Genomic DNA, 49,301 nt, shown 5'->3' with positions numbered 1-49,301 from the left:
ATCAGCGAAGCCCTCTATTATTACACGATTTTCAGAAGATTCGAAAAACTTTTGAAGTTTTTTTCTTCCCCCTCTCCGCTCATCTCAATACCACCCCGGAGAGCAACATCAAGATCCGTGTTTAGCGGAGCCTTCGATTATGACACGGTTTTTAGAGGCTTTGAAAACATAAAGAAGTTTTTTTAAAACCCGCTCTATTTACTCTTTTGCCTCCGCTCACCTCGACCGTCTTATAAAGACTCGCCGAGATCCGTGTTTAGCGAAGCCCACGATTATGCCATCACTTTTCGGCTGCGGGCAACACTTTGCGAACTTTCTCGTAGACGCATCTACTGGCGCGCGGTACGCACGTTGTCCGGAAGGGCCTGAGGCCAGCTTGTGCGGAACGGGTTGATGTCCAAGCCGCCGCGGCGAGTGTAGCGGGCGTAGACAGCCAACTTGGTTGGACGGCAGCGGCGCCACACATCCGTGAAGATGCGCTCCACACAGGGTTCATGGAACTCGTTGTGATTGCGAAAGCTCACGATGTACGCTAGGAGACCTGCTTGGTCGATGGGGGGCCCGTTGTAGCGGATCTGCACGCTGCCCCAATCGGGCTGCCCTGTTACGAGGCAATTGCTCTTGAGCAATCGACTGGTCAGCGCCTCGGTAACGGGCGCTTGCGCGAAGTCGCTCGAGAGCAGTTCGGGCGCTGGCTGGTATTGAATGCATTCGATATCGAGGCGGTCCAAGTCGAGGCCGTCCAGTTCATGCACAGGAACTTGATCGAACGCCGCGGGCGCCAACAACTTCACCCCGATGCTCGCCACCCGGCCACTGCCGCGCCAGACCGCCTCGCTCAGGTCAGCGCGAAGCCGCTCCCTGACGGCCGCTGAATCGGGAAACACGGTACTGTTGAAGCTGTTCAGGTACAGCTTGAACGACTTGCTTTCGATGATGTTGGGCGTCTCGCAAGGGATCGTGAAGTGCGCGATGGCCAACTGTGGCTTGCCTCGTGCGTTGAGCCAGCTGAGCTCGAAGGCTGTCCACAGATCGGCACCAAAGAACGGAAGCGCACTGCCATCGATGCCCATGGCTTCACGTTGCGTCGCGCGCGAGATCGGGAACAGCAGACTGGCGTCGTATTGGTCAACGTACGCCGAGGCGCGGCCCAACTGCGACTGTTCCGGGGTGTTGTCAAGGCTCATGGGCGTCCTTCAGCTGACTTTTGAAAGGGAATCATGGTGTCCTGAGCATCCGGATCAGATGAACTCGCGTTCGCGCAGCCACTTGGTCGCGACCCACTTTTCGCCGGAAAGCACGGGCGCACCTCCATGCAAGGTGCGCGTTGCAGGATCGGGCTGGTCGTAGCTGAAAAACACCCCCGTTCCACGTTTGGGCGCCACTTCGAGGCCGACATCGGGGAAGGTCGTCGCCCCACCCTGTTGCGGCTCCTGCAGGTACATGACCAGCGTGGCCACCCGCTGCCCACCGCGCCGAAGAATGAGTGGCGTGCCGGGCTCGCCCGGGTCGAAGTAGTCGTAGTGGGGACGATATTGCGCGCCCGGCGCGTATCGCAGGATCTGCAGGCCTTCGCCGAATTCGAGAGGCCATTGAAGCAGCCTGGCGATGCGTTGCTCCAATCGCGCAACCACGGGGTTCTCTCCGCGCTCGAAGAACATGCCGTCGCTGGTTCGATCGACATTGAGCGCCTCGCCACCGGTTTGCGTTTCGACCGTGAGCGACCGCGCGAGACGCTGGCGCGCTGTGGCGATCAACGCATCGCACTCTTCATCGGACACGAGATCTCCGAACACGATCACGCGCGGGTTGCGCATTGTCTGAAGGACTTGCACGCGACGGTCGCCGGCTTCGATGTAGAGCGGTGCGGCCGACAGATCCGGCCCAGGCATCGGCTTGCTCGGCTCGGCAACCGTCGAGGTCCCGGCCGATTTGAGCTCCACTTCCGCCAGAGCTGCGTCTGCCGCGGCGTCTTGCCATCCGGCTGCACGCATCGATGCACGCAGGCTCGCAACCGTATGGCCGGCCGCCACTTGCGTGGCGACCCATTCGCGAAGTTCAGGACTGATCGCCTGTCCATGACTCATGATGATCTCCGTCGAAAGACGAGGCGCTCGGGCTTGGACGCCGCGGCATCGAATCCATACCCCTCGAGGTCGAACTTCTCCAGCGCCTTGGGCGTGCCAGCCTTGTGAAGGATGGCCCATCGCGCCATGAGGCCCCGCGCGCGCTTGGCGAAGAAGCTCACAATCTTGTAGCGTCCTTCATCACCCTTGGCGCCAGTGCTGCCTTTCCACTCTTCAAAGACACACTCCACCACGCGAGCCTTGAGAACGCTCTGGTCGACCGACTTGAAGTATTCCTGCGAAGCCAGGTTAATGACAACCGGCGTGCGATCAGCGACCAACCGCTCGTTGAGATGCGCCGCGATCCGCGCTCCCCAGAAGGCGTACAGGTCCTTGCCGTGGCGATTTGCAAGTTGCGTTCCCATCTCGAGCCGATAAGGTTGCAGCAGATCCAGCGGCCGCAGCACGCCGTAGAGCCCGCTCAGGATGCAGACATGGTCCTGCGCCCAGGCAAGCTGTGCCTCACTCAGCGTTCTTGCGTCGAGCCCGCCGTAGACATCGCCATCGAATGCGAGCGCGGCCTGCTTTGCGTTCCGCTCGGTTMCCCTGGAAGCCCAGGCCGCATAGCGCGCCACGTTGAGCGCGGAAAGCTTATCGGACAAATTCATCAACTCCGCGACCTGCTGTGGCGACTTCTCGCGCAGGAGCTTGATGAGTTCTGACGCCGGGCTTCTGGGCCCTTCGAAGCGGGCCTGGGTGGACGGTACCGTTTCAGATACCGGAGTTTCGTAGTCGAGAGACTTGGCAGGAGACAGCAAAAACAGCATCGTTCAATTATGTGCGGCGCCGCCAAGGTGACGTCAAAGAGGCACTGGTCATCTGGACAAGGCGGCGGACGGGAACCGGCTATGCATGGGTGCCCGTCAACTATGCGGCGCCGCATTGACTGCGGCACACTCTCAGTCGAATAAAATCCGCCCACTTCCACCCACAAGCGGCATCCTGCGGGATGCCGTTCGTCTTTGTACCGCCATGAGCGAAACCTTGCCCCAACCCGGCCTCGAGAGCCTTTCCAAATCCTTCGAACCCGTTGCCATCGAGGCGCACTGGGGTCCCGAGTGGGAGCGGCGCGGCTATTCGGCCGCTGGCTTCCGCGGCACGCAGAAGGCCAAGGAAGGCGCGCCATCCTTCGCGATTCAGCTTCCGCCGCCGAACGTCACTGGCACGCTTCACATGGGGCATGCGTTCAACCAGACCATCATGGACAGCCTCACACGCTACCACCGGATGGCAGGCGACAACACCCTGTGGCTGCCCGGCACCGACCACGCGGGCATCGCCACGCAGATCGTGGTTGAACGCCAACTGCAGGAACAGAAGATCAGCCGGCACGATCTCGGCCGCAAGAATTTCGTCGCTCGCGTCTGGGAATGGAAAGAGAAGTCCGGCAACACGATCACGGGCCAGATGCGCCGCATGGGCGACTCGGTCGATTGGAGCCGCGAGTACTTCACGATGGACGAGACGCTCTCCAGCGTTGTCACGCAGACCTTCGTTCAGCTCTACAACGAAGGCTTGATCTATCGCGGCAAGCGTCTGGTCAACTGGGACCCGGTGCTCAAGACAGCGGTGAGCGATCTCGAAGTCGAAAGCGAGGAGGAAGACGGCTCTCTCTGGCATATCGCCTATCCGCTGGAAGACGGTTCCGGCTCTCTCACCGTTGCGACCACTCGCCCTGAAACCATGCTGGGTGACGTTGCCGTGATGGTGCATCCCGATGATGAGCGCTACAAACATCTGATTGGCCAGCGGGTCAGGCTGCCGTTGGTCGACCGACTGATCCCGGTGATTGCCGACGACTACGTCGACAAGGAATTCGGCACCGGCGTCGTCAAGGTCACGCCGGCGCACGACCACAACGACTATGCAGTGGGCCTGCGCCACGGCCTTGAGGTCATCGGCGTATTGACGCTCGATGCCACCATCAACGACAACGCTCCCGAGAAGTACCGCGGTCTGGATCGGTTCGTGGCACGCAAGGCTGTCATTGCCGACCTGGAGGTGCTGGGCCTGCTGATCGAGACCAAGAAGCACAAGCTGATGGTGCCGCGCTGTGCGCGCACAGGTGCGGTGGTCGAGCCGATGCTCACCGATCAGTGGTTCGTCGCCATGACCAAGCCAGACGCCAGCGGCCAGTCGATTGCGCAGAAAGCCATCGATGCGGTGCGCTCGGGCGAGGTCACTTTCGTTCCGGAAAACTGGATCAATACCTACAACCACTGGATGGAAAACATCCAGGACTGGACCATCTCCCGCCAGCTCTGGTGGGGCCACCAGATCCCCGCCTGGTATGACGAAGACGGCAAGGTCTACGTCGCAGCCAGCGAAGCCGAAGCGCAAGCGCAGGCCGTCGGAAAGACACTCACGCGCGATGAAGACGTGCTGGACACGTGGTACTCGTCGGCGCTGGTGCCCTTCTCTTCGCTCGGCTGGCCCGAGAAGACGCAGGACCTCGATCTGTACCTGCCCTCGACCGTGCTTGTCACAGGCTACGACATCATCTTCTTCTGGGTCGCCCGGATGATCATGATGACCAAGCATTTCACCGGCAAGGTGCCTTTCAAGCACGTCTACATCCATGGGCTGGTCCGCGACTCGCATGGCAAGAAGATGAGCAAGTCGGAAGGCAATGTGCTCGATCCCGTCGACCTGATCGACGGGATCGCGTTGCCCGAACTGCTCGAAAAGCGTACGCAGGGGCTGCGCCGGCCGGAGACGGCACCGACGGTCCGAAAGAACACTCAGAAGGAATTCCCGGACGGCATCCCGGCCTTCGGCGCCGACGCGCTGCGCTTCACCTTCGCATCGCTCGCCTCGCTGGGCCGCAGCATCAACTTCGACGCCAAGCGCTGCGAAGGCTACCGCAACTTCTGCAACAAGCTCTGGAACGCCACTCGCTTCGTGCTCATGAATTGCGAAGGCCAGGACTGCGGCCTCCGTGAACACACGAAGGAAGAATGCGCTGTCGGCGGCCCTGCGCACGGCTATCTGAAATTCAGCCAGGCCGATCGCTGGATCAGCTCGCGGTTGCAGCGCGTCGAAGCCGATGTCGCCAAGGGTTTCGATGAGTACCGGCTCGACAACGTTGCCAACGCGATCTATCAGTTCGCATGGGACGAGTTCTGCGATTGGTATCTCGAAATCGCGAAGGTGCAGATCCAGCAAGGCGAAGACGCGCAGAAACGGGCGACGCGGCGCACGCTGATCCGAACCCTCGAGACGCTGCTGCGCCTCGCGCATCCGGTCGTTCCGTTCATCACCGAAGAGCTGTGGCAAAAGGTCGCCCCAGTGGCAGGGCGTGCGGGTGAGTCAGTGATGGTCGCCGCTTATCCGAAGAGCCAGCCCGAGAAGATCGATGAGGCCGCCGAAGCGCACGTCGGGCGACTCAAGTCGCTTGTCGATGCCTGCCGCACGCTGCGTGGCGAGATGAACGTCTCGCCTGCGACGCGGCTGCCGCTCTACGCGGTTGCCGACGATGCTGCAGGAAGTGCCTTCCTCCGCGAAGCCGTCCCGGTGCTTCAGGCCTTGGCAAAGCTCAAGGAAGTGAAGGTTTTCGACGACGAGGCCGCCTGGTCCGCCGCCGCCGAGGCTGCACCGGTCGCGGTGGTCGGCGGCGTCCGTCTCTGCCTGCACATGGAAATCGACAAGGCGGCGGAAAAGGTGCGCATCGGCAAGGAACTTGCCCGCGTCGAAGGCGAAATCGCCAAAGTCAACGGCAAGTTGGGCAACGAGGCGTTCGTCGCCAAGGCACCTCCGGCTGTCATCGAACAGGAGCGCAGGCGGCTGACGGACTTCAGCGCGACCGTCGATCGGCTGCGTGATCAGCTTGTCCGCCTCGGCTGACAGACGAAAGTATTGTGCGGGGCTTAGTATCAGACAGCACGTCTCGTACGCAGCCCTCATCCGATCTACCTCGATTCAACCTCATGCCCATGTCCACTTCCCCGACGCGCATTCGCAAGGCCGTGTTTCCAGTCGCAGGCTTCGGCACTCGATTTCTGCCGGCAACCAAGGCCCAACCAAAGGAAATGCTCCCGGTGGTGGACAAGCCCTTGATTCAATACGCCGTCGAGGAAGCCTATGCGGCGGGCATTCGCGACATGATCTTTGTAACGGGGCGCAATAAGCGCGCCATCGAAGATCACTACGACTCTGCCTACGAACTAGAGTCACAACTCGAAGCCAATGGAAAGACCGAACTGCTCGCGATCGCGCGTTCCGTCATGCCGGACGACATGACGTGCTCCTATGTGCGCCAGCCGCGCATGCTGGGCCTGGGACATGCCGTGTTGTGCGCCGAACATCTGGTGGGCAACGAACCCTTTGCGGTACTGCTGGCCGATGACCTGATGGTGGGTCCGGACGGCGGCGAGCCCGTGCTCGCGCAGATGACGCACGCATTCGGCAAGCTCGGCGGATCATTGCTGGCGGTGCAGGAAGTGCCGCTGGAGCACGTCAAACGCTACGGCATCGTCGCTGGCGATGCCGTGGAAGACGGACTGATCAAGGTTAACCGGATGATCGAAAAGCCCAAGCCCGAAGACGCCCCTTCGCGGCTCGGCGTCGCCGGCCGCTACATCCTCACACCTGGCGTGTTCGCTGAAATCCGCAATCAGCCAAAGGGTGCGGGTGGCGAAATCCAACTCACCGACGGTATTGCCGCGCTCATGACCAAGGAGTCGGTCTATGCCTATTCCTACAAGGGCACGCGCTATGACTGCGGCAGCAAAGAAGGCTTTCTGCAAGCGTCGGTAGAGTTGGCGCTGGCGCACCCTGAGGTAGGAGCGTCTTTCCGCCAATATCTGAAGACGCTGGAGCTCTGATTCGGCACTGGAGCTTCCAAGCCGCGAGCCGGCGGCGTCGCGGCCATGTCACCGACGCCGGAGCACGTGGATGAATTCGTTGCCGATTGTCTGCTGCTCGACGAGGTCGTTTCCGGTCTGCCGCGCAAACGCCTGGAAGTCGCGTACCGACCCTGCGTCAGTGGCTACGACCCTCAACAATTCACCGCTCACCATGTCGTTGAGCGACTTCTTGGCCTTCAAAATGGGCAACGGACAGTTAAGCCCGCGGGCGTCGAGTTCTTTGTGGATCTGCATGGCCATTGTTTGAAACTCCAACGATATCAGGAGGCCGGCCTCGGCCATTCCATGAACTGAGGCACATGCCCTCGCGTGCGCAGCCAGTCCGCCAATGCATAGCCGGTGCCGGCCGGCCAACAGCGCAGCGCGGAAAGGTCATACAGCCGATAGTCCACCAGCTCGGGCGACAGCATCACCTCGCCATCGGCCACCGCGTGGTAGGCAATGATGACTTGGTTCATGCGCTGGAAGTCATAAACGCCCACGAGGTTCAGCTCGCTCGCATCGAGGTTGGTTTCTTCCTTAATTTCGCGCGCAATGCCTTCCTGCGGCGTCTCGCCGGCCTCCATGAAGCCGGTGATCAGCGCGTACGCCTTGTGAGTCCATGCCGCATTGCGCGCAAGGAGCACCTGCCCGCGGTATTCGATGATCGCGGCGAGAACCGGAGTCGGGTTGTTCCAGTGCGTGAAGTCGCAGGCTGTGCAGCGCAGGCGTGACTTCGGACCGCCATCTTCCTGTGCTTCGATCCAGGCCAGCGGAGTCGCGCAGGAGGGGCAAAAACGAGGTTCTTTCATCGTGGTTCAGGCGGGAAAGACGCCGGTCGACAGATAGCGATCACCGCGGTCGCACACGACGAAAACGATCGTTGCGTTTTCGACCGTCTTGGCGATTTCGAGCGCGACCCAGAGGGCCCCTGCAGCTGAAATGCCGCCGAAAATGCCCTCTTCCCGCGCAAGCCGGCGGCACATCTCTTCGGCATTGTCCTGACTCACGTTGACAACCTGGTCAACACGGCTAGGGTCGAAGATCTTGGGCAGATATTCCTGGGGCCATTTGCGAATGCCGGGAATGCGTGAGCCTTCCTCCGGCTGGGCACCGACGATTTGCACCGACGAATTCTTCTCCTTGAGAAACTGCGAGACGCCGGTGATGGTGCCCGTCGTGCCCATCGCGCTCACGAAGTGCGTGATGCGCCCGCTGGTGTCGGCCCAAATCTCAGGCCCGGTCGTCTCGTAGTGGATGCGCGGGTTGTCGGGATTCGCGAACTGGTCGAGCACCCGCCCTTTCCCCTGCTGCATCATCTGCTCTGCGAGGTCGCGCGCGTACTCCATGCCGCCGCTTTTCGGCGTCAGGACGAGTTCGGCACCAAAGGCTTTCATCGTTTGCGCACGTTCGACCGACAGGTCCTCCGGCATGATCAGCACCATCCGGTAGCCCTTGACCGCCGCGGCCATCGCGAGCGCGATGCCGGTGTTGCCGGAAGTCGCTTCGATCAGAGTGTCCCCCGGCTTGATTTCCCCGCGCTCCTCGGCACGCTTGATCATCGAAAGCGCCGGCCGGTCCTTGACCGACCCGGCCGGGTTGTTGCCTTCGAGCTTGCCAAGAATCACATTGCCACGCTTCGCATTGGCATCTGCGTCGATGCGTTGCAACGCCACCAGGGGCGTTCGGCCAATCGCGTCTTCAATCGTCGGATATTGCATGGAGGCACTGTGCCATAATTTCGCGCTCTCTTCCTTCCCTGCCCGGGTGGTGAAATTGGTAGACGCAGGGGACTCAAAATCCCCCGCCGCAAGGCGTGCCGGTTCGATTCCGGCCCCGGGCACCATGGCGCTCCGCCGTGGTTCGGAGACGCCTAAGCTTTCCGAGGCCCGGCAGTCACTTCGACTCAGCCTGCGGGCGATTGCAGATCGAAGCAGCACCCCGCGTAGTAAGCCTGATCGCCGCCCTCCACAAAGGGCACTTCAATCTTCTTTCCTTCATTGCGCCAGGCGTCGCGCCGCACATAGCCGGACTGAACCAGATCCGCGATCAGCTCGTCATACTTCTGGATCCGGTAAGGCGTGAACCCAAAGCCAATGCTGTGCACCGTGAAGATGGTGCGATCGGGATGCACGGTGGTCGTGTTGAGGATGATGCGCTTGGGCTTGACCGGCAGGGCCGCCAGAATCTCAGTCATGCGCTCCGGCAGGAACTGCAGGCATCCGGCAATAAAAAGGACATCGAAACCGCTCGCTTCCTTGTAGTCTGTCGTGAAGCTCAGTTCATCTCCAATGCCTCTTTCTGCGGCAATCTCACGGCCTGCCTGAATGACGCCCGCCACGTCGCAGGTCCTCCAGTGCATCCCCCGCGGGTAGTGGAGCATGCGCCGGAACGCGTGGAACTTGATGGCCGCGTGACCCCCGAGGTCGAACACGGTGCGCAGCCCGTCTTCGAACGACCGGGTCAGCCAGAACAAGGCCGGATAGTCATAGAAGAAGACCTGGGGCGTAAAAAGCCGCCTGGCCTCCGCGACGTTGTCAAAGCCGATCGGTTTCGACTTCGGCGCCGCTGCGAGGGCCGCGTCAAAACTTTCATACGACCCCATGAACAGATGTTCGTCCACGTTGTCGACAAACTTGCGGCGGTATGCGGACTCCCGCAGCCGGCGCAGGGGAGCAAGGTTGACGCTCATCTTTAGACTTTCAGGCCGCTTCCAGAGCCATGGAGGATATGTGACAAAAGGCTCTCCCTGTTATCTTTTGCAAACGTTTATCTTATATAGGCGGATTACAGCTCGCAATCGAAATGCCCATGACATCGGGGCTATGCAGCTTGGCATATCGCGGGGCAGCCCCCGCAGCTCACGCGCCGGATTGAAGCCCCGACACGACGGTCGGATAGAGCAGGCGGACGCGCAACTCACGCTTGAGCCGCATGTTGTCCAGCCGCCGCGATTCACCCATGAAGCTGAGCAGTGACAACGGGAGCTGGGCCCGCGCTTCTTCACGCGCGATGCGCGGCGGGCGTGCAAGACCGTACATGTTCGCGGCGAGATCAACGTAGTCACCCATCTTCAGTTCGCTGTCGTCGCTGACATGAAACACGCGCTGCGGACCGCCTCGCCACAGCGCGGCAACGCAGGCTCGCGCGAGATCATCGGCATGGATGTGATTGGTGAAGACATCGTCTTCCGCACGAAGCACCGGCGTACCTTTCAAGAGGCGCTCGCGCGGCGTGCCTCCCTCGCGGTCCGGCGCATAGATGCCGGGTATACGAAGGATGCGAGCTGACACGCCCGCCCTTCCCAGCCATCGCACGGTGCGCTCCGCATCGACGCGCCGATGTGCCCGTGGCGTGTCGGGGCGTACCGTGCGCGTTTCATTGACCCACGCCCCACCGCAATCTCCATAGACACCGCTGGTCGAACCGTAGACGAAGGATGACGGAAGTGAGCGCAGGTGCAGTGCCCGAGCGAGCGCCAACGTGCGGAGGTCTCGCCACCACAGCACCCCCTCGGCGCGCGGCGGGGGCGCGAGATGAAGCACGCGGGTTGCGACGCCCGAGATGCGGCGCAACGTGGCCGCTGAGTCCAAGTCCGCGAGAAGCGGCGCAAAACCGCTCTGGCGCAGCAAAGGAACACGTTCGGGCGACGAAGTCAGCGCGATCAGATTGACGCGGCCCCGGAGAAGACGAGCAGCCCGAAGGCCCACGTCGCCGCATCCGACAACAAGCACGCGCTCCCGCCGGAAGCGCGAGGGCCTCGCGCCCAGAGGGCTGTTGATTGAGGGCAAAATCCATCTCCCTATAGAAGCAGTAGCGAAGAATAACCATGACCAGCGCAGCGCCGAGCGAATCGGGCTTTCACATCACGGTAGAACCCAGCGGCCGCCATTTCGACGCTCAACCGGACGAGACCATTCTCGCGGCCGGGATCCGCCAGGGCATCGGACTGCCCTATGGCTGCAAGGATGGCGCATGCGGTTCGTGCAAATGCAAGAAGCTGTCAGGGACGGTCACGCTGGGTTTGCATCAGAGCAAGGCGCTGAGCGCCGAAGAAGAATTGGGTGGCTTCATCCTGACCTGTTGCGCCCGAGCGGAAAGCGACGTGGTGCTCGAATCGCGCCAGGTCACCGAGGCTGGCGCCTATCCGATTCGCAAGATGCCGGTGCGGGTGCTCGCATTGGCGAGGAAATCACACGACGTCGTACTGCTGCGCCTGCAATTGCCCGCCGGCGAACCACTGCAGTTTCATGCGGGCCAGTACATCGAGTTCATCCTGCGCGACGGCACGCGCCGCAGCTACTCGATGGCCAACGCGCCGCATACGCTGCTGGAGCCCGGAACGGGCATCGAGTTGCACATCAGGCACCTGCCGGGCGGCAAGTTCACGGATCACGTGTTCGGCGCGATGAAAGAAAAAGAGATCCTTCGCGTCGAAGGCCCCTATGGCAGCTTCTTCTTGCGCGAGGAATCCGAAAAGCCTCTGATCTTCCTGGCTTCGGGCACCGGGTTCGCACCGATCAAGGCGGTGCTCGAACACATGAAGCTGAAGGGCATCGAGCGACCGGTCACCCTGTACTGGGGCGGTCGCCGCCCAGAGGACCTCTACATGGACGACTGGGTCCGAGCACAGCTGGCCGAGATGCCTCATCTGCGTTATGTGCCGGTGATCTCGAACGCAGTGCCCGAAGACGACTGGAGAGGACGAACCGGCTTCGTTCACCGGGCCGTCATGGAAGACTTCAGCGACCTGTCGGGCCATCAGGTCTATGCGTGCGGCGCTCCGGTGGTCGTCGATTCCGCAAAGCACGACTACGTGGCCGAGCGCGGATTGCCCGAGGAAGAATTCTTCGCCGACGCCTTCACGACGGAAGCAGACAAGGCCCTGCCCTGACCCTCACTGACACCCAGATATCAACCAGCACAATCGGATTCATGAACGCCAGACATTTCCTCCTCACGCTCGTTTCTACCGCAGCGGTTCTCGTCTCCGGCCAGGCGGCCGCCGAACAGCGACCGATTCGTCTCGTCGTGCCGTACGCTGCCGGAGGACCGATCGACGTGACGGCCCGAATTCTTGCCGAACGTGTGAAGGACTCTCTGGGCCCGGTGATCATCGACAACAAGCCCGGTGCCGGCGGCAACATCGGCGCCGACATCGTCGCAAAAGCTGCGCCTGACGGTCTCACGATCGGCATTGCTGCCACCGCGACGAACGCAGTCAATCCTTGGCTCTATTCCAAGATGCCCTTCAACGCCGCCACGGATTTCGCGCCCATCACCCAGATGGTCCGCGTGCCGAATGTACTGGTGATGAACGCACAGGCCGCGCAGCGCTTGAAGATCAACACGCTGGCAGACCTGATCGCCTATGCCAAGGCGCATCCCGCACAGCTCAACTATGGCAGCGGCGGCAACGGCAGCGCCGGGCACTTGGCTGGCGAGATGTTCAAGAAGGAAGCCGGCATCTTTGCCGTGCACATTCCCTACAACGGCGGCAATCCCGCCCAGCTGGCACTGATCTCGGGGCAAGTGGATTTCAACTTCGACAACCTCGCGACAGCCGCGCCGAACATTCGCTCGGGCAAGCTGAAGGCCATCGCCGTGACCACGGCCGAGCGGAGCCCCATGCTTCCTGATGTACCAACGGTTGCCGCCACGTTGAAGGGCTTCTCGGTGGACACCTGGTGGGGTCTGGTCGCTCCAGCTGGCACGCCTCCAGAAGTGATCGCCAAGCTCAATCACGCGTTCGTGGACGCGCTCCATTCGCCGGAAACCAAAAGCAAGTTCGCATCGCTATTGGCCGAGCCAGTCGCGAGCACGCCCGAACAGTTCGGCGCCTTCATGAAGAGCGAACTCGCCAAGTACGAAAAGGTCGTCAAGTCCACCGGCGCTCAAGTGGACTGATCTGCGCGCCCCGTGGGGCGCGCGCAGGGCCCGTTCATTCGCCGAGGTAGGCCGCGCGCACTTTCGGGTCGCTCAGCATCACCTTGGCGTCGCCGCTCATGGTGATCAGGCCCGACTCCATCACATAGCCGCGATCGGCCAACTGCAATGCCCGGCTGGCGTTCTGCTCCACCAGCAGCACGGTCACGCCCTGGTCGTAAACCTGCTTCACGACCTCAAAGATCTTGTCCACCATGATCGGCGACAGGCCCATCGAGGGCTCATCGAGCAGCAACACCTTCGGCCGCGCCATGAGCGCGCGCCCCATGGCGAGCATCTGCTGTTCGCCACCGGACATGGTGCCGGCGAGCTGCGTTGCACGCTCCTTGAGGCGCGGGAACGTGGCAAAGACGCGATCTATGTCCTTGGTGATCTCCGCCTTGTCGTTGCGGATGTAAGCGCCGATCTGCAGGTTTTCCGTGATGGTCATGCGCGTGAACACGCCACGACCTTCGGGCACCATCACCAGCCCCTCGCCGACCAGGTCCCATGCGCCGCGGCCCTTGATGCTCTTGCCCAGGTACTCGATGTCGCCACCCAGAAACGGCAGCGTGCCGGTGATCGCCTTCATGGTGGTGGTCTTGCCAGCGCCGTTGGAGCCGATCAGCGAAACCAGTTCGCCCTCGCGCACCTCGAAATCAACGCCTTTCACGGCCTGGATGCCGCCATAGGCGACCTTCAACCCGCTGACCTTCAAAAGGGTTTGCGCCATCTCAGTGTCCTCCCGTGCCGAGGTAAGCCTCGATCACCTTTTCGTTCTTCTGCACCGAGGCGGGCGTGCCCTCGGCGATCTGTTTGCCATAGTCGAGCACCGTGACGCGGTCGCACAAACCCATCACCAGCTTCACATCGTGCTCGATCAGGAGGATGGTGCGATCGTCCTTGCGGATGCGATCGATCAGTTCGCGCAACTGCATCTTCTCGGTCGCGTTCATGCCGGCTGCGGGTTCGTCCAGCGCGATCAGTTGAGGGTCGGTAGCGAGCGCGCGCGCGATCTCCAGGCGCCGCTGGTCGCCGTAGCTCAACGTGCGCGCCTTGTAGTCCGCGAACTTGCCGATGCCGACGTAGTCGAGCAACTCGTGCGCGCGCTTGGTGATCGCAGCCTCTTCGGCCTTGAAGCCACCGGTGCGGAAGATCGCACCGATCACGCCCGAACGGGTGCGGATGTGCCGGCCGACCATGACGTTTTCAAGCGCGGTCATCTCCGAGAACAGGCGAATGTTCTGGAAGGTGCGCGCAATGCCCGCCTTGGCGACTTCGTGCACCGCGGTCGGCTGGTAAGGCTTGCCGGCCAACTCGAAAGTGCCACTGTCCGGCGTGTAAAGGCCGGTAATGACGTTGAAGAAAGTGGTCTTACCCGCGCCGTTGGGACCGATCAGGCCGTAGACCTGGCCGCGATCGATTTTCATGCCGACGTCCGAAAGCGCTTGCAGGCCGCCGAACCGTTTCGAGATGCCTTGTACGTTGAGGACGGTGTCGCTCATTCTTGTTCTCCCATCGCTCACGGATTGATCGACATCGGACGGGAGGCCACGCCCGGAACCTCGTCGGACGGGACTTCCACCCCCGGCGCCGCTGCCGGCATGCCAGACGCCGGCGCCGTGCCCTTGCGCGCCAGCGACTTGCCGTGCTCGGGCGACGGCCAGAGCCCACGCGGACGAACCAGCATGATGATGATCATGGCAAGCGCAATGAAGAGCTGGCGCAAGATGGATGCATCGAGCCGGCCGTCGGTCATCGATTGCAGGGGGCCTGCCACGTAGCGCAGCACTTCGGGCAGCGCAGCCAGCAGCACCGCTCCGAGCACCACGCCGGGCAAGTGCCCGATCCCGCCAAGCACGACCATGGCGACAATCATCACGGACTCCATAAGGCTGAAAGACTCCGGCGAGACAAACCCCTGGAACGCCGCGAACATCGCTCCGGATACGCCGCCGAAGCTGGCGCCCATGCCGAACGCCAGCAGCTTCAGGTTCCGGGTGTTGATGCCCATCGCCTTGGCGGCGATTTCGTCTTCGCGGATGGCCATCCAAGCGCGACCAATGCGCGAGATCTGCAAGCGATGCGAGATCAGAATGGTGACAAGCACCAGCGCGAGGAAGAGGTAGTAGTAGAGCGTGACGGACGATATCGTGAAGCCATCGAACTTCAGCGGCTTGCCGAGGTTCAGCCCCCAGAAATGGACCGGCTCGATCGCGGTGATGCCTTTGGGGCCGTTCGTGATGTTGACCGGCTGGTCCAGGTTGTTCAGGAACACGCGAATGATTTCACCGAAGCCGAGCGTCACGATCGCGAGGTAGTCGCCGCGCAGCTTGAGCGTTGGCGCGCCGAGCAGCACGCCGAACAGCGCTGCAAGCCCGAACGCCGCGGGTATCACCAGCACCAACGAACTGTGCAGCCCGTTCGGGAACATGGCCTTGAACGCGGGGAATGTCTCCGTCAGGTGCGGCGACTCCAGAAGTGCAAACAGATAGGCACCGATGGCGAAGAAGGCCACATAGCCCAGGTCGAGCAATCCTGCGTAGCCCACCACGATGTTCAGGCCCAGTGCCAGGAGCACGTAGAGGAGCGCAATGTCCGCGATGCGGACCCACGCGTTGCCCTGCATTTGCAGGAGCAGCGGCAGCGCCAGCAGGGCGATGGCCCCAATCAGGATGAAAAGGAAATTCTTGCCTTGTTTCATGGCTGGCTCCTCAGGCGCGGTCCGCCACACGCTCGCCCAGCAGCCCCGAGGGCCGCAGCGTCAGCATGATGATGAGCACGACGAACGCGATGATGTCGCTGTATTGGCTGCCCAGCACATCACCCGTCAGCGCACCGAGATAGCCCGATCCGATGGCTTCGATCACGCCCAGCAGGATGCCGCCTACGACGGCGCCCGCGAGGTTCCCGATACCGCCGAAGACTGCGGCCGTGAACGCCTTGAGACCAGGAATGAACCCCATCGCGTGCTGCGCGATCCCATAGTTGGAGGCGTACATCACGCCGGCGATGGCCGCCAGCACAGCACCGATGATGAAGGTGGCCGAGATGACCATGTCAGGCCGGATGCCCATGAGTGCAGCCACGCGGGGGTTCTCGGCTGTGGCGCGCATCGCCCGGCCCAGCTTGGTGTAGTTGACCAGCCACGTCAGCACTGCAAGGCAGATGGCGGTGACGCTCAGGATCATCACCTGTGTCGGCGAAATCACGGCGCCGCCGAGGTGGATCGGCGTCGTGGAGAGCAAATTGGGATATGCCTTGTTGGTCGGCTTCCAGATGATCATTGCCAGTGTCTGGAGCAGGATCGACACGCCAATGGCAGTGATGAGCGGCGCCAGTTTGGGACTGTTGCGCAGCGGACGGTATGCAACCTTCTCGATGACGAAGTTGAGAGCGGCAGCCACGACGCAGGCAATGATGAGCGCGACGAGCAGGATCAGCCATCCCGGGGTGCCTGGCATCGACTCCTGCATGAGGCCGATGATGGTCCAACTGGTCAGTGCCCCGACCATGAGCACTTCACCGTGCGCGAAATTGATGAGATTGATGATGCCGTACACCATTGTGTAGCCCAAGGCTATCAAGGCGTACATGCTGCCCAGTACCAGACCGTTGATGATCTGTTGCAGCAAGATGTCCATAACGGGATTCCCTTTTTTTGTGGTTACACCCTTGAGAGGTGTCTCGGCCAGCTCGGCGTACTGAATTGACGCCATACGCTTCACTTAGCAAAAAACCCGCCAGCATGTGTCGGCGGCGGGTTTGTGGGCGGGATTTTAGTCACGGCGGAACGCCGGTTTGGTGCGTTTACGCCCGGGTTTTCCCGCTGGCGCGCGTGTTTTCGGCTTGCGGGCTGCAGAACGCTTGCAAGAGGGTATCGGCCCCCTCAACTCTACGTATCAAGCGGCGGCGTCGCCGTTGCGCTTTCGCAGTTCGCGAAGCTTCTCGGCGATGCGGATTTCGAGCCCGCGTTCGACCGGCCTGTAGAACGGCGGCGGGTCGAGGCCGTCCGGCATGTATCTCTCGCCAGCAGCGAAGCCGCCCTCCTCGTCATGCGCATAACGGTAGCCCTTGCCATAGTCGAGCTGCTTCATCAGCCGTGTCGGGGCATTGCGCAGGTGCATTGGCACCGGGCGCGTTCCATCCGCCTTGATGAACGCCTTGACCTCGTTGTAGGCCTTGTAGACAGCGTTCGATTTGGGCGCGATGGCCAGGTAGACAACGCACTCGGCCAATGCGAGTTCGCCCTCTGGCGTGCCGAGACGCTCATAGACTTCGGCGGCATCGAGCGCCAGACGCAATGCGCGAGGGTCCGCCAGCCCGATGTCTTCGCTTGCCATGCGCACGAGTCTGCGCGCCATGTATCGGGGGTCGGCGCCACCATCGAGCATGCGCACGAACCAGTAGAGAGCAGCGTCGGGGTCACTCCCGCGCACGGACTTGTGCAGCGCGGAAATGGTGTCGTAGAACTGCTCGCCGCCCTTGTCGTAGCGGCGCATCCGTTCGCCCAGAACGCGCAGCAGCCAGTCGTCCCTGATGTTGTCGAGCGACTCTGTGCTGGCGGCGATCGACAGCGTCTCGAGCGTGTTGAGAAGCCGTCTTGCGTCACCGTCGGCGTAGGCGATCAGCCGATCGATGGCCTTCGACTCGATCGCAGGCACCGCCTGGATGTCCTGGGCACGGGTCACGATCTGCTTCAGATCGTCCTCGCCGAGCGGTTGCAGCACGTAGACCGCCGCCCTCGACAACAAAGCCGAATTCACCTCGAACGAAGGGTTCTCGGTCGTCGCACCGATGAAGGTGAAAAGACCCGACTCGACGTGCGGCAGGAACGCGTCCTGCTGGCTCTTGTTGAACCGATGCACTTCGTCGACGAAGACGATCGTGCGGCGCTGCTCGAGCCCGTCACGCGCGGTGATGGCTCGCTCGACGGCGTCGCGAATATCCTTCACGCCACCGAGCACGGCGCTGATGCTGAGAAATTGCGCATCGAACGCATCGGCCATCAAACGCGCAATGGTGGTCTTGCCCACGCCCGGCGGGCCCCACAGAATGCATGAATGCGGCTGGCCTGATTCAAAGGCGATGCGCAACGGCATGCCCGGACCGAGCAGATGCTGTTGGCCAATGACCTCGCCCAAGGTCTTGGGGCGAAGGCGTTCTGCGAGAGGTTGATGCGTGGAGGGAGCCATCGATGAGCTGTAGTGTCGCGCAGCATCCGAAGCGGCGCCCGATGACGGCCACCGAAGGTCGGCAGCGTGCCGGGACCGCGAGGGTGCTACTGCCGGACTACGTCGGCGCCCGCGGGCGGCTTAAAGACAAAAGTGCCGGCCGGAAGTGAGGGATTGACCTCGACCTTGCCGAACTTCAGTACCGACCGTTGGCCAAAACTGTCGAGGATTTCAAGTGCCGCCAGGGAATCGCCCTGGAACCCGATCTGCACGCTTTGAAGTTGACCGTCCTTGTTCTTCGGTGTGGCCTTGACCCACTGCAAACCATCGCGCTCGGGCGCGGCCTCCAGCATGAAGTCGGCCTGCAGGGTCTTCAGGTCGGGCGCAGCCGCAATCAACGCCGCCGGCGTCGATCCAAGCGCTTGGGCCTGTTTGCGCTGCGTGACCTGGTTCAGATCGGCGTCGTAGAGCCAGAGCGTCTCTCCATCGGCAACGATGCTCTGGACGAAGGGTTTCTTGTAGTCGAATCTGAATCTGCCCGGCCGCTGGAATGCGAAGGAGCCGGTGGACACTTTGTCGCGCGAGGCGACGCCTTCTTTCGGCGGCGAGGTCACGGTCTGGGTGAACTCGGCAAGCCCCGACTTGGCTGTCTTCACGAAAGCCTCGAGGCTTTCCATCCCGCCGGCGCTCGCGGCGGCCGCCAGGACCGCCAGCGCCATACCCACAATCAACTTCTTCATCGGCATCCCTCGCTGGACAAGTTCATTCAGTGCGCGCAGGGACGAGAATTTCGCGCTGGCCGCTGCCGCTCATCGCACTGACGAGACCTGCGTTTTCCATGTCTTCGACCAGCCGCGCGGCACGGTTGTAGCCGATCTTCAGGTGACGTTGGACCAGCGAAATGCTCGCCTTGCGGTTCTTGAGCACGACTTCCACGGCCTGGTCGTACATCGGGTCCTTTTCGCCGCCATCGCCGCCCCCTTCGCCGAGCAGGTCGCCGTCACCGTCGACTGTGCCGCCTTCGAGCACACCCTCGATGTAATCCGGCTCGCCCTGCGATTTCAGATAGGCAACGACGCGATGCACTTCCTCGTCGCTGACGAACGCGCCATGTACCCGGACCGGCAACCCTGTGCCGCTCGGCATGTAGAGCATGTCGCCCATGCCCAGCAGCGCTTCAGCTCCCATCTGGTCGAGGATGGTGCGCGAATCGATCTTGCTCGACACCTGGAACGCGATACGGGTCGGAATGTTGGCCTTGATCAGACCGGTGATCACATCCACGCTCGGACGCTGCGTGGCGAGAATCAGGTGAATGCCCGCCGCACGTGCCTTCTGCGCAAGCCGAGCGATGAGTTCCTCGATCTTCTTGCCCACGACCATCATCAGGTCGGCCAACTCATCGATCACCACGACAATGTGCGGCTCGCGTGCGAGCGGTTCGGGGCTGTCCGGCGTGAGGCTGAAGGGGTTGTAGATGAACTCCTCGCGCGACTTCGCCTCATCGATCTTGGTGTTGTAGCCGGCCAGGTTGCGCACACCCAGCTTGCTCATGAGCTTGTAGCGGCGCTCCATCTCGGCCACGCACCAGTTGAGTCCATGGGCTGCCTGTCGCATGTCAGTCACCACGGGCGCCAGCAGATGCGGAATGCCTTCGTACACCGACATTTCGAGCATCTTCGGGTCGATCATCAGAAGACGGACATCGCGCGCCTCGGCCTTGTAGAGCAGGCTCAGGATCATCGCGTTGATGCCGACCGACTTGCCCGAACCGGTCGTACCGGCGACCAGCACGTGGGGCATTTTTGCCAGATCGGCCACAACCGGATTGCCCACGATGTCCTTGCCGAGGCCCATGGTGAGCATCGACTTGCCCTCGTTGTAGATCTGCGAGCCCAGGATTTCGCTGAGCCTGATCGACTGCCGCTTCGCGTTCGGCAGTTCGAGCGCCATGTAGTTCTTGCCTGGAATCGTCTCGACGACGCGGATCGACACCAGCGACAGAGAACGCGCGAGGTCCTTCGCAAGATTCACGATCTGCGAGCCCTTCACGCCAGTAGCGGGCTCGATTTCGTAGCGGGTGATCACCGGCCCTGGGGAAGCAAGCACCACGCGCACCTCGACGCCAAAGTCCTTCAGCTTCTTCTCTATGAGGCGCGACGTCATCTCGAGCGTGTCAGCCGAGACGGTCTCCTGCCGTGTCTGCGCGGCATCGAGCAGATCGACCTGTGGCAGCTTGCTGTCGGGCAATTCGCGAAACAATGGCTTCTGGCGCTCTTTCGCGACACGGTCGCTCTTGGGTACCTCCGCGAGCGCTGGTTCGATTTGAACCGGCGGAGAAGCTGGACGCCGTTTGGGTCGCGGCACCGCCCGCATTTCGTCGTCCGGAGCTTCGCTCTCGCCGCCGGGGTCGACCGATGCCAGTTCTTCGCGCTCGCGCACCGCCCGCTTGCCCATCGCGATGTCTTGCGCAATTTCCCGCCTTTCGCGACGCGACTCGAAGAGCGAATAGAGGCGCGTCCCGATGCGCTCGGCGATCTGCCCCCACGAGAACCGGAACACGAGCGCCGAACCGATCACCCCACATGCAATGGCGATGAGCGCAGAGCCGGTGAAGCCCATCCATTTGACGCTGGCCGGTCCGACCAGATAACCCAACACCCCACCGCCATGTCCGGGCAGTCGAAATTCAAGCCGATAGAGACGCGACCATTCAAGGACGGCGCTGGCGCACAACAACAAGATGAGCCCAAACCAGAACGCGAGCCGGCTGCGGTTGAACGGACCGCGCGGGGCTTCCTCCGGCACGGCAGCGCCACCGCCGCGCATCCATCCTGCCAATGAGGAAAGCCAGACGCGCACCCCGGCCGCAAGACACCACCAGACCGAATATCCGGCGAGGAAATAGCTCGCATCCGCAAGCCATGCGCCAATACGCCCGCCCCAGTTCTTGACCTCGCCCCCTGTACCGGACGTGGACCAGGCTGCGTCAGAGGGCGTGAAGCTCAACATCGCCATGAGCCAGAACAGCAGCGCGACAAAGCCGGCGATGAGAGTGATCTCGTGGGCGAATCGCATCGCGCGCAACCGCACCGGCTGGCCGTCGACCGACGAAGACGATTGGAGAGTATTGAGCGAATAAGTCATGAAAGGCACAGCCACCACCCGTCAGGGACGGACTGGTGGTCAAAGGAAACTACAACGAAAACCATCGCGACCGCGTTGTCAGGGTCCGCCGATGCAGGGGCCGCCGTGCTGCGCACTGCCGGCCGGACCATCAGGCCAGCGATGAGAGCCGTTCCTTGATGATCATGGCGCCGTCCGGCAACGTCTGCACGAATCCGCGCTCCTCGAGGTCCTTCATGACGCGGCTGACCATTTCGCGCGAAGCACCCACCATCTTGGCCAGATCCTGTCGGGAAATCTTGTCGCGCACCTTGAGGTTGCCCGCTCCGTCGTCCACTGCGAACTCGAGCAGCGAACGCGCCACGCGCCCATAGACATCCATCAGCGCCAACGACTCGATCTTCCGATCGGCGTGCCGAAGCCGGGCAACCAAGCCGCGCATGATGTTGTAAGACATCGAGGAGCTTTCCGGCAGGCAACGAGCAAAAGCCTCGCGGCCCAGCATCAGCACATCGGTCTGGATCTCGGTGCGAACGGTGGCCGAATGCGGCTCGTCGTCGATCATGCTCATCTCGCCGATGTAGTCACCTGGCTGCAAGGTCGCCAGGATCACCTCTCTGCCTCGGCTGTCGGTACTCATCACACGGGCGCGTCCGGTCAGGATGATATAGAGCGCATCGGACTTCTTGCCCTGCTCCACGATCACTTCAGCGCGCTTGAAGCGCTTCTTGACGATCGCATCCGCAATGCTCGCGGACTGCGTTGGCGTCAGTGCCGCGAAGAGTGGCACGCGGCGGAGCAATTCAAGATTGGACAGCATCGACATTCATCAATTCCCGGATTCCGCACGATTCACAATCAATGGATTAATACAATCGCGCGCATTGAAAACAGCCCCGCCCGGGCATTGAACCGGACGGTGATACTCCATATCTATCACCCTGAAAATGTACACGCTGCTGCAGCGTCAATCTGAGGTTTTCTACTCATGTCCTCCCCACGCCACGCTAAGGTTCTCATTCTCGGCTCAGGTCCGGCCGGCTATACCGCGGCAGTCTACGCTGCGCGAGCCAATCTCGAACCGATGCTCATCACCGGCATCGCCCAAGGCGGCCAACTCATGACGACCACCGAGGTCGACAACTGGCCTGCCGATGTCCATGGGGTCCAGGGTCCCGATCTCATGCAACGCTTTCTGGAGCACGCCGAGCGCTTCAAGACCCAGATCGTCTTTGACCACATTAACAAGGTCGATCTCAGCAAGCGGCCGTTCACACTCACCGGCGACAGCGGCACCTACACCTGCGACGCGCTCATCATTGCCACCGGTGCATCCGCCAAGTACCTCGGCCTCGACTCCGAGCAGCACTTCATGGGCCGCGGGGTATCGGGCTGCGCGACGTGCGACGGCTTCTTCTACCGCGACCAGGAGGTGTGCGTCATCGGCGGAGGCAACACCGCCGTCGAAGAAGCGCTTTACCTCTCAAACATTGCGAGCAAGGTGACGCTGGTGCATCGTCGCGAGAAGTTCCGTGCGGAGCCCATCCTCATCGACAAGCTCCACGAAAAGGTCGCGGAAGGCAAGATCGATCTGAAGGTGCACAACACGTTGGATGAAGTCCTGGGGGACGATTCCGGCGTCACTGGCATCCGCCTCAAGAACACTCAAACCGGTGCTACCGAGAAGCTGGATCTGAAGGGCTGCTTCATCGCGATCGGGCACCATCCGAATACCGACATCTTTCAGGGCCAAGTCGAGATGAAGGACGGATACATCCTGACCCGAGCGGGGTTGCAGGGCTTCGCCACCATGACGAGCATTCCAGGCGTGTTTGCCGCAGGCGACGTGCAGGACCACATTTATCGCCAAGCCATCACCAGCGCTGGCACCGGCTGTATGGCAGCGCTGGACGCCCAGCGATTTCTCGAGCAGGAATAAGGCCGCCCAGTCAGCTTTGAGCTGGGCACAACTGCCGCGGCCAGAGCTGACGAGGGGGCTTCTCCGCGTTTGCGTGTCGATCTGACTGAAGGATGCCTGGCGGGCTATAATCGCCGGCTTTGCTGAGTTCTGCCAGACTCTTGGCTCATGCAGCAAATCGGGGTACCGCCACCCGCTTCTGGCGAGGTCAAGCTGCAAACCACCTTGCAACTCCGTTGCACTCAGGTGCCAGCTGTTCAAGAAAGAGTGTCCACATGGCACGCGTATGCGAAGTTACGGGCAAAGGCCCGATGGTCGGAAACAACGTTTCCCACGCCAACAACAAAACCAAGCGCCGGTTCCTGCCGAACCTGCAATACCGTCGTTTCTGGGTCGAAACTGAAAACCGCTGGGTTCGCCTGCGCGTTTCGAGCGCTGCCCTGCGCCTGATCGACAAGAACGGCATCGACGCCGTGCTCGCAGACCTGCGTGCACGCGGCCAAGCTTAAGGAGCTGAATCATGGCAACGAGCAAAGGCGGACGCGAAAAGATCAAGCTGGAATCCACCGCGGGTACCGGCCATTTCTACACGACCAGCAAGAACAAGAAGACGATGCCCGAAAAGATGTCGATCATGAAGTTCGACCCGAAGGCACGCAAACACGTTGAGTACAAGGAAATCAAGCTGAAGTAGTTCGGCTGAGCTTTCAAAAAACCCCGCTGAGATTCAGCGGGGTTTTTTATTGGCCTGCGATTTCCCATGCGGGCACAAAAAAGCCGGCTTAGAAGCCGGCTTTTTTGAATCGGCGTTGCCGATACTTCTGAATCTCAGGCGCGAGCTGCTCGCAGGCGGGTCGAGAATTCGCGCAGTCCGGAGATGCCGCTGGCTTCCGCGCGATGGCACCAGGCAGCGAGATCCGCAGCCAACTGCTCACGCGACTGCGACGTATTGAGCCACAGTTGCCGAAGCTCTTCGCGCATGGTGATCATCTTGTCGAGCACCGGATGCGCCGCTCGCACCTGCACCAACTGGGGTCGTGCCGCTGCGGGCACCTTGTCGTCGTCACGATGCAACCACCGCTTGGCCGCCTTCAACACCGACAAGTCGGCTCCCTTCGACTTGAGTGCCGCCAATTCGTGACGGGTGGTGCGGCGCATTTCGCGCGCATAGCCGGCCATCACCTCGTAGCGATTCGCTATGACCGCTTCCAGCGTTCTTGCATCGGCCACAGGCTGCACGTCGCCCATCTGGAGCTTCGGCGGAACCTTTTTGACCTTGGCCCAGCCGATCTTCTGCATCAGGCTGATGTAGACCCAGCCGATATCGAACTCGTACTTCTTCACCGAGAACTTGGCGGAAGTCGGATAGGTGTGATGGTTGTTGTGCAGCTCTTCGCCGCCGATGATGATTCCCCAGGGAATCAGGTTGGTGCTCGCATCAGTGGCTTCGAAGTTGCGATAACCCCAGAAGTGCCCGATGCCGTTGACCACACCGGCCGCCCAGAACGGGATCCAGAGCATCTGCACAGCCCAGACTGTGAGGCCGATTCCGCCAAACAGTGCCAGGTTGAGGATGAGCATCAGGCCAACGCCTTGCCAGCTATAGCGCGAGTAGAGATTGCGCTCGATCCAGTCGTTGGGGGTGCCATGGCCGAATCGCTCCATGGTGTCTTTGTTCTTCGATTCCTTGCGATACAGCTCTGCGCCGCGCCACATGACTTCGTCGATACCTTTGATCTGGGGGCTGTGCGGGTCTTCTTCGGTTTCGCACTTTGCGTGATGCTTGCGGTGGATGGCGACCCATTCCTTGGTCACCATGCCGGTACCGAGCCACAGCCAGAAGCGGAAGAAGTGAGAGGGAATCGGACCAAGATCCATGGCCCGATGCGTTTGCGTCCGGTGCAGGAAAATCGTCACACCCGCGATCGTGATGTGCGTGGTGACGAGCGTGTACAACACGATCTGCCACCAAGTGAGATCCCACAAGCCGTGTCCGAGCCAATCGATGGCCGCGCTCAGTACGGCAGAGTCAGGAAGCAACATTGAATTCAATACTCCATAGCCGCACGAAGGTGCAGCCTTCAGGTAACTGGCGATTTTAAAGGTTCGGCCCTGAAAAGGGGGCTAAATCCTTGATCCACCGCAGGTTCCGACCTTCTTTGGAGCTTTGTGCCTACTTCCGCGTCCACACCGATGCAAAAAACCCGTCCGTCGCATGGCGGTGGGGCCAAAGCCGGAGAAAACGTCCTCCTTCGCCGCCGATGCACAGGGACTCGGCATTCGGAATCTTCAATCCTTTCAGCAGTTCGGACACGTCCTCTGCCTCGAAGTCGGGGTTCGCCGCGCCAAAAGCTTCGGCGATGACTTCGTTCTCCTCCGGCAGGATGCTGCATGTTGCATAGATAAGCCGCCCCCCGGATTTCACCAATCGCGCGGCGCTTTGCAGAATCGCTGCCTGCTTGACTGTGAGTTCTTGTACGGATTGCGGGGATTGCCGCCACTTCAGATCGGGGTTTCGCCGAAGCGTACCCAAGCCTGAGCAAGGCGCGTCAACCAAAACACGATCGATCTTGCCCGCCAGGCGCTTGATGCGGTCATCTCGCTCATGCGCAATCGCAGCAGGGTGCACGTTGGAGAGCTTGCTCCGCGCAAGCCTCGGCTTCAGCGCATCCAGCCGGTGCGCCGAAGTGTCGAAGGCGTAAAGCCGTCCGGTATTTCTCATGGTCGCGCCGATCGCAAGTGTTTTGCCGCCTGCGCCTGCACAAAAGTCGACCACCATCTCGCCCCGCTTTGCATCGAGCAGCAGCGCGAGCAGCTGAGATCCCTCGTCCTGCACTTCGACCGCGCCGCGGGCAAAAGCGTCGACCTTGGTGAGTGCCGGTTTCCCCTCGATGCGGAGACCCCAAGGCGAAAACGGCGTTGCCATAGACTTGATGCCCGCCAGTGCCAGTTCTTTTTGCACGTCCGCCCGCTTGTCGTTGAGGACATTGACACGAAGATCGAGCGGGGCCGCCTGTTGCAAGCTCTCTACCAGCTGCCAGAACTGATCGCCCAACTGCGCCTTAAGAGGCGCCACCAACCATTCCGGCAAGTTGTGCCGGTGACGTTCGAGTAAATCGTCCTGTTTGACGGCGTCGCAGTTGTCTAGCCATCGCTTTTCAGTGTCGTTCAATGCACTCTTGAGGAAGTCTCGCGGCCCGTAGAAGCCGAGGATCGCCATCCGGCGCTCCTTTGGGCCGCTGCCAGAAGGCGACAAGTGATCGAAAAGCAGCTTCTTGCGGAGTACCGTGTAAACAGTCTCGGCCAACGTGGCGCGCTCACGGGGCCCGAGTTCGCGGTGATCGCGAAAGAAGCGGGAAACGACCTGATCGGCCGGGTGATCGAATTTCAGAACGAGGCCGACCAGTGCGGCTGTGGCCTCAAGCAGGGCTTTGGGGTGCATGCCCCATTGTCTCAGCCGAAGCCCCCGTCACGCGGAAGCGTGCGTCCAAACCGGCCCGAAAGCCTGACGCTCGATCTCCGCGAGGGTAGGCGAATGCCCGGCCCACAAGACCAGCGCAGCGCCGGGAATGCTCAACGTGTGCTCCAGTTGACGGCAGAGATTCCAGCGCTCTTCGTCCGGAAGCGCAGGCAGTTCGAGAAAGACGACGTACGCGCGCCGCCATGGAAACTCGCGAAGGTTCTTGCGCACCACCCATGCCCGGTTGATCGCCCCGCAACGCACGAAGTCCGCGCGCAATTCGCCGAGTTCGAACTCGCTCAGATCATGGCGCGCGATCTGGCTGAAGAACGGCGTTTCGGTGATTTCTTCCCACGCGCGCTGCTCGGCGGCCTCGGCCGTCCTGGCTCGCTCGCGCCAGAGCCTGAGCGCACGATCGTCGTGGGCTCCATTGTCGAGGTCTTCTAGTGCCGCAACCGCTGTCTTAGCCGCCCACCATCGGCTGGCTGCGCTCGATTCGTGCAAGCGCTCGAGCAGCGCCAGACGGCTTGGCCGATCGCTGGCGGGGAGTACCTGCGCCAAGCCGCGCAGTGCTCCGGGATGGTCCGCTGTGATTGCGAGCGCACGTTCATACAGCTTGCGCACGTCAGGTGCGCGATCGATGCGGCGCGCGCAGTCGGCCCACTCCACCATCTCGTCAGCGCTGTTCCGTCCGGCACTCTCCGAGAGCGCCGCCACACGTTCGCGCACCCGAACCAGATAGGCGTGATGCTGCTTCCAGTCGCTCGCGTGATCCCGGCGCCATTCGTCGTCGAAATGGGCAATCCACTTGCCTGCGTCCGCCAGCAGGCCGAGCGCCGGCTTGTCAGACCAGGACGGCATGGCGGATTTCTCATCGAGTGCTTCCAGCCGATCGCGCAAAACCGGATGCGTGTCGTCCACGTCGCTCACGCTGCGAAGCGCATCGCGCAGCGCCGCGCGGGCGAAGTCCTCTTCGACGGGGGCGCAAAACCGGGGCGCCATGGAGGAGAACGGCCCCGCCGGCAGAGCATCATCGAGCGCGCGCCCCCAATGCGCCGGCCAGAATTGCTCCGCGTACCAGGCGCTTTTGACGGCGATCTCCTTCAGGGCACTGGCAACGACGCGCGTCCCCAGAAGCCGCGCCGCGACCCGATCGGCTTCGTATTCATCCTGCCGCGCCAGCGCGAAAGTCTTCGCGGCAAAGCGGGGAAAGTACCACCGAAAGAAGGCTTGCGACGCGAATGCCATGACACCCTCGTCGCGCTGGAAATTAGCGTCGAGCCGGAGCCAGGAAAGGCGGGTGCGGTAAATCCACGCGCTCAGCTTGCCGTGGTTGCCGCGCAAGTGACCGTATTCGTGCGCCAACACCGAAAGCAGCCGGCGCCGGTCCAGCGCCATCAAAAGGGGCAGCCCCACGCTCAGGTAATTGGTCGCACCCCCAAAGAGACCGAAGCGCGGCAACTGGCGGATGCTCGCATTGAATTCGCTGTCGAGATAGACGCGATGCACGGGTGGTCCGTCGATCTTCCGCTGGATACGGTCGAGGGACTCGAAAAGCCCGGGCGCGTCTTCACGCTCCAGCACGATTCCTTCCGGCGCTTCGAGGCGCACCCAAAGCGCGCGCAGCGTCGCCCAGAGCAACCCTAGCGCAAACAACAGAAGCCAGCCGTGGGCTACACCAAAACGTCCGCCGACACCCAAAGACCCGGCCACCCACACGATGATGCCAACCGCAAGCGCCAGGCAGGCGACCACCCACAGGTAACCCAGCGCGGCAAAAATGGCGACGCCGCGCCGGTAGCCGGTGCTGTCATCGGCGCTGGCATGCTCGCTCAGTCGCACCAGATGAACAAAATCTGCCCGATTCATCCTGACCTTTCAGCCTATAGAGGGAAACAACCACGTGTCAGACGAAATCCTGCCGCCCCTGATCGAAACACCGCCTGGGCGTTACCTCCACTACAAGGGCGGCGAATATGAAGTCCTCGGCACGGTGCGCCACAGCGAGACGCTGGAGCCGATGACGCTCTATCGAGCGCTTTATGGGGAGCGCGGCCTTTGGGTGAGACCCGCAGGCATGTTCGATGAAGTCGTGGATGTTGAGGGCTCATCACGGAGACGCTTCGTCAAGCTCGACTAGGCGAAGTGCGACCAGAGGCGCGACCAGAACTTTTCAATCCGACATCCCCCAGCACACGAGATGGTGGGATTGTGTCAGTTTGTGTCGCGTTCGAGCCAGCTTGCGATGGCTTGGGGGTAAACCCTGTGTTCTTGCGCCAACACCCGCGCAGCCAAGATTTCAGGAGTGTCGTCGGGCATGACAGGCACTGCCGCTTGGGCAAGGATCGGCCCATGATCCAGTTGCACCGTCACCTCATGAACGGTCACCCCTGCCACCCGGCACCCGGCCTCCAGTGCTCGCCGGTGCGTGTCGAGCCCCGGGAAAGCGGGCAGGAGCGACGGGTGAATGTTCAGCAGCCGGCCTTCGTAGCGCGCAACGAAGTCGGGGGTCAGGATGCGCATGAATCCGGCCAGAACAATGAGCGCCGGCGAATGCGCGTCGACTTCGCGGGCAAGTGCCGCGTCGAACTCCGGCCTGCTAGAAAACTCCTTGTGCGAAACCACGGCCGTGGAAACGCCATGCTGCCGGGCGATCAGCAATCCTTGCGCATCCGCCCTGTTGCTGATGACTGCCGCCACGCGCGCGCCCAAGCGCGCCGCCCAGCGACCGCTTTCAGCCGCTTTCAGAATGGCCGCCATATTGGAGCCACTCCCCGAGATCAGGATCACAATGTTCTTCATGGGACGCGGGATTATCTGTGCTTGGTCAGGGGCTCCGGGCTTGTCGCCGCGCGGACACCTCGAACAAGCACGACCGTGCTAAAACCATCGGTTTCGGAGACACGCCGCCTCCTGCGGCGTTCGATCAACACAGCGAGGCACGCATGGATTTGAGCTTCACACCTGAAGAACAGAAGTTCCGCGAAGAGATTCGCGCATGGGTCAAGGAAAACCTTCCCGCAGAGATTTCCCACAAGGTGCATAACGCGCTCGAATTGACGCGCGACGATCTGCAACGCTGGGCCAAGATCCTTGGAAAGAAAGGCTGGCTGGGATACGGCTGGCCCAAGGAATTTGGCGGACCCGGTTGGACGGCGATCGAAAAACACCTGTTCGAAGAAGAAGCCGCCCTCGCCGGCGCGCCGCGGATCATTCCCTTCGGACCCGTGATGGTGGCACCGGTGATCATGGCCTACGGCAATGCCGAGCAGCAGAAGCGCTTTCTGCCCGGTATCGCGAGCGGTGAAGTCTGGTGGAGTCAGGGCTACAGCGAACCGGGCTCCGGTTCGGACCTCGCCTCCGTCAAGACCAAGGCAGAACGTCAAGGCGACAAATACATCGTCAACGGCCAGAAGACCTGGACCACGCTCGGCCAGTACGGCGAATGGATCTTCTGCCTGGTCCGCACCAGCAATGAGGGCAAGCCGCAGACCGGCATCAGCTTCCTGCTGATCGACATGAAGTCGCCCGGCGTCACGGTGCGGCCGATCAAGCTGCTGGACGGCGGCTACGAAGTCAACGAAGTCTGGTTCGACAACGTCGAAGTGCCAGCCGAAAACCTGATCGGCGAGGAAAACAAGGGCTGGACCTACGCCAAGCACCTGCTCTCGCACGAGCGCACCAACATTGCCGACGTGAATCGTGCCAAGCGCGAGCTGGAGCGCCTCAAGCGCCTGGCCAAGAGCGAGGGCGTGTGGGAAGACCAGCGCTTCCGCGACGAGATCGCCAAGCTCGAAGTCGACGTCGTCGCGCTGGAGATGCTGGTGTTGCGCGTTCTTTCAGCCGCGACTTCGGGCAAGAACTCGCTCGACATCGCCGGTCTCCTCAAGATCAAGGGCAGCGAGATCCAGCAACGCTATTCGGAACTGATGATGCTGGCCGGCGGCCCCTATTCGCTGCCGCTGATTCGCGAAGCCATGGAAGCTGGCTGGCAAGGCGATTTCCCTGGCGGCCATCCGCAACTGGCGCCTCTTGCATCGACCTACTTCAATCTGCGCAAGACCACCATCTACGGCGGCAGCAACGAAGTACAACGCAACATCGTCGCGCAGACGGTCTTGGGCTGAACGCGGGCAAAAAAGGATCAAGCAATGGACTTCAATTTCAGCGACGACCAGCAACAGCTTCGCGACGCGGTCGCCAAGTGGGTCGAAAAGGGCTACACCTTCGAGCGCCGCCGCGCCACCGAAGCAGCCGGGGGTTTCTCTCGTGAAGCCTGGGACCAGCTGGCCGAACTGGGCCTGGGCGGCCTCTACATCCCCGAAGACGAAGGCGGATTGGGCATGGGACCTGTGGAAAGCATGGTCGTCATGGAAGAACTCGGGCGCGGCATCGTGCTGGAGCCGTTGGCACAGTCATTCATCGCAGGTGCCGTGCTTGCCGGGCATGCCGACGAAGAGACCAAGAACAACTGGCTGCCGCGCATCGCGGGCGGCCAGGCGATGGTGGTCCTGGCCTACCAGGAGCGAAAGGCGCGCTATCGCCTTGATGTCTGCGAGGCTCAGGCGACCCAGGCCGGTGACGGCTGGAAGCTGAGCGGCAGCAAGAGCCTGGTGCCCGCCGGCGACGAGGCCGACGCGTACATCGTGCCCGCACAGCTCGGCGGCAAGATCGCGCTCTTTCTCGTCGAACGCGCGGCCGACGGCGTTGCAGCCCGGGGCTACGGCACGCAGGACGGCAGCCGCGCGGCAGAGGTCGTTTTCGACAATGCGGCCGCCACTCTGATCACCAAGGACGGCTTGCCCGTCCTCGAACACGCCGTCGACATTGGCATTGCCGCCACTTGCGCCGAGGCGGTCGGCGTGATGGACAAGACGCTGGCGATCACTGTCGAGTACATGAACACCCGCAAGCAGTTCGGCGTGGCGATCGCTACCTTCCAGGCGCTTCGCCACCGCGTCGCCGACATGAAGATGCAGCTCGAACTGGCCCGCTCGATGAGCTACTACGCCAGCCTGAAGCTCAACGCACCGGCTGCGGAGCGTCGCCAGGCACTTGCGCGCGCCAAGTACCAGTTGGGCGTCTCCATGCGCTTCGTCAGTCAGCAGGCCGTGCAACTTCACGGCGGAATCGGCGTGACGGACGAGTACATCGTGAGTCACTATTTCAAGAAGCTCACGCAGCTTGAAATGACCTTCGGCGATACGCTGCACCATCTGGGCGAGGTCTCGGCCCGCATGCAGGACACGGCCGGCGTGTTCGCCTGATCCGCGCAATCTCCTCTCTCTGCAAGGCGCCCGCCGGCTTCGAGCCCGCGGGCGCTTTTTCTTGAACCGGAGATTGCCGTGCAAACTCTGGTTGATTGATCTCTGCCAGTCTTGCCATCGACCATGCTTCCCGCCCCCGCTACCCCGCCAAGCGCCGCCGATCGGGCACCCATCGTTTTCATGCACGGCAATGGCGATTCGGCCGCCTTGTGGCTGACCACGATCTGGCGCTTCGAATCGAACGGCTGGCCGCGCGATCGATTGTTTGCACTGGATCAACCTTTTCCGCTGGCTCGCGATGACGATGCCATTCCGCAGCCGGGGCGCAGTTCCACCGCCGATTCGATGGCCTTTCTGAAGCACGAAGTCGAGCGCGTCCTGACGTCGACGGGCGCGTCCCGCGTCGTCTTGATCGGCAACTCGCGAGGCGGCAACGCGATCCGCAACTACGTGCAGAACGGCGGGGGCGATCGCGTCGTGAGCCATGTCGTCCTGGGCGGCAATCCGGCACACGGCATCTGGGCTATCGAAGGGCTTCGCGAAGGCAGCGAGTTCTCCGGACTGAGTCCTTTCCTGCGGCAGCTCAACGCGGCAAAAAATGCGGAGGGCGATGAAGTCACGCCCGGCGTGAAGTGGCTGACACTGCGCTCGGACAGCAACGACAAATACGCGCAACCTGACGGGATCTGGATCGGCGCCCAAGGCAAGCCGACGCACATCGGGTTCGACGGACCGGCTCTCAGGGGCGCGACCAACGTCGTATTGCCGCGCGTGGATCACCGGGAGACTTCGTTCTCGGCGGCCGCGTTTGCAGCGACCTGGCGTTTTCTCACGGGCAAGGATGCGAGAACGACACAACCCGTTCCTGAAGCGCCAGTGGTCCTGTCCGGCAGGGTCACCGGCTTGGGCCTGCACCCGCTGGACGCTGCGAGCGGCGGCTTCGTCAACAACTTGCCCCTGGTTGGCGCTCGCCTCGAAATTTTTGCCGTCGAAGCCTCTACCGGAATGCGGGGCGGCCCGGCCGCGTGGGTGCAGACCATCGAATCCGACGCACGATGGGGCCCCTTCGTCGGCCAGACGGACACAGCCTATGAGTTCGTCCTGAGCGCGAAAGGCTACGCGACAACGCACATCTACCGAAGCCCGTTCCCGCGCTCGAGCGGCGTCGTCCATTTGCGGCCGGAGCGCATGCCGGAGACCGGCAGCGGCACGAAGGCGCTCGTGATCTTCACCCGCCCCCGAGGCTATTTCGACGCGCGGCGCGACACCATGCGCTTCGACGGCCAAGCGCTGCCACCCGGCGTGCCGCCACAAGGCTCGGGCGTCTCGGCGTCGACACTCAGGCTGACAAGCGACGTGCCTCGCACCGTCGCGGCCGAATTCAACGGGGAACACGTGGCCGGCCTCTCCTGGCCCGCAGCGCAGAACCACGTGACGGTGCTCGAACTGACCTACTGAACCGCTACCCGTGCAGCCGCGAACTCTGCGGCAGATGCGCCATCAGGAATTCCATCTGATCCGCGAGGATGCGGCGATTGCGCAGGATGAAGTCCTCCCAAAGGCTCGGCACGTACGGCGCATACAAGAGGGGCATTCCGGCCTGTTCCGGCGTCCGGCTGCTCTTGCGGTGATTGCAAGGCTTGCAGGCCGTCACCACGTTCATCCAGGTGTCGATGCCCTTTTGCGCAAAGGGAATGATGTGTTCGCGCGTCAGCTCTTCCTCGTGAAAGTGGCCGCCGCAATATGCGCATACATTGCGATCCCGCGCGAACAGTTTGCCGTTCGTCAGCCCCGGCCGCTGGGTGAAAGGGTTGATGCGCGGCACGCCCTTGGTGCCGATGATGCTGTTGATGGCGATCTGCGACTGCTGGCCAGTGACCGCGTTGTGGCCGCCCCGGAAGACCGCGACTTGCGCGCCCACCTCCCAGCGCACCTCGTCGGAGGCGTAGTGGATCACCGCCTGTTCAAGCGATATCCACGATTGAGGCAGCCCTTGGGCCGACAGCTTCAAGACCTTCACCACACGCCTCCTCAAGCAAAGAGAACAACGGAAAGACCTGCACGCCAAGCGAGCCGAAAGGGCTTGCGCATGACGCAGTGCGTCACAATATACCGGCTTTGTGACAAAACGGCCTGATGTGCCCATTCCACGGGCGCAAAGTGCTATCAAAAAGATACCGACCGATGCAGATTTTCCGGGGTTTTCGGCATCCGGGCGTGGCTCCGGCCTGTGCCCTGACCATTGGCAATTTCGACGGTGTCCACCGTGGTCACCAGGCCATGCTCGGGCTTCTGAACACCGAGGCGCGCGCGCGCAACCTCCCCAGTTGCGTGCTGACCTTCGAGCCGCATCCCCGGGACTACTTCGCGGCCATCACCAAGCGGCCGGAACTGGCTCCCGCCCGGATCGGCACGCTGCGTGACAAGCTGACAGCGCTGGCCGCCGCCGGCGTCGCGCAGACGATCGTGCTGCCTTTCGATGCCGCTCTTGCGTCACAGACTCCCGACGAATTCATCCAGCATGTGCTGATCGAAGGCTTGGGCGCGCGCTACGTTCTGGTCGGGGATGACTTTCGCTTCGGCGCCAAGCGCGCCGGCGACTACGCGATGCTCGACCGGGCCGGCGACCAGCACGGCTTCGACGTCGCGCGGATGAACAGCTATGAAGTGCACGGCCTTCGCGTCTCGAGCTCCGCCGTACGGGAGGCGCTCGCCGAAGGTCGCATGGCCGATGTGCACACCCTGCTGGGGCGGCCTTACGCAATCTCCGGCCACGTGGTCCATGGACGAAAGCTTGGGCGTGCGCTGGGCGCTACCGCGCCGGGCCGCGACGACGGGTTTCGCACCCTCAACCTTCGTTTCAAGCATTGGAAGCCGGCCGCAAACGGAATCTTTGCGGTGCTGGTCCACGGCCTGACCGACTCGCCGCTTCACGGCGTCGCCAATCTGGGCGTGCGCCCTTCCCTCGATGCCAACGACGTCAACGCCGGCCGCGTGCTGCTCGAGACGCACTGCCTCGACTGGCCTTCTCATCTCGGTTCCGAAGGGGCCTACGGTAAAATCGTCCGCGTGGAACTGCTGCACAAATTGCACGACGAATTGCGCTACACCAGTCTCGAGGCCCTTACCGCGGGCATCGCGAAGGATGGGCGTGACGCGCGCGCATTCTTTGCTTCCACCCACGCCGAGACCCATCGCCAAACCACGCGCGATCGAATTTAAAGCGGAACCTTCGCTTTCCGCCGCGTCCGGCCTCGCCTTCACAGCAAAGGCCGCACGCTCCCGATCCCCTCGCGCGTTGCACGGCAGCGCAGATTTCTGGAAATTCCATGGCTGACAACAAGACCGACGGCGGCACCGACTACCGGGCCACGCTGAACCTGCCCGACACCCCCTTCCCGATGCGCGGCGACCTGCCCAAGCGCGAACCCGGATGGGTCAACGAATGGAACGAGCAAGGCGTCTATCACCGCCTGCGGGATGCACGCCACGGTGCGCCCAAGTTCATCCTGCACGACGGCCCACCCTATGCCAACGGTCAGATCCACATGGGTCACGCGGTCAACAAGATCCTGAAGGACATGATCACCAAGGCGCGCCAGCTTGAAGGCTACGACGCGCTCTATGTGCCCGGGTGGGATTGCCATGGCCTGCCGATCGAGAACGCGATCGAAAAGAAGTACGGCCGCAACCTGAGCCGCGACGAGATGCAGGCCAAGAGCCGCGGCTACGCGACGGAACAGATCGCACAGCAGATGTCCGATTTCCAGCGCCTGGGTGTCCTGGGTGAATGGGACCACCCGTACAAGACGATGGACTTCGCCAACGAGGCGGGCGAAATCCGCGCCTTCAAGCGCGTGATCGAGCGCGGCTTCGTCTATCGCGGGCTCAAGCCGGTGTACTGGTGTTTCGACTGCGGCTCGTCCCTGGCTGAATTCGAGATCGAATACGCCGACAAGAAATCACAGACGCTGGACGTCGCCTTCAAGGCGCACGACCCCGCAAAGCTCGCCGCCGCATTCGGCCTGCCGGCACTCGGCAAGGACGCCTTCGCGGTGATCTGGACCACCACCGCCTGGACGATCCCAGCCAACCAGGCGATCAACCTGAATCCCGAGCTCGACTACTCGCTCGTGGATACAGAGCGCGGCCTCCTCGTCCTTGCCGCCTCGCTGGTCGAGATGTGCATGACCCGCTACGCGCTCGACGGCAAGGTGCTTGCCACCGTCAAGGGCGAGAAGCTGGGCGGACTGGAGTTCGAGCATCCGCTCTACGACGTGGATGCAGGCTTCCGTCGCCTCTCGCCGGTCTATCTTGCGGACTACGCGACGGCCGATGACGGCACCGGTCTGGTCCACTCCTCGCCGGCCTATGGCGTGGATGACTTCAATTCCTGCATCGCTCACGGCATTTCCTATGACGACATCCTGAATCCGGTCCAAGGAAATGGCTCCTACGCGGCTGACTTCCCGCTTTTCGGCGGCCAGAATATCTGGAAGGCGGTTCCGGTCATCATCCATGCGCTGCGCGATGCCGGCCGCCTGATGACGACCGAGCAGATCTCCCACAGCTATCCGCATTGCTGGCGTCACAAGACGCCGGTGATCTACCGTGCCGCAGCGCAGTGGTTCATCCGCATGGACGAAGGCGAAGGCGTGTTTACCAAGGACAAGGCGCCCAAGACGCTGCGCCAGACGGCGCTGGAAGCCATCGAGCAGACGAGCTTCTATCCAGAGAACGGCAAGGCGCGCCTGCACGACATGATCGCCAACCGGCCCGACTGGTGCATCAGCCGGCAGCGCAGTTGGGGCGTGCCGATCCCGTTCTTCCTGCATCGGGACTCGGGCGAGTTGCATCCGCGCACGATGGAAATCCTCGATCAGGCCGCCGACATCGTCGAAGAAGGCGGCATCGAGGCATGGAGCCGCGTGACCACTGAAGAAATCCTCGGCGATGCCGACGCGCCGCATTACACCAAGAGCACCGACATCCTCGAAGTGTGGTTCGACTCCGGCTCGACCTTCTTCCACGTGTTGCGCGGCACGCACCCCAAGGTGCACCACGAAACCGGCCCCGAAGCCGACCTCTACCTCGAAGGCCACGACCAGCATCGCGGATGGTTTCATTCGTCGCTGCTGATCGCGTCGGCACTCGAAGGCCGCGCCCCCTATCGCGGCCTGCTCACGCACGGCTTCACGGTCGACAGCCAGGGCCGCAAGATGAGCAAGTCGCTCGGCAACGGCATCGACCCGCAGGAAGTCAACAAGAAGCTCGGCGCCGAAATCACGCGCCTGTGGGTGGCTGCGAGCGACTACTCGGGCGACATCGCCGGTGACGACAAGATCCTCGCCCGCGTGGTGGATGCCTATCGCCGGATCCGCAATACGCTGCGCTTCCTGCTCGCGAACACCAGCGATTTCGACATCGCGAAGGATGCGGTGCCGCTCGACCAACTGCTCGAAATCGACCGCTACGCGCTCAGCCGCGCCGCGCAGTTTCAGGCGGACGTGCTCGCGCACTACAAGGTCTACGAGTTTCACCCGGTGGTTGCGAAGCTGCAGGTGTATTGCTCGGAGGACCTAGGCGCGTTCTACCTCGACGTGCTGAAAGACCGGCTCTACACGACCGCCCCCGGCTCGCTTGCGCGCCGCAGCGCACAAACCGCCCTGTGGCACATCACCCAAGCGATGCTGCGCTGGATGGCACCATTCCTGAGCTTCACGGCCGAAGAAGCCTGGAAGTTCTGCGGCGACGGCCGGTCGATTTTCGTGCAGACCTACAGCGACCTCGGAACACCCAACGACGCACTGCTCGCCAAGTGGACCCGCATCCGAGAGATCCGCGACGCGGTCAACAAGGAAATTGAATCGGTGCGCACAGCGGGCCAGGTCGGCTCGTCGCTGCAGGCCAACGTGACCATTGCCGCGCCGGCCAATGACCATGCGCTGCTCGCTTCGCTGGGCGACGACCTGAAGTTCGTCTTCATCACCTCGGCCGTGGCGCTGACGCCTGGCGATGCGTTGTCGGCCACTGTGACGGCAAGCACGGCGGCGAAGTGCGAGCGCTGCTGGCACTGGCGCGACGACGTCGGGCACGATGCCGCGCATCCTGGTCTCTGCGGACGTTGCACGAGCAACCTCTACGGCGCGGGCGAAGCAAGGAACATCGCCTGATGGCCCGCCAGTCTTCGGGCGCCCGGGGCCTCGGCATCTGGCCCTGGCTTGGCCTTGCACTGGTGATCGTGATCGTCGATCAGTTCACCAAGACGCTGATCCTCGGCTATTACAAGTACGGCGACGCGACCTACGTCACCAGCTTCTTCAACGTCGTGCGTGCCCACAACACCGGCGCGGCTTTTTCGTTCCTGGCGGATGCGGCAGGCTGGCAGCGCTGGTTCTTCATGGCCATCGGCATCGCGGCGGCGCTCTTCATCATCTGGATGCTCAGGTCGCACGCGGGGCAGAAGCTGTTCTCGTTTTCGATGGCCGCCATCCTCGGCGGCGCGATCGGCAACGTGATCGATCGCATGATGCACGGCTACGTGGTCGACTTTCTCGACTTCCATCTTGCCGGCCGGCACTTTCCCGCCTTCAACGTAGCGGACAGCGCGATCACGATCGGGGCGATCTGCCTGGTCATCGATGAGTTGCGGCGGGTAAGGAAGACTTAGCTCGCCCCCAGGCTGCGCGCACTTCGTGTCGCTTCGCCTACCCCCTACCGGGGGCAACACCGGCGGCCTGGCAAAGCCAGTTCCGCGGTGTTTCTGTTGCTCGCCCCCAGGCTGCGCGCACTTCGTGTCGCTTCGCCTACCCCCTACCGGGGGCAACACCGGCGGCCTGGCAAAGCCAGTTCCGCGGTGTTCCTGGCCTGGGCTTCCGGGGGTGCTCTATAGTGCTTCTATTCCATGAAGCACTTGTTGAATTTGCTGGCGGCGATCGCGCTGCTGGTGTGGGGTACCCAACTCGTTCGCACCGGCGTGCTGCGGGTGTTCGGCGCAAATCTGCGCCGCATCCTCGTGCACAGCATGCGCAATCGCTTCACGGCGGCATTGTCCGGAATCGGAGTGACGGCACTCGTGCAATCGAGCACCGCCACTTCGCTGATGACTTCGTCCTTCGTCGGCCAGGGACTGGTCACGCTCCCAGCGGCGCTGGCGGTGATGCGGGGCGCCGACGTCGGCACAGCGCTGATGTCGGTGCTGTTCTCGGCAGATCTTTCATGGCTGTCCCCGCTTTTCATTTTCGTCGGCGTTGTGCTGTTCATTACGCGTCCTTCCAGCGTGGCGGGCCGCGTGGGCCGCGTGCTGATCGGGCTGGGGCTGATGTTGCTGGCGCTGCAGCTGGTCGTGGAGGCCACCGGCCCGCTATTTGAAAGCCCGGCCATGCGCGCTGTGCTTGGATCGCTCAACAGCGACGTGCTGCTCGAAATCACCATCGGAGCCGCGCTGTCGATCGTTGCCTATTCGAGTCTGGCGGTCGTGCTGCTGGTCGCAGCGATGGCAAGCTCGAACGTGGTGCCGCTCGACGTGGCCCTCGGCCTCGTGCTCGGCGCCAACCTGGGAAGCGGCTTGCTGGCCGTACTCACCACCGCCAAGTCGTCTATTGCAGTGCGGCAAGTGACGGTAGGCAATCTCCTGTTCAAGGCGCTCGGCGTTGCCATCGCAGCGCCGTTCGTTGGGCTCTGGCTGCGAGAGGTCAGGCCGTTCGTCACCGACGCGACGCAGCTCGTAGTGCTCTACCACCTGGCGTTCAACGTCATCATGAGTGTCTGCTTCATCGGATTGACCGAATACGTCGCCCGGCTGGCCACGCGCCTGCTGCCGGTGCCCACGGAGGCCACAGCCCGACGCCCACAGCATCTGGACCCCTCCGCGATCTCGACGCCATCTCTTGCCATCTCCAACGCTGCGCGAGAGGCGTTGCACCAGGCCGACGTGGTCGAAACGATGCTGATCGGCGTGCTCAACGTGATCAAGCACAACGACCTTCGCCTCGCCCAGGAACTGCGCAATCTCGACGACACGGTCGACGAGCTCTATTCGGCGATCAAGTACTATCTCACCAAGATTTCGCGCGAGGCGCTGGGCGAGGAGGAGAGCCGCCGCTGGACGGACATCATCAGCTTCACGATCAACATGGAGCAGATCGGCGACATCATCGAGCGCGTGATCATCGACATCGAGGACAAGAAGATCAAGCCGCAGCGCAATTTTTCCGAAGCCGGCATGCGCGAGATTGTCGAACTGCACGAGCGGCTGGTGGCCAATCTGCGGCTAAGCATGAGCGTTTTCCTGAACGGCAACGTGCGCGACGCCCAGAAGCTGCTCGAAGAAAAGGCGCGCTTCCGCGATCTGGAGCGCGCCTATGCCACGACCCACCTTGGGCGGCTGTCGGACCAGACCGCGCTCAGTATCGAGACCAGTTCGCTGCACATCGACCTGATCAGCGAGCTCAAGCGCATCAACTCGCACATCTGCTCGATCGCCTACCCCATTCTCGAATCCGCCGGCGCACTGGCGCCGACGCGCATGCGCGAATCGCGCCTCAGTCAGTTGCAGTAGGCGCACGAGCGGCGTGCGCCGCTGTGGCTACGACAGAGTCAGGATGGTGCAGCCGGTCGTCTTGCGCGCCTCGAGATCGCGGTGCGCCTGCTGCACGTCGGCCAGCGGATAACGCTGGTCGATCGGGATCTTCACAGCGCCGCTTTCGACCACGGCAAACAGATCGTCGGCCATGGCCTGCGTGCTTTCGCGGCTCGAAATGTGCGTGAACAAGGTCGGCCGCGTGACGTACAGCGATCCCTTCGACGCAAGCAAACCGAGGTTGAAAGGCGGCACCGGCCCCGATCCGTTGCCGAAGATGGCCAACAGCCCGAACGGCCGCAGGCAATTCAACGAGCCTTCGAAAGTGTCCTTGCCCACGGAATCGTAGACGACCTTGACGCCCTTGCCGCCCGTGATCTCCTTGACGCGCTCGGCGAAGTTCTCGGTGCTGTAGTTGATGGCGTGGGCTGCGCCGTGGGCCAGCGCGAGCTTGCACTTGGCATCGGTGCCTGCGGTGCCGATCAACTGGAGCCCGAGCGCCTTTGCCCATTGGCAGGCAATGAGCCCCACGCCGCCAGCGGCCGCATGGAAAAGGATGAAATCGCCGGGCTGCAGTCCTTCGGCCGGCAGCGTCTTCTTCAACAGATACTGCGCGGTGAGGCCCTTGAGCATCATCGCCGCGCCAGTCTCGAAGGAAATCGAATCGGGCAGCTTGCAGACGAACTTTGCAGGCATGACTCGCGCTTCGCAATACGCGCCCGGAGGTTGGCTCGCGTAAGCCGCGCGGTCGCCCACCTTTAGATGCGAAACGCCTTCACCCACCGCCTCGACCACGCCCGATGCTTCCATGCCCAGTTGCAAGGGCATCGGGAACGGGTAGAGCCCGCTGCGCTGGTAGGTGTCGATGAAATTGAGACCCACCGCCTTGTGGCGAATGCGGATCTCGCCGGGGCCCGGATCGCCCACCTCGACGTCGACGATCTTCAGTTCCTCGGGACCGCCCTGGCGGTCGATGCGGACTGCTTTGCTCATGAATGGCTCCTTGTCTCGAACGATCAGTAGGTCCCCGGGTACGCACCCCCGTCGGCCAGCACGTTCTGGCCCGTCATGTAGGCCGCGTGCGTGCTGCACAGGAATGCGCAGATCGCGCCGAACTCGGCGGCATTGCCGAAACGGCCCGCTGGAATGTTCTTCTGGCGGCTGGCTCGGACGGCCTCGATGTCCTGGCCGGTCTTCTTCGCGGCACCGATCATGGTGCCCTTGAGGCGGTCGGTGTCGAACGACCCCGGCAGCAGGTTGTTGATGGTCACGCCCTTGCCAGCGATGCCCGAGCGCGCCACGCCCGCCACGAAGCCGGTCAGGCCGCTGCGAGCGCCATTGCTCAAGCCGAGGATGTCAATCGGCGCCTTGACCGAACTCGAAGTGATGTTGACGATGCGACCGAACCCGCGCGCAGCCATTCCGTCCACGGTCGCCTTGATGAGTTCGATCGGCGTCAGCATGTTCGCGTCGAGCGCCTTGACCCAAGCTTCGCGGTCCCATTCGCGGAAGTCACCGGGCGGCGGGCCGCCGGCATTGGTGACGACGATGTCGAAGTCCTGGTGCAGCGCGAAGGCGGCAGCGCGTCCGTCTGCGGTGGTGATGTCAGCCGCGATGTGCTTCACGAACGGCTTGGCGGCGCCGTCCACGGCAGCAGCCGCAGCTTGCAAAGTCTTCGCCGCGGCTTCCAGTGCCTCGGCGCCACGGGCCACGATGACAACGTTGACGCCTTCTCGCACCAGCGCCTCGGCACAGCCGTAGCCCAGGCCCTTGCTCGCGCCGCACACGAGGGCGGTCTTGCCTGCAATTCCCAAATCCATGTTCAGTCCTCCGGGCTCATCGGCCCATGCGTGTGAATACAAAGATGCCGGTGATCACCAGCACGGTCCCGGCCGCAATCCATAGGGTAAAGGGTTCGCCGAGGATCACCACACCCATCAGGATCGTCGACATCGGCCCGACCATACCCGTTTGGGCGGCCAAGGCGGGGCCGATGCGTTCGATCGCCATCATGACGGCAAGGACCGGTACGGCCGTACACAGCGTCGCGTTGAGGATCGACAGCCAGATGACCTCAGGCGCGACTTCGAAGGCGGCGCTCATCGGCCGCAAGAGCATGAACTGCGCGATGCAGAAAAGGCACGCCACGCTGGTCGCCAGACCCACCAGCCGCAGAGAACCCAGCCGCTTGACGAACTCGCCGCTCGCAACCAGATAGATGGCATAGCTCACGGCGCTGAGGAACACCAGAAGCGCGCCCCACGCCGCCGCCGCGCTCTGGCCGAGGCTCACTTCATGCCCGAACACCAGCAGCACGCCGACATAGCTGATCGCCATGCCGGCAACTTGGCCGCGGGTGATGCGCCGACGATAGATGATCCAGCCGAATAGCAGGACCAGCGTCGGATTGAGATACAGAATGAGCCGTTCCAGGCTCGCGGTGATGTAGGCCAACCCTGCAAAGTCGAGAAAGCTCGCCAGGTAATAGCCCGAGAAGCCCAACCCAATGACGCCCAACCAGTCGCGCCCGGTGAGCGCCGGCTTTCCGCGCCCGGCCCACCACGCCATCACCACGAACAACGGCAACGCAAAAAGCATGCGCAGCATGATCAGCGTGACAGCGTCGACGCCATAGCGATACGCCAGCTTGACGATGATCGCCTTGCCGCTGAACGCGATCGCGCCGAGCGTCGCGAGTGCGAGGCCCGGCGCGAGACTCTTGTGAGATGAAGTCTGGTGCTCCGGCGTCACTCTGAAACTAGAAGCCCGCCGCAAGGCCGTCGCGGCGCGCATCGCTTGCGGCGACATAGCCTTCGACCGCAGGATCGCCCGCGCGCCAGATGAACTGGCCGGCACCGAAGTCCTGGTACGAGTCGTTGATCACGTCCACCTTGTGGCCGAGGTCGGAGAGGCCCTGAACGGTGGCCGAGTTCATCGCCGCCTCGACGTTGATCTCCAGCCCCTGGTTGAAGCGCCAGCGCGGTGCGTCGCAGGCGGCTTGCGGATTCTGCTTGTAGTCGAGCATGCGCACCAGCGTCTGCATGTGCCCCTGCGGCTGCATGTTGCCGCCCATCACGCCGAAGCTCATCATCGGCGCGCCGTCCTTCGTGAGGAAAGCGGGGATGATCGTGTGGAAGGGCCGCTTGCCCGGCGCGACGAGGTTCGGGCTGCGGTCGTTCAGGCTGAAGCCATGACCCCGATTCTGCAAGCTGATGCCGAATCCCGGCTCGACGCAGCCGGAGCCGAAGCCCATGTAGTTGCTCTGGATGAAGCTCACCATCATTCCGTTTTCGTCCGCGGCTGTCAGGTAGATCGTGCCGCCCTTGACCGGATTGCCCGCCTTGAAGTCCTGTGCCTTGTTCAGGTCGATGAGTTTGGCACGCGACGCGAGATAGGCGTCATCGAGCATTTGCAGGGGAGTCACCTCCATCGACGAAGGGTCCGACACATAGCGATAGGTGTCGGCAAACGCGAGCTTCATGGCTTCGATCTGCAAGTGCTGCGAAGCGACCGAATCGACCGGGATCGACTCGATGTCGAAGTGCCGCAGGATGCCCAGCGCGATCAGCGCCGCAATCCCCTGGCCGTTCGGCGGAATTTCGTGCAGCGTGTGATTGCGGTAGTTCTGCGCGATCGGCTCGACCCACTCGGGCTTCCAGTTCGCGAGATCCCGCACCTTGAGACTGCCGCCGTTCTCGTTGGAGAACTTCTCCAGCGCCTCGGCGATTTCGCCGCTGTAGAACGCGTCCCCTGTCGTCGCCGCAATGGCCTTCAGCGCGCGGGCAGCAGCCGGAAACCGGAACAGTTCTCCCACTTCCGGCGCACGCCCCCAAGGCAGAAAGCTCTGCGCGAACCCCGGCTGCGATTGCAGGATCGGCGTGGCCGCAGCCCATTTCTGTCGCACGACCGGCGGCATGAGATAGCCACGTTCCGCGATCTCGATCGCTGGCGCCATCAGGTCCGCAAAAGGCAGTTTGCCGAATCGTTCCGACAGCGCGACCCAACTCCCCACCGCGCCCGGCACCGTGACCGAGTCCATCCCGCGCTGCGGCGGCGTGGCCGCATGGCCCCCGTACTTGCGCCGAAAGTAATCCGGTGTCCAGGCAGCAGGCGCACAGCCCGAGCCATTCAGCCCATGCAGCTTCTTCCCGTCCCACAAGATACAAAAGGCATCGCTCCCCAACCCGTTGCTCACCGGCTCCACCAGCGTCATCACCGCCGCCGTAGCAACCGCCGCATCCACCGCATTGCCGCCTTGATAAAGAATCCGCAGCCCCGCCTGAGACGCCAACGGATGCGAAGTCGAAACCACGTTCCGCGCAAAAACCGGAATCCGAGTCGACGTGTATGGATTCCCAAAATCGAATTTCATAAAAGCCTTCCAAATAGTCCAAATCCCTCGCGCGCCCGGCGAAGCAAGGGCCCCACCAGAAACACCGCGGAACCGGCTAAGCCGGGCCGCCGGTGTTGCCCCCGGTCAGGGGGTGGAGAGCGACACGAAGTGCGCGAGCCTGGGGGCGAGCTCAGTCTCCGGTGATCTTGCGATCGACAATGATCTTCTTCCACTTGGCGGCGTCTTCGGCCACCATGCTCGCGAACTGTGCGGGCGTGCTGGTCGCAGGCGCGATGCCCAGGCGAGCCAGCTTGTCGCGCACTTCAGGGTCGGTGAGCGATTGATTGGCGGCTGCGTTGATCTTCGCGACCAAGTCGGCAGGCATGCCCTTCGGCCCGTAAAGCCCGAACCATGTATTCGACTCGAACCCCGGCAGCGTGTCCGCAATCGGCGGCAGTTCGGGTGCGAGTGGGCTCCGCTTGAGCGAGGTCACCCCGAGCGCCCGCAACCGGCCGTCGCGCACGTGGGGCATTCCGGTCGGCAGCGCATCGAACAGGACATCGATCTTGCCGCTGATCAGGTCGGGAATGGCGAGCGCCGTGCCCTTGTACGGAATGTGCAGCATCGAAATGCCCGCTTGCGACTGAAAGAGCTCGGCCGTGAGTTGCACGATCGTCCCATTGCCGCTCGACCCGTAATTGAGTTTGCCGGGGTTCTTCTTGGCGTAATCGATCCATTCCTGCACCGTCTTGGCAGGCGAATTGTTCGGCACCAGCATGATGCTCGGCGCATCGCCCACATGAACGATCGGCGTGAAGTCGCGCACCGTGTCGTAGGGCAGTTTGCTATAGATGGCCGGGCCGATCGAGTGGGTGCTCGTCGTCGCCAGGAGGAGCGTGTAGCCGTCAGGGGTCGACTTGGCTGCGGCATCGGAACCGATTGCACCACCGGCCCCGGGCTTGTTGTCGACGACGAGTGTCGTGCCGAGCTTTTCGCCCATCTTCTGCGAAAGCGTGCGCGCGAAAAGATCGGTCGCGCCGCCGGCGGGAAAGGGAACGATCAACCGGATCGGCTTGGTCGGGTAGCCCTCTGCAAAGACCGCGGGCGAAGCGGCCACCCAAAGCGCGGCAGCCATGGCCTGGAGGAACTGGATACGTTTCATGGTGCTGGATTGTGTTCCCTGTGAAGCATCGAATGCTATGCAGCGGCGCGGCATCAAGCCAGATAATCCCGTTAATGCAACTATGAGCCGCGCTAATGACAAAGGCCGCTACTGAAGAGATCTCCATGCAGCAGTTGCGGGCGCTGGCGGCGGTCGCCGAGTCGGGCAGCTTCACGTTGGCGGCAGAAGCCCTGCAACTCACACAGCCGGCGATCAGTCATCTCATCAAGCGCATGGAACATGAGCTCGGCCAGCCTCTGGTGGTGCGCGGGCGGCGCATCCGCATGACTGGCGCCGGACAGATGATGGTCGACACGGCTGTTCGCGCCCTTCGGCTGATCGACGAATCCGTGAGCGCCTGCCGATCGCAGTCCCAGCTTCGCGAAGGCCGGGTGGTCCTGGCGGTCGGCCATCTCACGGCCGGCGCGCTGATGCCGCCATTGCTCAGCCGCTTCTCGCAACAGCATCCGGCGCTCGCGACCGCGCTGCTCGACAGCACGGCCGAGCAGATGATTTCCCGGATCCTTTCGCAAGAGGCCGACCTCGGCTTCGGTTCCGACATCGGACAGAAGCACTCGGAGCTTGCGACGGAGCCGCTCTTCAGCGATCGCATGGCCCTGTTCGCGCGCGACGATCACCCGCTGGCGCGACGGGTCGTGATCGACGCCAAGCACCTCGACGGCTTGCCGTTCATCCACGTCAATCCAGACGCGGTCATCTGGCGATCGGTGAGCCGGCAGCTTTCGAGCGTGGCCAACGTCTATCCGCGCGTGGTTCATCACGTCTCGATGCTGTCGACCGCGTTCGGGCTCATTCAGGCGGGCGCCGGTGTCGCGCTGCTGCCTCGCTATGTGGAAGTTCTGATGCCGGGCAACCTTCGCGCGATCGCGGTAGCGCGTCCGATGCTCGAATACCCCGTCGTTGCCGTGCGGCTCGCGAAACATCCGCTCAGTCCTGCGGCCATGGCCTTCCTTGCGATGGCGCGACAGCACATGAAGCCCCGCCGCGAAGAACGGTCCTGAAAGCGGGGCCCCTGAAAGCAAAAAAGCACCCGGAGGTGCTTTTTCGCAGGCTGTCGGGAATCACTCCTCGACGAATGCCTCTTCCCGCTTGGACTTGACGGCCGGCAGCAACACGATCACCAGCAGAAGCAGCGCGGCAGCCAGCAGGCCCGCCGAGATCGGCCGGGTGACGAACACGGCCCAGTCGCCGCGCGACAGCAGCAGTGCGCGCCGCAGGTTCTCTTCCATCATCGGCCCCAGGATGAATCCCAGCAGCAATGGCGCAGGTTCGCAACCGAGCTTGAAGAAGCTGTAGCCCACAAAACCGAAGATCGCCACCATCCAGATGTCGAAGGTGTTGTTGTTGGTCGAGTAAACGCCAATCGCACAGAACAGCACGATCGCTGGGAACAGGTACTTGTAGGGCACCGACAGCAGCTTGATCCACATGCCGATGAGCGGCAGGTTCAGGATGACGAGCATCGCGTTGCCGATCCACATCGAGGCGATCAGTCCCCAGAAGAGTTCGGGGTTGCTGGTCATCACCTGCGGGCCGGGCTGGATGTTGTGGATGGTCATCGCGCCGACCATCAGCGCCATCACGGCATTGGGCGGAATACCCAGCGTCAGCAGCGGAATGAACGAAGTCTGCGCGCCGGCGTTGTTGGCCGACTCGGGCGCGGCCACACCGCGGATGTTGCCCTTGCCGAAGGGCACTTCGCCCGGATGCAGCTTGGTCTTCTTTTCGATGGTGTAGGCCGCGAAGGCGGCCAGCAGCGCACCGCCGCCCGGCAGGATGCCCAGGGATGCGCCGAGCGCCGTGCCGCGCAGCACCGCCGGCGTCATGCGCTTGAAGTCTTCCTTGGTCGGGAACAGGCCGGACACCTTGGCGGTGAACACTTCGCGGTCTTCTTCGGGCCGCGACAGGTTGGCGATGATTTCGCCGTAGCCGAACACGCCCATGGCGATGGTCACGAAGCCGATGCCGTCGGTCAGTTCGGGGATGTCGAAGCTGAAGCGCGCCACGCCCGAGTTCACGTCAGTGCCGACCAGACCCAGCAGCAGGCCCAGCACGATCATCGCGATCGCCTTGAGCAGCGAACCCGAAGCCAGCACCACCGCGCCGATCAAGCCCAGCACCATCAGCGAGAAATACTCGGCCGGGCCGAACTTGAAGGCCAACTCAGTCAGTGGCGGTGCGAAGGCGGCCAGGATCAGCGTGCCGACACAGCCCGCAAAGAACGAGCCCAGACCAGCAGCCGCAAGCGCGGGTCCCGCCCGCCCCTTGCGGGCCATCTGGTAGCCGTCGATCACGGTCACCACCGAGGATGATTCGCCCGGCAGGTTGACCAGAATCGCGGTGGTCGATCCGCCGTATTGCGCTCCGTAGTAGATGCCGGCCAGCATGATCAGTGCCGACACGGGCGGCAGCGCGTAGGTGGCCGGTAACAGCATCGCGATGGTCGCGACCGGTCCGATGCCCGGCAGCACGCCGATCAGCGTGCCCAGGACGCAGCCTGCGAGGCAATAGAGCAGGTTGGTGAAGGTGAACGCGACACCAAAGCCGAGAGAGAGATTTGCGATGAGATCCATTTGTCGTCCTCAACCCGTGATGAAGGTGGGCCACACCTGGATCTGCAGCTTCAGCGCCCAGATGAAAGCGATGTAGCTGCCGACGGCGAGGACGGTCGCGAGAACGAGCACCTTGCGCAGATTGAATTCGCTGCCTGCGAGGCTCGAGATCAGCACCAGCGCATAGATGGCGATGATCATCCCCATGGCCGGCACGCCGAAGCTCGGCAGGCCGCCGAGCAGCACGCCGAACGCGAGGTTGGCGCCGATGATGTAGACCACCTGCTTCCACGCCCACCTGCCGATCTTCTCGCCGTCCTCGGTCTCGACCGAGAGGCCGGTGAACATGATGGCAAGGCCGATGACGGCCATGAGGATGCCGAGCATCAGCGGGAAGTAGCCGGGGCCCATGCGCGCGCCGTTGCCGACGTTGTAGGTCGTCGCGCCCCAGGCGAAAGCGACCCCGACGACGGCGAACATCACCCCCGAGAAGAAGTCTTTCTGACTCTTGATTTTCACGAACAGTCTCCACGAATGAATTCGACGGAGATTGTGTGGTCAGCCCAAAGTCAGCTTGATGTGGATTCCACCTATCGCGATTTCAGGGTTATCCCCAAGCCCGCTGCGGATCCGGATGCGCGGACACCGCCGCCCACGGAGTCAGCGCACCGTGTGAAAAGAGTCTGAAGCCTTCTTGAGCCGGTTGGCCAGGTTGCGGCGGAACTTGTCCATTTCGTGCTGATTGAGAACGTCGATCAACCAGCCGCCCGCCACCACCAGTGCCAGTACGCCAATCGTCAGAATCTCAGAGT

General features: G+C 62.5%; 45 protein-coding genes and 1 tRNA gene (1 of these 46 running past the window's edge). 17 read left to right on the top strand and 29 right to left on the bottom strand.

The features are described 5' to 3' along the window. Positions 1–329: 329 nt before the first annotated feature. From queF to yaaA, 3 genes are read right to left on the bottom strand one after another with little or no spacing between them, the layout of a single operon-like run. A complete protein-coding gene (gene queF / locus AC1DSF_RS27230; RefSeq protein ID WP_478128229.1) occupies positions 330–1,187 on the bottom strand; it encodes an NADPH-dependent 7-cyano-7-deazaguanine reductase QueF in 858 nt (285 codons plus the stop codon). Positions 1,188–1,241: 54 nt separating this feature from the next. Beyond that, a complete protein-coding gene (locus AC1DSF_RS27225) occupies positions 1,242–2,087 on the bottom strand; it encodes a 2OG-Fe(II) oxygenase (protein WP_478128228.1) in 846 nt (281 codons plus the stop codon). Next, positions 2,084–2,893, bottom strand: coding sequence for a peroxide stress protein YaaA (yaaA, locus tag AC1DSF_RS27220; protein ID WP_478183764.1), 810 nt, complete (start codon positions 2,891–2,893; stop codon positions 2,084–2,086). Before yaaA ends, AC1DSF_RS27225 begins: the two co-directional genes overlap by 4 nt. A 205-nt stretch (positions 2,894–3,098) precedes the next feature. Here yaaA and AC1DSF_RS27215 point away from each other — a divergent pair, with 205 nt between their 5' ends. Beyond that, positions 3,099–5,969 (top strand): valine--tRNA ligase, encoded by a 2,871-nt coding sequence (locus AC1DSF_RS27215; protein WP_478128226.1) that lies wholly within the window; start codon positions 3,099–3,101, stop codon positions 5,967–5,969. Between the two features lie 89 nt (positions 5,970–6,058). Beyond that, entirely contained in the window at positions 6,059–6,949 is an 891-nt protein-coding gene (gene galU, locus AC1DSF_RS27210) for a UTP--glucose-1-phosphate uridylyltransferase GalU (protein WP_478128234.1), read from the top strand. Between the two features lie 48 nt (positions 6,950–6,997). On the opposite strand, the gene AC1DSF_RS27205 is transcribed toward galU, so the two are convergent. From AC1DSF_RS27205 to cysM, 3 genes are read right to left on the bottom strand one after another with little or no spacing between them, the layout of a single operon-like run. Further along, positions 6,998–7,225 (bottom strand): sulfurtransferase TusA family protein, encoded by a 228-nt coding sequence (locus tag AC1DSF_RS27205; RefSeq protein WP_478128233.1) that lies wholly within the window; start codon positions 7,223–7,225, stop codon positions 6,998–7,000. A 26-nt stretch (positions 7,226–7,251) separates the two neighbouring features. Further along, positions 7,252–7,782, bottom strand: a complete 531-nt coding sequence (locus tag AC1DSF_RS27200; RefSeq protein ID WP_478128225.1) for an NUDIX domain-containing protein — start codon at positions 7,780–7,782, stop codon at positions 7,252–7,254. Between the two features lie 6 nt (positions 7,783–7,788). Then, positions 7,789–8,691 (bottom strand): cysteine synthase CysM, encoded by a 903-nt coding sequence (gene cysM / locus AC1DSF_RS27195; RefSeq protein ID WP_478128224.1) that lies wholly within the window; start codon positions 8,689–8,691, stop codon positions 7,789–7,791. 40 nt (positions 8,692–8,731) lie between these two features. On the opposite strand from cysM, the gene AC1DSF_RS27190 reads away from it, so the two are divergent. After that, a tRNA-Leu gene (locus AC1DSF_RS27190) sits at positions 8,732–8,816 on the top strand. A gap of 60 nt (positions 8,817–8,876) precedes the next feature. Here the strand turns inward: AC1DSF_RS27190 and AC1DSF_RS27185 are convergent. After that, positions 8,877–9,662: a methyltransferase, TIGR04325 family gene (locus AC1DSF_RS27185; RefSeq protein WP_478128223.1), complete on the bottom strand. Its 786-nt coding sequence runs from the start codon at positions 9,660–9,662 to the stop codon at positions 8,877–8,879. A gap of 169 nt (positions 9,663–9,831) precedes the next feature. After that, positions 9,832–10,761 (bottom strand): SDR family oxidoreductase, encoded by a 930-nt coding sequence (locus tag AC1DSF_RS27180; protein WP_478128222.1) that lies wholly within the window; start codon positions 10,759–10,761, stop codon positions 9,832–9,834. Between the two features lie 38 nt (positions 10,762–10,799). Here AC1DSF_RS27180 and AC1DSF_RS27175 point away from each other — a divergent pair, with 38 nt between their 5' ends. Both AC1DSF_RS27175 and AC1DSF_RS27170 read left to right on the top strand, forming a co-directional pair. Next, positions 10,800–11,864 carry a CDP-6-deoxy-delta-3,4-glucoseen reductase gene (locus AC1DSF_RS27175; protein ID WP_478128221.1) on the top strand — a complete coding sequence of 355 codons (1,065 nt, stop codon included), beginning with the start codon at positions 10,800–10,802 and terminating at the stop codon, positions 11,862–11,864. Between the two features lie 41 nt (positions 11,865–11,905). Then, entirely contained in the window at positions 11,906–12,877 is a 972-nt protein-coding gene (locus AC1DSF_RS27170) for a Bug family tripartite tricarboxylate transporter substrate binding protein (RefSeq protein ID WP_478128220.1), read from the top strand. A gap of 34 nt (positions 12,878–12,911) precedes the next feature. Here the strand turns inward: AC1DSF_RS27170 and AC1DSF_RS27165 are convergent, their stop codons facing one another. The 8 genes from AC1DSF_RS27165 to AC1DSF_RS27130 form a co-directional block, all read right to left on the bottom strand. Then, complete coding sequence (locus AC1DSF_RS27165) at positions 12,912–13,628, bottom strand: ABC transporter ATP-binding protein (protein WP_478128219.1); 717 nt, start codon at positions 13,626–13,628, stop codon at positions 12,912–12,914. A gap of 1 nt (position 13,629) precedes the next feature. Continuing rightward, positions 13,630–14,400 (bottom strand): ABC transporter ATP-binding protein, encoded by a 771-nt coding sequence (locus AC1DSF_RS27160; RefSeq protein WP_478128218.1) that lies wholly within the window; start codon positions 14,398–14,400, stop codon positions 13,630–13,632. Between the two features lie 17 nt (positions 14,401–14,417). After that, a complete protein-coding gene (locus AC1DSF_RS27155) occupies positions 14,418–15,599 on the bottom strand; it encodes a branched-chain amino acid ABC transporter permease (RefSeq protein WP_478128217.1) in 1,182 nt (393 codons plus the stop codon). A 10-nt stretch (positions 15,600–15,609) separates the two neighbouring features. After that, entirely contained in the window at positions 15,610–16,539 is a 930-nt protein-coding gene (locus tag AC1DSF_RS27150) for a branched-chain amino acid ABC transporter permease (protein WP_478128216.1), read from the bottom strand. A gap of 258 nt (positions 16,540–16,797) precedes the next feature. Next, positions 16,798–18,090 (bottom strand): replication-associated recombination protein A, encoded by a 1,293-nt coding sequence (locus AC1DSF_RS27145; RefSeq protein WP_478128215.1) that lies wholly within the window; start codon positions 18,088–18,090, stop codon positions 16,798–16,800. Between the two features lie 86 nt (positions 18,091–18,176). Beyond that, a complete protein-coding gene (gene lolA, locus AC1DSF_RS27140) occupies positions 18,177–18,809 on the bottom strand; it encodes an outer membrane lipoprotein periplasmic chaperone LolA (protein ID WP_478128214.1) in 633 nt (210 codons plus the stop codon). A gap of 22 nt (positions 18,810–18,831) precedes the next feature. Next, positions 18,832–21,216 (bottom strand): DNA translocase FtsK, encoded by a 2,385-nt coding sequence (locus AC1DSF_RS27135; RefSeq protein WP_478128213.1) that lies wholly within the window; start codon positions 21,214–21,216, stop codon positions 18,832–18,834. Between the two features lie 130 nt (positions 21,217–21,346). Continuing rightward, entirely contained in the window at positions 21,347–22,021 is a 675-nt protein-coding gene (locus tag AC1DSF_RS27130) for a Crp/Fnr family transcriptional regulator (protein WP_478105128.1), read from the bottom strand. A 162-nt stretch (positions 22,022–22,183) separates the two neighbouring features. Between AC1DSF_RS27130 and trxB the strand changes: the two genes are divergently transcribed. The 3 genes from trxB (at position 22,184) to rpmG (ending at position 23,807) form a co-directional block, all read left to right on the top strand. Next, positions 22,184–23,134 (top strand): thioredoxin-disulfide reductase, encoded by a 951-nt coding sequence (gene trxB / locus AC1DSF_RS27125; protein WP_478128212.1) that lies wholly within the window; start codon positions 22,184–22,186, stop codon positions 23,132–23,134. 254 nt (positions 23,135–23,388) lie between these two features. Further along, positions 23,389–23,622: a 50S ribosomal protein L28 gene (rpmB, locus tag AC1DSF_RS27120; RefSeq protein WP_028251282.1), complete on the top strand. Its 234-nt coding sequence runs from the start codon at positions 23,389–23,391 to the stop codon at positions 23,620–23,622. A gap of 11 nt (positions 23,623–23,633) precedes the next feature. Then, a complete protein-coding gene (gene rpmG / locus AC1DSF_RS27115) occupies positions 23,634–23,807 on the top strand; it encodes a 50S ribosomal protein L33 (protein WP_007830291.1) in 174 nt (57 codons plus the stop codon). 134 nt (positions 23,808–23,941) lie between these two features. Here rpmG and AC1DSF_RS27110 read toward each other — a convergent pair whose 3' ends face one another. From AC1DSF_RS27110 to AC1DSF_RS27100, 3 genes are all read right to left on the bottom strand, one after another. Further along, on the bottom strand, positions 23,942–25,156 hold the full coding sequence (locus AC1DSF_RS27110; RefSeq protein ID WP_478128211.1) for a DesA family fatty acid desaturase: 1,215 nt from the start codon (positions 25,154–25,156) through the stop codon (positions 23,942–23,944). A 130-nt stretch (positions 25,157–25,286) separates the two neighbouring features. Beyond that, the gene (locus AC1DSF_RS27105) at positions 25,287–26,555 is read right to left on the bottom strand and encodes an RsmB/NOP family class I SAM-dependent RNA methyltransferase (protein ID WP_478183763.1); all 1,269 of its coding nucleotides are present in this window, start codon (positions 26,553–26,555) and stop codon (positions 25,287–25,289) included. A gap of 27 nt (positions 26,556–26,582) precedes the next feature. Continuing rightward, on the bottom strand, positions 26,583–28,442 hold the full coding sequence (locus tag AC1DSF_RS27100; RefSeq protein WP_478183762.1) for a M48 family metallopeptidase: 1,860 nt from the start codon (positions 28,440–28,442) through the stop codon (positions 26,583–26,585). Positions 28,443–28,476: 34 nt separating this feature from the next. Between AC1DSF_RS27100 and AC1DSF_RS27095 the strand changes: the two genes are divergently transcribed. Further along, a complete protein-coding gene (locus AC1DSF_RS27095) occupies positions 28,477–28,713 on the top strand; it encodes a DUF1653 domain-containing protein (protein WP_478128208.1) in 237 nt (78 codons plus the stop codon). A 74-nt stretch (positions 28,714–28,787) separates the two neighbouring features. On the opposite strand, the gene purN is transcribed toward AC1DSF_RS27095, so the two are convergent. After that, positions 28,788–29,375 carry a phosphoribosylglycinamide formyltransferase gene (gene purN / locus AC1DSF_RS27090; RefSeq protein ID WP_478128207.1) on the bottom strand — a complete coding sequence of 196 codons (588 nt, stop codon included), beginning with the start codon at positions 29,373–29,375 and terminating at the stop codon, positions 28,788–28,790. A gap of 143 nt (positions 29,376–29,518) precedes the next feature. Here purN and AC1DSF_RS27085 point away from each other — a divergent pair, with 143 nt between their 5' ends. The 3 genes from AC1DSF_RS27085 (at position 29,519) to AC1DSF_RS27075 (ending at position 33,298) form a co-directional block, all read left to right on the top strand. Continuing rightward, positions 29,519–30,700: an acyl-CoA dehydrogenase family protein gene (locus tag AC1DSF_RS27085; protein WP_478128206.1), complete on the top strand. Its 1,182-nt coding sequence runs from the start codon at positions 29,519–29,521 to the stop codon at positions 30,698–30,700. A 24-nt stretch (positions 30,701–30,724) separates the two neighbouring features. Further along, positions 30,725–31,840, top strand: a complete 1,116-nt coding sequence (locus AC1DSF_RS27080; protein WP_478128205.1) for an acyl-CoA dehydrogenase family protein — start codon at positions 30,725–30,727, stop codon at positions 31,838–31,840. A gap of 123 nt (positions 31,841–31,963) precedes the next feature. Continuing rightward, complete coding sequence (locus tag AC1DSF_RS27075; RefSeq protein WP_478128204.1) at positions 31,964–33,298, top strand: twin-arginine translocation pathway signal; 1,335 nt, start codon at positions 31,964–31,966, stop codon at positions 33,296–33,298. Between the two features lie 4 nt (positions 33,299–33,302). Here the strand turns inward: AC1DSF_RS27075 and AC1DSF_RS27070 are convergent, their stop codons facing one another. Beyond that, positions 33,303–33,860: an HNH endonuclease gene (locus AC1DSF_RS27070; protein WP_478128203.1), complete on the bottom strand. Its 558-nt coding sequence runs from the start codon at positions 33,858–33,860 to the stop codon at positions 33,303–33,305. Between the two features lie 164 nt (positions 33,861–34,024). On the opposite strand from AC1DSF_RS27070, the gene AC1DSF_RS27065 reads away from it, so the two are divergent. From AC1DSF_RS27065 to AC1DSF_RS27050, 4 genes are all read left to right on the top strand, one after another. Continuing rightward, complete coding sequence (locus AC1DSF_RS27065) at positions 34,025–35,062, top strand: bifunctional riboflavin kinase/FAD synthetase (RefSeq protein ID WP_478128202.1); 1,038 nt, start codon at positions 34,025–34,027, stop codon at positions 35,060–35,062. 107 nt (positions 35,063–35,169) lie between these two features. After that, positions 35,170–38,013 (top strand): isoleucine--tRNA ligase, encoded by a 2,844-nt coding sequence (gene ileS / locus AC1DSF_RS27060; protein WP_478128201.1) that lies wholly within the window; start codon positions 35,170–35,172, stop codon positions 38,011–38,013. Continuing rightward, positions 38,013–38,510, top strand: a complete 498-nt coding sequence (gene lspA, locus AC1DSF_RS27055; protein ID WP_478128200.1) for a signal peptidase II — start codon at positions 38,013–38,015, stop codon at positions 38,508–38,510. Before ileS ends, lspA begins: the two co-directional genes overlap by 1 nt. A gap of 234 nt (positions 38,511–38,744) precedes the next feature. Continuing rightward, entirely contained in the window at positions 38,745–40,400 is a 1,656-nt protein-coding gene (locus tag AC1DSF_RS27050) for a Na/Pi cotransporter family protein (RefSeq protein WP_478128199.1), read from the top strand. Positions 40,401–40,427: 27 nt separating this feature from the next. On the opposite strand, the gene AC1DSF_RS27045 is transcribed toward AC1DSF_RS27050, so the two are convergent. The 5 genes from AC1DSF_RS27045 to AC1DSF_RS27025 form a co-directional block, all read right to left on the bottom strand. After that, entirely contained in the window at positions 40,428–41,414 is a 987-nt protein-coding gene (locus tag AC1DSF_RS27045) for a quinone oxidoreductase family protein (protein WP_478128198.1), read from the bottom strand. Between the two features lie 23 nt (positions 41,415–41,437). Continuing rightward, complete coding sequence (locus AC1DSF_RS27040) at positions 41,438–42,241, bottom strand: SDR family oxidoreductase (RefSeq protein ID WP_478128197.1); 804 nt, start codon at positions 42,239–42,241, stop codon at positions 41,438–41,440. A 16-nt stretch (positions 42,242–42,257) separates the two neighbouring features. Next, the gene (locus tag AC1DSF_RS27035; protein WP_478183761.1) at positions 42,258–43,172 is read right to left on the bottom strand and encodes a DMT family transporter; all 915 of its coding nucleotides are present in this window, start codon (positions 43,170–43,172) and stop codon (positions 42,258–42,260) included. Between the two features lie 7 nt (positions 43,173–43,179). After that, positions 43,180–44,793 (bottom strand): gamma-glutamyltransferase family protein, encoded by a 1,614-nt coding sequence (locus AC1DSF_RS27030; RefSeq protein WP_478183760.1) that lies wholly within the window; start codon positions 44,791–44,793, stop codon positions 43,180–43,182. 151 nt (positions 44,794–44,944) lie between these two features. Then, the gene (locus AC1DSF_RS27025) at positions 44,945–45,916 is read right to left on the bottom strand and encodes a Bug family tripartite tricarboxylate transporter substrate binding protein (RefSeq protein ID WP_478183759.1); all 972 of its coding nucleotides are present in this window, start codon (positions 45,914–45,916) and stop codon (positions 44,945–44,947) included. A 95-nt stretch (positions 45,917–46,011) separates the two neighbouring features. Between AC1DSF_RS27025 and AC1DSF_RS27020 the strand changes: the two genes are divergently transcribed. Further along, on the top strand, positions 46,012–46,938 hold the full coding sequence (locus tag AC1DSF_RS27020) for a LysR family transcriptional regulator (protein ID WP_478128193.1): 927 nt from the start codon (positions 46,012–46,014) through the stop codon (positions 46,936–46,938). 60 nt (positions 46,939–46,998) lie between these two features. Here AC1DSF_RS27020 and AC1DSF_RS27015 read toward each other — a convergent pair whose 3' ends face one another. From AC1DSF_RS27015 to AC1DSF_RS27005, 3 genes are all read right to left on the bottom strand, one after another. Next, positions 46,999–48,510, bottom strand: coding sequence for a tripartite tricarboxylate transporter permease (locus tag AC1DSF_RS27015; RefSeq protein ID WP_478128192.1), 1,512 nt, complete (start codon positions 48,508–48,510; stop codon positions 46,999–47,001). 9 nt (positions 48,511–48,519) lie between these two features. Beyond that, positions 48,520–49,008, bottom strand: a complete 489-nt coding sequence (locus AC1DSF_RS27010) for a tripartite tricarboxylate transporter TctB family protein (RefSeq protein WP_478128191.1) — start codon at positions 49,006–49,008, stop codon at positions 48,520–48,522. Between the two features lie 141 nt (positions 49,009–49,149). Then, positions 49,150–49,301: the 3' portion of a hypothetical protein gene (locus AC1DSF_RS27005; RefSeq protein WP_478128190.1), read on the bottom strand. It continues 4 nt past the right edge of the window; only the last 152 of its 156 coding nucleotides appear in the window; the start codon falls outside the window, past its right edge — the gene reads right to left on this strand; its stop codon occupies positions 49,150–49,152.

It is taken from the genome of Variovorax sp. 01N429, assembly GCF_056399425.1.
Note: the sequence above shows the minus strand (reverse complement) of the source record. Positions and strands in the feature narration are given on the sequence as shown.

Excerpts from the sequence above, each read along its gene's own strand:
- AC1DSF_RS27045 (WP_478128198.1), bottom strand. The coding sequence starts at position 41,414 with ATGAGCAAAGCAGTCCGCATCGACCGCCAGGGCGGTCCCGAGGAACTG.
- AC1DSF_RS27075 (WP_478128204.1), top strand. The coding sequence starts at position 31,964 with ATGCTTCCCGCCCCCGCTACCCCGCCAAGCGCCGCCGATCGGGCACCC.
- AC1DSF_RS27130 (WP_478105128.1), bottom strand. The coding sequence starts at position 22,021 with ATGTCGATGCTGTCCAATCTTGAATTGCTCCGCCGCGTGCCACTCTTC.
- AC1DSF_RS27160 (WP_478128218.1), bottom strand. The coding sequence starts at position 14,400 with ATGAGCGACACCGTCCTCAACGTACAAGGCATCTCGAAACGGTTCGGC.
- rpmB (WP_028251282.1), top strand. The coding sequence starts at position 23,389 with ATGGCACGCGTATGCGAAGTTACGGGCAAAGGCCCGATGGTCGGAAAC.
- AC1DSF_RS27025 (WP_478183759.1), bottom strand. The coding sequence starts at position 45,916 with ATGAAACGTATCCAGTTCCTCCAGGCCATGGCTGCCGCGCTTTGGGTG.
- rpmG (WP_007830291.1), top strand. The coding sequence starts at position 23,634 with ATGGCAACGAGCAAAGGCGGACGCGAAAAGATCAAGCTGGAATCCACC.
- AC1DSF_RS27200 (WP_478128225.1), bottom strand. The coding sequence starts at position 7,782 with ATGAAAGAACCTCGTTTTTGCCCCTCCTGCGCGACTCCGCTGGCCTGG.
- AC1DSF_RS27085 (WP_478128206.1), top strand. The coding sequence starts at position 29,519 with ATGGATTTGAGCTTCACACCTGAAGAACAGAAGTTCCGCGAAGAGATT.
- AC1DSF_RS27040 (WP_478128197.1), bottom strand. The coding sequence starts at position 42,241 with ATGGATTTGGGAATTGCAGGCAAGACCGCCCTCGTGTGCGGCGCGAGC.
- AC1DSF_RS27135 (WP_478128213.1), bottom strand. The coding sequence starts at position 21,216 with ATGACTTATTCGCTCAATACTCTCCAATCGTCTTCGTCGGTCGACGGC.
- AC1DSF_RS27145 (WP_478128215.1), bottom strand. The coding sequence starts at position 18,090 with ATGGCTCCCTCCACGCATCAACCTCTCGCAGAACGCCTTCGCCCCAAG.
- AC1DSF_RS27165 (WP_478128219.1), bottom strand. The coding sequence starts at position 13,628 with ATGGCGCAAACCCTTTTGAAGGTCAGCGGGTTGAAGGTCGCCTATGGC.
- AC1DSF_RS27110 (WP_478128211.1), bottom strand. The coding sequence starts at position 25,156 with ATGTTGCTTCCTGACTCTGCCGTACTGAGCGCGGCCATCGATTGGCTC.
- queF (WP_478128229.1), bottom strand. The coding sequence starts at position 1,187 with ATGAGCCTTGACAACACCCCGGAACAGTCGCAGTTGGGCCGCGCCTCG.
- AC1DSF_RS27205 (WP_478128233.1), bottom strand. The coding sequence starts at position 7,225 with ATGCAGATCCACAAAGAACTCGACGCCCGCGGGCTTAACTGTCCGTTG.
- lolA (WP_478128214.1), bottom strand. The coding sequence starts at position 18,809 with ATGAAGAAGTTGATTGTGGGTATGGCGCTGGCGGTCCTGGCGGCCGCC.
- AC1DSF_RS27015 (WP_478128192.1), bottom strand. The coding sequence starts at position 48,510 with ATGGATCTCATCGCAAATCTCTCTCTCGGCTTTGGTGTCGCGTTCACC.
- lspA (WP_478128200.1), top strand. The coding sequence starts at position 38,013 with ATGGCCCGCCAGTCTTCGGGCGCCCGGGGCCTCGGCATCTGGCCCTGG.
- AC1DSF_RS27030 (WP_478183760.1), bottom strand. The coding sequence starts at position 44,793 with ATGAAATTCGATTTTGGGAATCCATACACGTCGACTCGGATTCCGGTT.
- AC1DSF_RS27215 (WP_478128226.1), top strand. The coding sequence starts at position 3,099 with ATGAGCGAAACCTTGCCCCAACCCGGCCTCGAGAGCCTTTCCAAATCC.
- AC1DSF_RS27080 (WP_478128205.1), top strand. The coding sequence starts at position 30,725 with ATGGACTTCAATTTCAGCGACGACCAGCAACAGCTTCGCGACGCGGTC.
- AC1DSF_RS27065 (WP_478128202.1), top strand. The coding sequence starts at position 34,025 with ATGCAGATTTTCCGGGGTTTTCGGCATCCGGGCGTGGCTCCGGCCTGT.
- AC1DSF_RS27225 (WP_478128228.1), bottom strand. The coding sequence starts at position 2,087 with ATGAGTCATGGACAGGCGATCAGTCCTGAACTTCGCGAATGGGTCGCC.
- AC1DSF_RS27105 (WP_478183763.1), bottom strand. The coding sequence starts at position 26,555 with ATGCACCCCAAAGCCCTGCTTGAGGCCACAGCCGCACTGGTCGGCCTC.
- AC1DSF_RS27100 (WP_478183762.1), bottom strand. The coding sequence starts at position 28,442 with ATGAATCGGGCAGATTTTGTTCATCTGGTGCGACTGAGCGAGCATGCC.
- AC1DSF_RS27185 (WP_478128223.1), bottom strand. The coding sequence starts at position 9,662 with ATGAGCGTCAACCTTGCTCCCCTGCGCCGGCTGCGGGAGTCCGCATAC.
- galU (WP_478128234.1), top strand. The coding sequence starts at position 6,059 with ATGTCCACTTCCCCGACGCGCATTCGCAAGGCCGTGTTTCCAGTCGCA.
- cysM (WP_478128224.1), bottom strand. The coding sequence starts at position 8,691 with ATGCAATATCCGACGATTGAAGACGCGATTGGCCGAACGCCCCTGGTG.
- AC1DSF_RS27050 (WP_478128199.1), top strand. The coding sequence starts at position 38,745 with ATGAAGCACTTGTTGAATTTGCTGGCGGCGATCGCGCTGCTGGTGTGG.
- AC1DSF_RS27170 (WP_478128220.1), top strand. The coding sequence starts at position 11,906 with ATGAACGCCAGACATTTCCTCCTCACGCTCGTTTCTACCGCAGCGGTT.
- AC1DSF_RS27150 (WP_478128216.1), bottom strand. The coding sequence starts at position 16,539 with ATGGACATCTTGCTGCAACAGATCATCAACGGTCTGGTACTGGGCAGC.
- AC1DSF_RS27175 (WP_478128221.1), top strand. The coding sequence starts at position 10,800 with ATGACCAGCGCAGCGCCGAGCGAATCGGGCTTTCACATCACGGTAGAA.
- purN (WP_478128207.1), bottom strand. The coding sequence starts at position 29,375 with ATGAAGAACATTGTGATCCTGATCTCGGGGAGTGGCTCCAATATGGCG.
- ileS (WP_478128201.1), top strand. The coding sequence starts at position 35,170 with ATGGCTGACAACAAGACCGACGGCGGCACCGACTACCGGGCCACGCTG.
- AC1DSF_RS27155 (WP_478128217.1), bottom strand. The coding sequence starts at position 15,599 with ATGAAACAAGGCAAGAATTTCCTTTTCATCCTGATTGGGGCCATCGCC.
- AC1DSF_RS27020 (WP_478128193.1), top strand. The coding sequence starts at position 46,012 with ATGACAAAGGCCGCTACTGAAGAGATCTCCATGCAGCAGTTGCGGGCG.
- trxB (WP_478128212.1), top strand. The coding sequence starts at position 22,184 with ATGTCCTCCCCACGCCACGCTAAGGTTCTCATTCTCGGCTCAGGTCCG.